The sequence below is a fragment of the Desulfatiferula olefinivorans genome (assembly GCF_054657895.1).
The window spans coordinates 57,672-115,342 of record NZ_BAAHXV010000006.1; the positions used below are offsets into that span (position 1 = coordinate 57,672).

At 55.1% G+C, this 57,671-nt stretch carries 52 protein-coding genes, 2 tRNA genes and 1 riboswitch (2 of these 55 cut by a window edge); of the genes, 26 read left to right on the forward strand and 28 right to left on the reverse strand.

Annotation, left to right across the window (positions count from 1 at the left end):
* The 15 genes from ACYQ11_RS06545 to ffh all read right to left on the reverse strand — a co-directional run.
* On the reverse strand, positions 1-398 hold the 5' portion of the coding sequence (locus ACYQ11_RS06545) for a 50S ribosomal protein L25 (RefSeq protein ID WP_459922961.1). The gene continues 220 nt to the left of window position 1, outside the view; only the first 398 of its 618 coding nucleotides appear in the window; the start codon lies at positions 396-398; its stop codon lies off the left edge, out of view.
* A 45-nt stretch (positions 399-443) separates the two neighbouring features.
* A complete protein-coding gene (locus ACYQ11_RS06550) occupies positions 444-1,385 on the reverse strand; it encodes a ribose-phosphate pyrophosphokinase (RefSeq protein WP_459922962.1) in 942 nt (313 codons plus the stop codon).
* A gap of 40 nt (positions 1,386-1,425) precedes the next feature.
* A tRNA-Gln gene (locus ACYQ11_RS06555) sits at positions 1,426-1,500 on the reverse strand.
* 3 nt (positions 1,501-1,503) lie between these two features.
* The gene (ispE, locus tag ACYQ11_RS06560; protein ID WP_459922963.1) at positions 1,504-2,364 is read right to left on the reverse strand and encodes a 4-(cytidine 5'-diphospho)-2-C-methyl-D-erythritol kinase; all 861 of its coding nucleotides are present in this window, start codon (positions 2,362-2,364) and stop codon (positions 1,504-1,506) included.
* Positions 2,365-2,655 (reverse strand): DUF1844 domain-containing protein, encoded by a 291-nt coding sequence (locus ACYQ11_RS06565; RefSeq protein WP_459922964.1) that lies wholly within the window; start codon positions 2,653-2,655, stop codon positions 2,365-2,367.
* A 218-nt stretch (positions 2,656-2,873) separates the two neighbouring features.
* Positions 2,874-3,743 (reverse strand): 16S rRNA (cytidine(1402)-2'-O)-methyltransferase, encoded by an 870-nt coding sequence (rsmI, locus tag ACYQ11_RS06570; RefSeq protein ID WP_459922965.1) that lies wholly within the window; start codon positions 3,741-3,743, stop codon positions 2,874-2,876.
* A 46-nt stretch (positions 3,744-3,789) separates the two neighbouring features.
* Complete coding sequence (locus tag ACYQ11_RS06575; RefSeq protein WP_459922966.1) at positions 3,790-4,152, reverse strand: YraN family protein; 363 nt, start codon at positions 4,150-4,152, stop codon at positions 3,790-3,792.
* A 30-nt stretch (positions 4,153-4,182) separates the two neighbouring features.
* On the reverse strand, positions 4,183-4,779 hold the full coding sequence (locus tag ACYQ11_RS06580; RefSeq protein WP_459922967.1) for a ribonuclease HII: 597 nt from the start codon (positions 4,777-4,779) through the stop codon (positions 4,183-4,185).
* Positions 4,780-4,847: 68 nt separating this feature from the next.
* The gene (rplS, locus tag ACYQ11_RS06585; protein WP_459922968.1) at positions 4,848-5,192 is read right to left on the reverse strand and encodes a 50S ribosomal protein L19; all 345 of its coding nucleotides are present in this window, start codon (positions 5,190-5,192) and stop codon (positions 4,848-4,850) included.
* Between the two features lie 113 nt (positions 5,193-5,305).
* Positions 5,306-5,926, reverse strand: coding sequence for an RNA methyltransferase (locus ACYQ11_RS06590; protein ID WP_459922969.1), 621 nt, complete (start codon positions 5,924-5,926; stop codon positions 5,306-5,308).
* Positions 5,913-6,674, reverse strand: coding sequence for a tRNA (guanosine(37)-N1)-methyltransferase TrmD (gene trmD, locus ACYQ11_RS06595; RefSeq protein WP_459922970.1), 762 nt, complete (start codon positions 6,672-6,674; stop codon positions 5,913-5,915). Before trmD ends, ACYQ11_RS06590 begins: the two co-directional genes overlap by 14 nt.
* Entirely contained in the window at positions 6,671-7,180 is a 510-nt protein-coding gene (rimM, locus tag ACYQ11_RS06600) for a ribosome maturation factor RimM (protein ID WP_459922971.1), read from the reverse strand. The genes trmD and rimM overlap by 4 nt, the downstream gene beginning before the upstream one ends.
* A gap of 5 nt (positions 7,181-7,185) precedes the next feature.
* Positions 7,186-7,416, reverse strand: a complete 231-nt coding sequence (locus tag ACYQ11_RS06605) for a KH domain-containing protein (protein ID WP_459922972.1) — start codon at positions 7,414-7,416, stop codon at positions 7,186-7,188.
* A gap of 43 nt (positions 7,417-7,459) precedes the next feature.
* On the reverse strand, positions 7,460-7,714 hold the full coding sequence (gene rpsP, locus ACYQ11_RS06610; protein ID WP_459922973.1) for a 30S ribosomal protein S16: 255 nt from the start codon (positions 7,712-7,714) through the stop codon (positions 7,460-7,462).
* A gap of 12 nt (positions 7,715-7,726) precedes the next feature.
* Positions 7,727-9,055: a signal recognition particle protein gene (gene ffh, locus ACYQ11_RS06615; protein ID WP_459922974.1), complete on the reverse strand. Its 1,329-nt coding sequence runs from the start codon at positions 9,053-9,055 to the stop codon at positions 7,727-7,729.
* Between the two features lie 135 nt (positions 9,056-9,190).
* Here ffh and rlmN (ACYQ11_RS06620) point away from each other — a divergent pair, with 135 nt between their 5' ends.
* Complete coding sequence (gene rlmN, locus ACYQ11_RS06620; protein WP_459922975.1) at positions 9,191-10,249, forward strand: dual-specificity RNA methyltransferase RlmN; 1,059 nt, start codon at positions 9,191-9,193, stop codon at positions 10,247-10,249.
* Between the two features lie 6 nt (positions 10,250-10,255).
* Here the strand turns inward: rlmN (ACYQ11_RS06620) and ACYQ11_RS06625 are convergent, their stop codons facing one another.
* The 3 genes from ACYQ11_RS06625 to cysC all read right to left on the reverse strand — a co-directional run bounded on the left by ACYQ11_RS06625 (position 10,256) and on the right by cysC (position 13,326).
* Positions 10,256-12,091 carry a GspE/PulE family protein gene (locus tag ACYQ11_RS06625; protein WP_459922976.1) on the reverse strand — a complete coding sequence of 612 codons (1,836 nt, stop codon included), beginning with the start codon at positions 12,089-12,091 and terminating at the stop codon, positions 10,256-10,258.
* An 89-nt stretch (positions 12,092-12,180) separates the two neighbouring features.
* Entirely contained in the window at positions 12,181-12,525 is a 345-nt protein-coding gene (locus tag ACYQ11_RS06630) for a hypothetical protein (protein ID WP_459922977.1), read from the reverse strand.
* A gap of 177 nt (positions 12,526-12,702) precedes the next feature.
* Complete coding sequence (gene cysC / locus ACYQ11_RS06635; protein ID WP_459922978.1) at positions 12,703-13,326, reverse strand: adenylyl-sulfate kinase; 624 nt, start codon at positions 13,324-13,326, stop codon at positions 12,703-12,705.
* A 261-nt stretch (positions 13,327-13,587) separates the two neighbouring features.
* Here cysC and ACYQ11_RS06640 point away from each other — a divergent pair, with 261 nt between their 5' ends.
* From ACYQ11_RS06640 to ACYQ11_RS06695, 12 genes are all read left to right on the forward strand, one after another.
* Positions 13,588-14,475 carry a patatin-like phospholipase family protein gene (locus ACYQ11_RS06640; RefSeq protein ID WP_459922979.1) on the forward strand — a complete coding sequence of 296 codons (888 nt, stop codon included), beginning with the start codon at positions 13,588-13,590 and terminating at the stop codon, positions 14,473-14,475.
* A gap of 85 nt (positions 14,476-14,560) precedes the next feature.
* Entirely contained in the window at positions 14,561-15,166 is a 606-nt protein-coding gene (locus ACYQ11_RS06645) for a superoxide dismutase (protein ID WP_459922980.1), read from the forward strand.
* 223 nt (positions 15,167-15,389) lie between these two features.
* Positions 15,390-17,366: an LOG family protein gene (locus ACYQ11_RS06650; protein WP_459922981.1), complete on the forward strand. Its 1,977-nt coding sequence runs from the start codon at positions 15,390-15,392 to the stop codon at positions 17,364-17,366.
* Between the two features lie 25 nt (positions 17,367-17,391).
* Positions 17,392-18,075: an N-6 DNA methylase gene (locus ACYQ11_RS06655; protein WP_459922982.1), complete on the forward strand. Its 684-nt coding sequence runs from the start codon at positions 17,392-17,394 to the stop codon at positions 18,073-18,075.
* A gap of 169 nt (positions 18,076-18,244) precedes the next feature.
* Positions 18,245-18,718, forward strand: a complete 474-nt coding sequence (locus tag ACYQ11_RS06660) for an REP-associated tyrosine transposase (RefSeq protein WP_459923059.1) — start codon at positions 18,245-18,247, stop codon at positions 18,716-18,718.
* Positions 18,719-18,931: 213 nt separating this feature from the next.
* A complete protein-coding gene (locus ACYQ11_RS06665) occupies positions 18,932-20,245 on the forward strand; it encodes a tyrosine-type recombinase/integrase (protein WP_459922983.1) in 1,314 nt (437 codons plus the stop codon).
* A 20-nt stretch (positions 20,246-20,265) separates the two neighbouring features.
* Positions 20,266-21,195, forward strand: a complete 930-nt coding sequence (locus ACYQ11_RS06670) for a transcriptional regulator domain-containing protein (protein WP_459922984.1) — start codon at positions 20,266-20,268, stop codon at positions 21,193-21,195.
* Positions 21,196-21,621: 426 nt separating this feature from the next.
* Complete coding sequence (locus tag ACYQ11_RS06675) at positions 21,622-22,911, forward strand: hypothetical protein (protein WP_459922985.1); 1,290 nt, start codon at positions 21,622-21,624, stop codon at positions 22,909-22,911.
* A gap of 370 nt (positions 22,912-23,281) precedes the next feature.
* Positions 23,282-23,881 carry a hypothetical protein gene (locus tag ACYQ11_RS06680; RefSeq protein ID WP_459922986.1) on the forward strand — a complete coding sequence of 200 codons (600 nt, stop codon included), beginning with the start codon at positions 23,282-23,284 and terminating at the stop codon, positions 23,879-23,881.
* A 249-nt stretch (positions 23,882-24,130) separates the two neighbouring features.
* Positions 24,131-26,890 carry a type I restriction-modification system subunit M gene (locus tag ACYQ11_RS06685; protein ID WP_459922987.1) on the forward strand — a complete coding sequence of 920 codons (2,760 nt, stop codon included), beginning with the start codon at positions 24,131-24,133 and terminating at the stop codon, positions 26,888-26,890.
* 1 nt (position 26,891) lies between these two features.
* Positions 26,892-28,085, forward strand: a complete 1,194-nt coding sequence (locus ACYQ11_RS06690) for a restriction endonuclease subunit S (protein ID WP_459922988.1) — start codon at positions 26,892-26,894, stop codon at positions 28,083-28,085.
* 28 nt (positions 28,086-28,113) lie between these two features.
* A complete protein-coding gene (locus ACYQ11_RS06695) occupies positions 28,114-31,257 on the forward strand; it encodes a type I restriction endonuclease subunit R (RefSeq protein ID WP_459922989.1) in 3,144 nt (1,047 codons plus the stop codon).
* An 86-nt stretch (positions 31,258-31,343) separates the two neighbouring features.
* Here ACYQ11_RS06695 and ACYQ11_RS06700 read toward each other — a convergent pair.
* A tRNA-Sec gene (locus ACYQ11_RS06700) sits at positions 31,344-31,441 on the reverse strand.
* Between the two features lie 173 nt (positions 31,442-31,614).
* Between ACYQ11_RS06700 and ACYQ11_RS06705 the strand changes: the two genes are divergently transcribed.
* From ACYQ11_RS06705 to ACYQ11_RS06730, 6 genes are all read left to right on the forward strand, one after another.
* Complete coding sequence (locus tag ACYQ11_RS06705) at positions 31,615-32,757, forward strand: M20/M25/M40 family metallo-hydrolase (RefSeq protein ID WP_459922990.1); 1,143 nt, start codon at positions 31,615-31,617, stop codon at positions 32,755-32,757.
* Entirely contained in the window at positions 32,757-33,950 is a 1,194-nt protein-coding gene (larC, locus tag ACYQ11_RS06710) for a nickel pincer cofactor biosynthesis protein LarC (protein ID WP_459922991.1), read from the forward strand. The genes ACYQ11_RS06705 and larC overlap by 1 nt, the downstream gene beginning before the upstream one ends.
* Positions 33,951-34,063: 113 nt before the next feature.
* Positions 34,064-34,534: a phosphatidylglycerophosphatase A family protein gene (locus ACYQ11_RS06715; RefSeq protein ID WP_459922992.1), complete on the forward strand. Its 471-nt coding sequence runs from the start codon at positions 34,064-34,066 to the stop codon at positions 34,532-34,534.
* 66 nt (positions 34,535-34,600) lie between these two features.
* Positions 34,601-35,635: a recombinase RecA gene (gene recA, locus ACYQ11_RS06720; RefSeq protein WP_459922993.1), complete on the forward strand. Its 1,035-nt coding sequence runs from the start codon at positions 34,601-34,603 to the stop codon at positions 35,633-35,635.
* 186 nt (positions 35,636-35,821) lie between these two features.
* Positions 35,822-38,449 carry an alanine--tRNA ligase gene (gene alaS, locus ACYQ11_RS06725; protein ID WP_459922994.1) on the forward strand — a complete coding sequence of 876 codons (2,628 nt, stop codon included), beginning with the start codon at positions 35,822-35,824 and terminating at the stop codon, positions 38,447-38,449.
* 96 nt (positions 38,450-38,545) lie between these two features.
* Entirely contained in the window at positions 38,546-39,037 is a 492-nt protein-coding gene (locus ACYQ11_RS06730) for a hypothetical protein (RefSeq protein WP_459922995.1), read from the forward strand.
* Between the two features lie 156 nt (positions 39,038-39,193).
* Here ACYQ11_RS06730 and ACYQ11_RS06735 read toward each other — a convergent pair whose 3' ends face one another.
* A complete protein-coding gene (locus ACYQ11_RS06735; RefSeq protein WP_459922996.1) occupies positions 39,194-39,604 on the reverse strand; it encodes a PilZ domain-containing protein in 411 nt (136 codons plus the stop codon).
* Between the two features lie 550 nt (positions 39,605-40,154).
* Positions 40,155-40,255, forward strand: a riboswitch (cyclic di-GMP riboswitch).
* A 317-nt stretch (positions 40,256-40,572) separates the two neighbouring features.
* On the opposite strand from ACYQ11_RS06735, the gene ACYQ11_RS06740 reads away from it, so the two are divergent.
* Positions 40,573-41,346, forward strand: coding sequence for an outer membrane lipoprotein-sorting protein (locus ACYQ11_RS06740; RefSeq protein ID WP_459922997.1), 774 nt, complete (start codon positions 40,573-40,575; stop codon positions 41,344-41,346).
* Positions 41,347-41,518: 172 nt separating this feature from the next.
* The gene (locus ACYQ11_RS06745) at positions 41,519-42,268 is read left to right on the forward strand and encodes a tetratricopeptide repeat protein (RefSeq protein ID WP_459922998.1); all 750 of its coding nucleotides are present in this window, start codon (positions 41,519-41,521) and stop codon (positions 42,266-42,268) included.
* A 53-nt stretch (positions 42,269-42,321) separates the two neighbouring features.
* On the opposite strand, the gene larE is transcribed toward ACYQ11_RS06745, so the two are convergent.
* A complete protein-coding gene (gene larE / locus ACYQ11_RS06750; RefSeq protein ID WP_459922999.1) occupies positions 42,322-43,140 on the reverse strand; it encodes an ATP-dependent sacrificial sulfur transferase LarE in 819 nt (272 codons plus the stop codon).
* A gap of 139 nt (positions 43,141-43,279) precedes the next feature.
* Here larE and ACYQ11_RS06755 point away from each other — a divergent pair, with 139 nt between their 5' ends.
* Positions 43,280-44,767, forward strand: a complete 1,488-nt coding sequence (locus tag ACYQ11_RS06755) for a hypothetical protein (RefSeq protein WP_459923000.1) — start codon at positions 43,280-43,282, stop codon at positions 44,765-44,767.
* Between the two features lie 78 nt (positions 44,768-44,845).
* Here the strand turns inward: ACYQ11_RS06755 and ACYQ11_RS06760 are convergent, their stop codons facing one another.
* A complete protein-coding gene (locus ACYQ11_RS06760) occupies positions 44,846-46,186 on the reverse strand; it encodes an ATP-dependent 6-phosphofructokinase (protein ID WP_459923001.1) in 1,341 nt (446 codons plus the stop codon).
* A gap of 267 nt (positions 46,187-46,453) precedes the next feature.
* Here ACYQ11_RS06760 and ACYQ11_RS06765 point away from each other — a divergent pair, with 267 nt between their 5' ends.
* Complete coding sequence (locus tag ACYQ11_RS06765; RefSeq protein ID WP_459923002.1) at positions 46,454-47,290, forward strand: HAD family hydrolase; 837 nt, start codon at positions 46,454-46,456, stop codon at positions 47,288-47,290.
* A gap of 8 nt (positions 47,291-47,298) precedes the next feature.
* Here ACYQ11_RS06765 and fusA read toward each other — a convergent pair whose 3' ends face one another.
* Positions 47,299-49,344: an elongation factor G gene (fusA, locus tag ACYQ11_RS06770; protein ID WP_459923003.1), complete on the reverse strand. Its 2,046-nt coding sequence runs from the start codon at positions 49,342-49,344 to the stop codon at positions 47,299-47,301.
* A 30-nt stretch (positions 49,345-49,374) separates the two neighbouring features.
* Complete coding sequence (locus ACYQ11_RS06775) at positions 49,375-49,944, reverse strand: GerMN domain-containing protein (protein WP_459923004.1); 570 nt, start codon at positions 49,942-49,944, stop codon at positions 49,375-49,377.
* 368 nt (positions 49,945-50,312) lie between these two features.
* On the opposite strand from ACYQ11_RS06775, the gene panP reads away from it, so the two are divergent.
* Positions 50,313-52,007 carry a pyridoxal-dependent aspartate 1-decarboxylase PanP gene (panP, locus tag ACYQ11_RS06780; protein ID WP_459923005.1) on the forward strand — a complete coding sequence of 565 codons (1,695 nt, stop codon included), beginning with the start codon at positions 50,313-50,315 and terminating at the stop codon, positions 52,005-52,007.
* 11 nt (positions 52,008-52,018) lie between these two features.
* Here the strand turns inward: panP and ACYQ11_RS06785 are convergent, their stop codons facing one another.
* The gene (locus tag ACYQ11_RS06785; protein WP_459923006.1) at positions 52,019-52,783 is read right to left on the reverse strand and encodes a DUF6901 family protein; all 765 of its coding nucleotides are present in this window, start codon (positions 52,781-52,783) and stop codon (positions 52,019-52,021) included.
* Between the two features lie 610 nt (positions 52,784-53,393).
* Here ACYQ11_RS06785 and ACYQ11_RS06790 point away from each other — a divergent pair.
* Positions 53,394-53,798, forward strand: coding sequence for a hypothetical protein (locus tag ACYQ11_RS06790; RefSeq protein ID WP_459923007.1), 405 nt, complete (start codon positions 53,394-53,396; stop codon positions 53,796-53,798).
* Here ACYQ11_RS06790 and ACYQ11_RS06795 read toward each other — a convergent pair.
* Both ACYQ11_RS06795 and ACYQ11_RS06800 read right to left on the reverse strand, forming a co-directional pair.
* Entirely contained in the window at positions 53,762-54,913 is a 1,152-nt protein-coding gene (locus ACYQ11_RS06795) for a sensor histidine kinase (RefSeq protein ID WP_459923008.1), read from the reverse strand. The two genes, ACYQ11_RS06790 and ACYQ11_RS06795, sit on opposite strands and share 37 nt — an antisense overlap.
* A complete protein-coding gene (locus tag ACYQ11_RS06800) occupies positions 54,910-56,382 on the reverse strand; it encodes a M48 family metalloprotease (RefSeq protein WP_459923009.1) in 1,473 nt (490 codons plus the stop codon). Before ACYQ11_RS06800 ends, ACYQ11_RS06795 begins: the two co-directional genes overlap by 4 nt.
* Positions 56,383-56,536: 154 nt before the next feature.
* Here ACYQ11_RS06800 and rlmN (ACYQ11_RS06805) point away from each other — a divergent pair, with 154 nt between their 5' ends.
* On the forward strand, positions 56,537-57,568 hold the full coding sequence (gene rlmN / locus ACYQ11_RS06805; RefSeq protein WP_459923010.1) for a dual-specificity RNA methyltransferase RlmN: 1,032 nt from the start codon (positions 56,537-56,539) through the stop codon (positions 57,566-57,568).
* Positions 57,569-57,580: 12 nt separating this feature from the next.
* On the opposite strand, the gene ACYQ11_RS06810 is transcribed toward rlmN (ACYQ11_RS06805), so the two are convergent.
* Positions 57,581-57,671, reverse strand: partial view of an alpha/beta fold hydrolase gene (locus ACYQ11_RS06810; protein ID WP_459923060.1) — the 3' end only. Its footprint extends 842 nt past the window's final position; 91 of the gene's 933 nt are visible here — the last part of the coding sequence; its start codon lies off the right edge, out of view; it ends in the stop codon at positions 57,581-57,583.

Here is a 57,671-nt window from a genome sequence, read left to right on the forward strand (position 1 = left end):
CGAATCACCTGAAGCATGCCGCCCAATTCAACCCCTTTGGCTTTACCCACGGGTTCAACGGGAACCATCACGCGAACCTTCTTGGTCAGATCGATTTCCAAAAAATCGGTGTGAAGCATCTGCCTGGAAAGCGGCGCCACCTGGACTTCCTTGATGATGGCCGGGCACTGGCGGACCTGGGTCCCCTGGCCGTCTACCACGGTCAGATTGACCAGCACCTGGGAGCGGTCATTCTGTTTGAAGGCGGTCTCAATCATTTTTGAGGCCACGGACAGCGACACCGGTTCGGTTTTCGGGCCATAAAGAACCGCAGGGATGCACTCGTTCATGCGGAGCTTGCGAGCCACACCCTTTCCCGTGTTTTCTCGTATATTCGCTTTCAGCTCAAAAAGTTCCAAAAGTTGTTCCTCCTAACTTGCTTGACATTAAATTATGACGGCACATTAAACAAACAGCGTGGTGACGGAATCACCTCTGTGGCTTCGTATGATCGCTTCACCAACAAGAGGTGCGATTGAAAGAACCTCAATCTTCGCACATTTTGTTGCCTCTTCGCTCAAAGGAACGGTATCGGTCGTCACCAGTGTTTTCAATGCCGATTTATCGATTCGACCCACCGCAGGCCCGGACAGTACGGGGTGCGCGCAGCAGGCATGAACTTCTTTCGCCCCTTTTTCGCTGATGGCGTTGGACGCTTCCGTCAGGGTCCCGGCCGTATCCACCATATCGTCGAGGATAATGGCCACCTTGTCGGCCACATTGCCGATGACCGCCATGGCCTTGGCTTCGTTGGGCTTGTCCCGCCGTTTGTCGACGATGGCCAGATCGGCATCCAGACGCTTGGCAAAGGCACGGGCCCGTTCAACACCGCCCGCGTCCGGCGACACCACCACCAGATCCTGGTCGTCGAACTTCCGGCGGATGTGCTCGATCAGAACCGGCGCCGCGTAGAGGTTGTCGACGGGGATATTGAAAAAGCCCTGGATCTGACCTGCGTGGAGATCCATGGTAATCACCCGGTTGGCCCCGGCATTGGTCAAAAGATCGGCCACAAGCTTGGCGGAAATGGGCACACGGGGAGCGACTTTCTTGTCCTGACGCGCATAACCGTAATAGGGTACCACCGCCGTAATACGGGAAGCCGACGACCGCCTCATGGCATCGATCATCAGCAGAAGCTCCATCAGATTGTCATTGACGGGATTGCAGGTGGACTGGATCACGAACACATCTTTTGACCGGACGTTCTCCTTGATTTCAATCTGAATCTCGCCGTCGCTGAACCTGTTGACCTTGGCGCTGCCAAGTTTTTTGAACAGGTATTTGGACACCTTTTCCGCGAGGCCGGGATTTGAGTTTCCGGTAAATATCGAAAGATCGTTCATGTTCCCCTTTTCCCGGTTCAGGCGGTTTCTCGTTAACACATGGCTGGGGCGGGAGGATTCGAACCTCCGAATGCAGGAATCAAAATCCTGTGTCTTACCGCTTGACGACGCCCCATGATCACACAATCATATCAGCTAAAAACACCTTCCAGCGATTGCGTTCGCCCCGTCGAGCCGATATGGACGTCAGAGCTTCACAGGCATGGCCGGCGTTGTCAGGATCGGAATAAAGGCCAAACACTGAAGAACCGCTACCGGACATCAAAACCCCTTCAGCGCCATGCATCGTCAAGGCATCTTTCAACGGCTTGATTTCACTGCAAAGTGAAAAAGCCGGTGCCTCCAGATCATTGAAAAGATACATGACCGGGTCCACCAACCCTTTATTCAACAGAGGACTTTTAATTTTTTTTTCACTTTTTGTCAATCCAAAATTCAGTTTTTTATAGACCGATGCCGTGGACAGGGGCAGGCCGGGATGGACAATGACAACGGTGTAAGGCTTTATAATTTCACAAAATTCAATTTTCTCTCCCAAACCGCCGACAAAGGCCGGGCGCCCATGGATGAAGAAGGGGACGTCTGCGCCCAGGGACATACCCAGGCGGACCAGTTCCGCATCGGAAAGGGGATATCCGTAATAGGCGTTCATGGCGGTGAGGACCGAGGCGGCGTTGCTGCTTCCTCCGCCCAGACCGGCCCCGGCCGGAATCGTTTTTTCCAGATGAATCCGAGTGAATCCGGGCAGGTTCAGTTCATGACGGAACAGTCGGGCGGCTCGAAGGGCCAGGTTCGACGCATCACAGGGAATGTCCGGAACATTGCAGGTCACCTCGTCGCGCGGTGCTTCGACATCCAGGGTCACCCGATCGAAGAGGCTGACGGCGCAGACCAGCATCTGGAGCTCGTGGTAGCCGTCCGGTCTCTTTCCAATCACATGAAGAAAAAGATTGATTTTCGCAGGCGAAAGAACGTCCATCTAAGGGTTGTCTTTCTCCCGGACATACATCAACCTCAAATCATGAAGGATGTTCTTGAGAAGATTCGCCTCGTCGTCCGTCAGATTTCCCCTGGTCTTTTCCTCGATCATGCCGAGAATGTCGATGGTCTGTTTGGCCAGGAGAAGATCCTTGGCTTTGACGTCCGTACCCGGCGCACTAAGCATACCCAGATGGACCAGCGCCGATGAATTCAATGAAAAGATAAACGTGGAAAAATCGATTTTCGGCATCCGGGTTTCATTGCCCGTCGGTTTACCGCCCTCGCTCATGACAAACCCCCTTTAATTGAACCCCGCGACGTTTTTTTCCTGCGGGGCGATCCATCCCTCGTGATCCTGATCAACGAAAAAAGCCAGACTCGATCAAAAAAAACATTTATAAAGAATTAAACATCAAACCGCAAGAAATTATTCACAATAGCCCGATCACGGGTTGCCCGCACCGGCTTCGCCCCTACCTTATTATATAAGGCAGCCGGCCATGACTATCAATCGCCCTCGTCCCTGCCCAGGCCCTCCCCGGACCGACCCGTTGCCGAAGGTCCTTCCTGCGATCGTATAGCAAGAATCATGTCATAAATCTCTTGTTTTTTCAGAGGGTAATCTTTTGAAAGGGCCTTGGCAAGCGCCGAGGGGGACAAATCATTGTCGTTAAGGCCACGCCGGATATCGGAGACCAGATCCCCGGCCGATACGGTGTCGGCCGCACCACCTGAGACGATCAGAGTGCATTCGCCCCGGACCCTTTCGCGGGCGGACAAGGTCTCGGCAAGGTCGCTGAGCCGCCCGCGAAGGAACTCCTCGTGGAGTTTGGTCAGCTCACGTCCGAGAACCGCCTCCCGGGACCCCATGACATCGTAAAGTTCCCGAATCAGCGACAGAATCCGATGGGGGGATTCATAAAAAATAAGGGTTCGTGTCTCGTGCTTGAATTCGGAAAGAAACTCCCGCCGCCGCGCCGTTTTCCGCGGCGGAAAACCCAGAAACACAAAGGCGTCCGTCGGCAGACCCGACGCGCACAGTGCGGTCATGGCCGCCGACACCCCCGGAACGGGAACAATCGTCAGGCCCTGCTTTGCAGCCTCACGGACCAGTCGATAGCCCGGATCGGATACCGACGGGGTTCCCGCGTCCGACACCAGGGCCACCGTCTGTCCGCGATTCAGCCGATCCAGCAGCAGGTCGACCCGGTCGCGTTCATTGTGGTCATGAAAGGAGAACAGGGGTTTTGAAATCGAAAAATGGGACAAAAGCTTTCCGGTGTGTCGGGTATCTTCCGCGGCGATCAGATCCACATCCCCAAGAACCTTGAGTGCCCGGAAGGTGATGTCGTCCAGATTGCCGATGGGGGTGGCCACGATATATAAGGTCCCCCGAGGGTCCGGCGCAGGCGAATCCGACGTACTAGAGGGTGAAGGCATTTTTAATCAACTCGATCTCATAGGTTCGGTGATCCGATAAGACGGCCACCACGTCAAACCGGACCCTGACACCGGTTTTGTGATTGGCCTTCAGCCAGTACTGGGCCACACGGGTTATCTTTATTTGTTTTTTCCGGGTCACCGCCTCTTTGGGGTGAACAAAAAAACGCCGGCTTCGGGTTTTGACCTCCACAAACACCAGGGTCTCACCTTCTTTGGCGATGATGTCGATTTCTCCGATCCGGTTCCGGTAATTGGTTGCCAGTATGTGGTAGCCGTTTTTTTTCAGGTAGCGAACCGCATGATGTTCACCGGATTGTCCGAAAAGCTGTCGAAAGTTCAGCATGGTACACCTGGCCCATCGGGTTGACCGGGGTTAGACGTATTCCCGAACGCCTTTAAACGTCAGACGGTGAATGGGGCAGGCCCCCAGACGGGCAAGGGCCTCTTTGTGACGCTTCGTCGGGTAACCCTTGTGAATCCCGAATCCGTAATCCGGATACTGACGATCGTAGTCGGCCATGATCCGGTCTCGGGTCACCTTGGCCACGATGGATGCGGCGGCAATGGACACGCTGAGGGCATCACCCTTTTTGACGGTTTGCTGGGACCCGTCCCAATCGATGGTAAAAATACCGTCAATGAGCAGATGATCCGGAGTCACGCCAAGATCATCGACGGCGCGTCTCATGGAAAGAAGGGAGGCTTGAAGAATATTGAGGCGGTCTATGTCCCGGTGATCGGCGAGGCCCACCCCCACATGGTCGGCATGGGCCATGATGTGGTCGTACAGACGGTCCCGCCTGCCCGCACTGAGGGCCTTGGAGTCAGCGACGCCCCGGTCGTCAAAAAATTCGGAAAGAATGACCGCCGCGGAAACCACCGGTCCCGCCAGGGGGCCCCGACCGGCTTCATCGACCCCCGCAACCGTCAAAAAGCCGCGTGACGCGGCTTTTTTTTCATAGGACCACATGGCAGGCTTCCGACGTCGGCTTCAAACGACCGGTGATGGGTATCCGGCGCATGAAAACCGAAGGGGCATCAATTTCTGAGTTCTTTGATTCGAGCGGCTTTACCGCGCAGATTCCGAAGGTAGTAAATTTTGGAACGACGGACGCGCCCACGGGTCACCAGTTCAACCTTGTCCACCGTCGGTGAGCACAGAGGGAAGACACGTTCAACGCCGATACCGCTCGAAATCTTGCGAACCGTGAAACGGCCGTTGGCTCCGCCGCCGGTCCGGCTGATCACCACACCTTCGAATACCTGAATACGGGTTTTTTCACCCTCGACTATCTTCACGTGCACCTTGACCGTATCCCCGGCCTTGAACACGGGCATATCAAGCCGCAGCTGCTCATTTTCAATCTTTTTGATGATATTCATTGTTATCTCCCAAACAAATAAAACACGTAATTTGCGCTTATTTTTAAAATCCGATAGTCTATATCAGACAAATGATCCCGCCGTCAATATCCAATCGTCATTCCCATCTGTTTTCATGGACCATCCTGCCGTACGGTCAGCCGGTCCAGAATGATCGACACCGCCGAGCGCACCGAGAGATGGTTGTAATCCCCGGCCCCGGCGATGGGTTCGAGCAGTCCCTCGGCCATGCCCAGAACATCGGGGGCAAGCCCCCAGGCCGTCCCGAATAAAAGCAGAAGGTCGTCGCCTTCGGCCCGTTTCGTCCGGATCTCGGCGAAGGACACCGTGGCAGGGCCTTTGACGGCCGAGGTGGCCAGAATGGTCAGCGGGCGCCTGCGCTGCATGTTCAGTTCCTCGAGCATCGCCTCGATCGTGGGCGTGATCCGAATCAGGCTGAATGCTTCCCGCCGGGCCGGATTGAGGCGTCCACCCCGGCCGTTGCTCCAGTGATCGACCACCTTTTCCGCCAGCACCGCCTGATCGGCCAGCGGATTGATCACATAATAGGCCGACACCCCGAAGGTTCGGGCGGCCCGGGCAATGTCGTGAAGATCGAGGTTGGTGACGGCCGAGCAGATCACCCGGCCCTGCTTGTTGACCACCGGGTGATGGACCAGTGCGATATAAAGCCTGCCCGGACCCGTTTTTTCCTGCTCCCCGGACGGTGAAGCGGCCCTTTCACACCCGTTCATGGTCAATCATGCCTTCAATCCGTGTGCACCAGCCCCTGAGAATATCCTGTTCCTCGCGGCTGAACGAGCGGTTTTCCAGGAGATCCGGCCTCTTGAGAAAGGTCCGGATCAGCGATGTTTCCAGACGCCACCTTTCAATGCGGGCATGATTCCCAGAAAGCAGCACATCGGGAACCGCCTCGCCCTCGAAACGGCAGGGCCGTGTGTAATGGGCATGTTCGATCAGGCCGCTCTGGAAACTGTCTTTTTCCGCCGACGCCTCGCCGCCGAGGACCCCGGGAATCAGCCGGATCACCGCATCGGCGATCACCAAAGCCGCCAGTTCGCCGCCGGTGAGGACGTAGTCCCCGATGGATATTTCATCATCCACGTAATTCCGGCAGATACGCTCGTCGATGCCTTCGTACCGGCCGCAGACAAACACGAGGCCGTCCTCTTCGGAGAGTTCCCGGGCCACGTCCTGGGTAAAGGGTCGTCCCTGGGGCGACATGTGAATGACCCGGGCCGTCGGACACCGCTTCCGGGCGGCCCCGATGGCGGCGGCCAGCGGTTCGGGTTTCATGACCATGCCGCACCCGCCGCCGTAAGGCGTATCGTCGGTGACACGGTGTTTGCCCTGGGCGTAATCCCGTATATTCATGGCCGACGCCCTGATGTAACCGTCCTCCACGGCCTTCCGAAGCATGCCGTAGGAGAAATAAGGGTCGACCATTTCCGGAAAAATCGTCAGAACAATCAGATCCATCATAACCCTTCGGGCAGATTGACCGTCATCACGCCTGAATCCAGATCAATCCCGACGATCACCGATTCGAGGGCCGGTATCAGCCTCTCTTCGTTCCGGTTCCGGACCACGTACACGTCGTTGCTTCCGGTGGGAAAAATCGATTCGACCACCCCAAGGGCCTGGCCGTCCACGGAAACAACCGCCAGTCCGATGATATCGAACCAGTAGTATTCATCCTCGTCCGGTTCGGGGAGCAGATGTCTGGCGATCAGGATATCCGCCCCCTTGAAGGGTTCAGCCGCCGAGATATCGTCGATGCCGTCAACCGTCAGAAGCAACCCTTTTTTATAGGGTTTGGCCGACCTGACGGTCACGGGCCTTTCCGGTGCGGACGACGGCCTGAGCACCAGCGGTATGCCGGGTTCATAGAGATCCGTCGACTCCGCATAGGAATACACCTTCAGGTTACCGTGAAGACCGTGGATTCCGCTGACTTTCCCGATCAGGATATAATCGTTTCCGGCCATCTCCCCTATTCTACAATTTCAAGGACGGTCCGTTTTTTTACCTTGGCCGATGCCGCGCTTAGAATGGTGCGCATGGCCCGTGCGGTTCTTCCCTGTTTCCCTATCACTTTCCCCAAATCCTCTTTGGCCACTTTCAGCTCCAGTACAGACGTCTGGTTCCCCTCGATCTCCGAAACTTCAACCTCGTCAGGGTTGTCGACGAGTGCCTGTGCAATGTAGTTGATCAGCTCTTTCATGACTCATCTCCTTTTTGGGCTTTGAGAATCCGGTTCGTGGATATTACGCAGAAACCTGAGACAGTCCTTTCTTTTTCAGAATATCGCTGACCGTACCCGTGGGGGTGGCACCCTCACCGATCCAGTATTTGACCCGATCTTCCTTCAAAGACACCGCTGCAGGTTCCTGCAGAGGATCGTACGTACCCAGGATTTCGATGAACTTGCCATCCCGGGGTGACTCGATATCCGCAACAACAATGCGATAGAACGGTTTTTTCTTTGCGCCTCTTCTTGCCAACCTGATTTTTACTGACATTCGCGTTCTCCTTTAAAACGGCAGCATGCCCCTCAGTGATTTGATGCCGCCTTTATTGAATTTCTTCATCATCTTCATGACCTGGGTATAGTTCTTCAGAAGTTTGTTCACATCCTGAACCTTGGTCCCGCTCCCCATGGCAATCCGTTTTCGCCGACTCCCGTTGATGATCTGATGCTTTCGCCTCTCTTCGGGTGTCATGGAATTTATAATGGCTTCAATCCGCACCAGCTCACGCTCGTCGACATCAAGGTTTTTGAAATGTTTGCTGTTCGACACGCCGGGGATCATTTTCAGCATATCGCCGATGGAGCCCATCTTGCGGATCGACAGCATCTGGTCCTTGAAATCGTCCAGAGTGAACTGGTTCTTCCGAAGCTTTTTTTCGAGTTCAGCGGCCTTCTTGACATCGACCATCTCCGTGGCTTTTTCGACCAGACTGAGCACATCACCCATTCCAAGAATGCGCGATGCCATCCGGTCCGGATGGAAGGCCTCGAAGGCACTGGATTTCTCACCGACCCCGATAAACTTGATGGGTTTACCGGTCACGGCCTTGATGGACAGAGCCGCCCCGCCCCGGGCATCACCGTCCATTTTCGTAAGAATCACACCCCCGATATCCAGGGCGTCATTGAAGGCTGCGGCGATATTCACCGCGTCCTGCCCGGTCATGGCATCGGCCACCAGAAGGATGTCCGAGGGCGTAAGGGCCTGCTTGATCCGTCCCAGTTCGGCCATCAGGGCATCATCGATGTGCAGACGACCGGCCGTGTCGATGATCAGGACATCGCAGCCCTGCTGCTGTGCAGCCACCCGCGCATTACGGCAGATGTCCACCGGATCCGCGTCGGGGCTTGATTCAAACACGGGAACGCCAATCTGGCCGGCCACTTTCACCAGCTGCAGGATCGCCGCGGGTCTGTACACATCCGCCGGGACCAGGAACGGTGTTTTCCCTTTTTTTCGAAGATACAGGGCGAGCTTGCCGGCCGTGGTGGTTTTACCGGAGCCCTGAAGGCCGGCCAGCATCACGGAAACGGGTTTTTCCCCCGCAAGGTCGATATCACAATGGCTGCCGCCCATCAATTCGGCCAGGCTGTCATTGACGATCTTGATCACCTGCTGACCGGGGGTCAGGCTCTGCATGACCTCATGGCCGACGGCACGCTCCTTGACACCGGCCACAAAGGTCTTGGTCACCTTGTAATGCACGTCGGCTTCGAGGAGGGCCATCCGGACCTCTTTCAAAGCCTCTTCGATATTTTTTTCGGTAAGTTTGCCGTGCCCCTTGAGGTTTTTAAAAACCGAAGCCAGCTTGTCACTCAAATTTTCGAACATAAACTTAGGTACCAGCCCTCACGCGTCCGCAACGCCGTCATCCGTGCCCTGACAAAATGATGGAATTATTATTAAATCCATGTTATGTCAAGAACAAAAAAACTCCTTACTATACACGGTTCTCACGGAAAATACATGAAAAAAAAAGACATTAAGGACTTTTCGCAAAAAAAATTAGCCGACTGGCTTCAGGAACATGGCGAAAAACCATATCGTGCCGGACAGGTTTTCAAGTGGCTCTATATTCGTCAGGCCGACTCGTTTGACGAGATGACGGATCTCAGCAAAAAGACTCGTGAATTACTTGAAAACAACTTTACCATACATCGTCTTGAAAAATCAAATACAGAAACATCGCGGGACGGAACGGTCAAATACCTGTTCCGCCTGGAAGACGGGGAATACACCGAGTGCGTCCTCATCCCGGGCAAGGACCGTTACACCCTCTGCATTTCAAGCCAGGTTGGCTGTGCCCAGGGCTGCCGGTTCTGCCTGACGGCCCGGGGCGGATTCAAGCGGAATCTCACCTCCGGGGAAATTGTCGCCCAGATCCGGGATGTACTCCACGATCTGCCCGCTGTGGACGGCGAGCCAACGGCCAAACCCTTTCAGAACATCGTGTTCATGGGCATGGGTGAGCCTCTGGCCAACTTCGACCAATTGGCGGGGGCCCTTGAGATCATCATGGACACCGATTACGGGCTCAAGTTTTCGTCGCGCAAGGTCACCGTCTCCACCTGCGGCCTGATTCACCGCTTCGATGATCTGGGGCGCCGCTTTCCCGTGAACTTGGCCGTCTCGCTCAACGCCACGGACAATGCCACCCGCGACGCCCTGATGCCCATCAACCGGACCTACCCCATCGAAAAACTCATCGATGCCTGCCTAAGGTTTCCCATGGCTCCCCGCAGCAAAATCACGTTCGAATACATTCTGTTCAAGGGAATTAACGATTCGGAAAATCAGGCCCATGAACTGGCCCGGCTGCTTGCACCGGTCAAGGCCAAAATCAACCTGATTCCGTTCAACGAATTCGAGGGCTGCGACTTTAAAACCCCGGATGCCGGTACCATCGAGCGGTTTCTGTCCATCCTCCAGGACAAGGGTTACACGGCCATCGTAAGGAAAAGCATGGGCCAGGACATCTCGGCGGCCTGCGGCCAGCTCCGGGCCAACCAGATCAAAGCCCGGTAGAACGGGTCATTCGGCGCCCCAGGTCACCCGCAGGACTTCCTCATAGGTGGTCAGGCCCTTGAGCATTTTCCGGACGGCATCCTGACGCAGCGTGACCATGCCCTCCTCGACGGCTTTTTTCTTGATCATCGCCACGTCGGCATTGGGGGTGGTCATCTCCCGGATGGTTTCGGAATATTTCAGGATTTCGAAGATGGCCAGGCGGCCCCGGTAGCCCGTGCCCCGGCATTTCACACAGCCCCGCCCCCGGTGAAGAACCAGAGAACCGCTTTGGCCGGTTTCGATGCTGAGCCCGCGCAGGGTTTCAGCGTCGATCTCGAAGGGCTCCCTGCAGTAGTCGCAGATTTTCCGGACCAGCCGCTGCCCCATGACGCCCACCAGACAGGCCTGAATGATGTATGAAGGAATGCCCAGATCCAGAAGCCGGGTGATGGCCGAGGCGGCGTCGTTGGTATGCAGGGTCGAAAAGACCAGATGCCCGGTCATGGCGGCCTGGGCCGCATTCTCGGCGGTTTCCAGATCGCGGGTCTCCCCGATCATGATCACGTCCGGGTCCTGACGGAGAATGTTGCGCAAAATCGTACCGAAGGTGATGCCCACGGCCGGCTGCACGGCGATCTGATTGAATCCTTCATGGACCATTTCGATGGGATCTTCGACGGTGGTGATATTGATGGCCGGACTCGCAAGGGTCCGGAGGGTCGAATAAAGGGTCGTGGACTTGCCGCTTCCCGTGGGACCGCAGACCAGAATGATGCCGTGGGGCATTTTGATAAATTCCTCGTAGCGCGCAAGGGCGCTCTCGGAAAAGCCCAGAGCCGGCAGATCCTGGAACATGGAATCCGGATGCAGCACCCGCATCACCACCTTCTCGCCAAAGGCGATGGGCACCGTGGACACACGGATCTCCACCTCGACACCGTCCTTGTCCGTCTTGATGCGGCCGTCCTGGGGCCGCCGTTTTTCCGCCATGTCCATGCGGGACAGGGCCTTGATCCGGCTGACCATGGCGTTATGCACCTTTTTCGGCAGGGTGTAGACCACATGAAGCATCCCGTCGATCCGCATGCGCACATGGGTCACCTCCCGCATGGGTTCGATGTGAATGTCGCTGGCGCGCTGGTCGAAGGCGTAGCTGAACAGATGGTTGACGGCATTGATGATATGGTGGTCCGTGGACGGGAGTTCATCCATGGATTTAAGCTTCACGTACTGTTCGAGGTTGCCCAGATCCACGGCCGGACCCGAAAACTGATTCTCAGCGGCGGCAATGGATTTCTGGAACCCGAAAAACTCGTTGATGTATTTGATGATGTCGCTTTTCGAACTGACCACGGGCCGGATATCCATCTGGACCACCCGCTTCAGATCGTCCAGGGCCTCACGGTTGAACGGATCCGGTGTCGCCACCACCAGGGCCCCCTCTTTGCGCTCCAGGGGCAGCAGAAGATTCTTCATGGCGAAAATCTTGTGAACCGTACTGGTCACAAGCTTCAGATCGAGCTTCAAGGGGTCGATCTTCAGGTAGGGAACGCCCCAGTCCCCGGCCAGGGTTTCAAAAATCAGGTCCTCGTCCAGGCGTTCCAGGGGACGGTCGGCGCGATTGACCCCGTAACCGGCGATATAATCAATGATGGTCGGCGGATGATCGCCCGAAACCGACGCGGTCTTTTTCTTTGAGGTCGGATTGTCCCGAACCCGCTCCCTGCTCTGAAGAATATCCCTGGCCTGATCTTTGGTCAGGAGCCCGTGCTTGATCAATGACGTAAACACGTCTTTATCCGAAAACATCGCCGTCCTTTCCGCCTGGGGTTTCCCCAAACGCCCGATGGGCAGTACCATAGGGCACTGTCATGTCAGGCACGATAAACCGGACGTCGGGGAATTGCAAACATAAAACGCCGACAGGGGGGGGACCGGCCGCCGCGGTCTCACTCGGACTGCATCACCACCACTTCCCGGTTCCGGTCAAGCACGAACTTGACCCGGCAGCCCATCCTGATTTTGTCTTTTGAGATCTCGTCACCCTGGCTGGAGTAAAACCGGATGTCCTTGGACAGGCGATGACCGGCATCATCGATATACACCTTCTCAAGGGTGAACCCTTCAAAGGGGCCGCAATGCACCCGGGGAACGCAGGGCCGATCAGAAGGAACCGGGGGAGACGCACCCGGGGAAGGCAGGGCCCGTGCAAAGGCCGGAGTCCAGAACGTCCCTGCAATCATGATTGAAACGACCCACATCCTGCCTGAAAATCCTGTGAACAACGATGCCATGGAAACCTCCTTTGTTCCGCAGACTCACCGGCCTGACGCCGTCGGGGTCTGTGCATTAACGGTCAAGGGATGGAATCATGTTGAGACGAACGAAGAAAACATACCGGATGTATAATTTAGATTATACGGGATGTGAGGATCAATTTCAAGAACGGCGTTCAGTTCTTTCCCCCTCGATTACCGGCCTTTCCGGGCATCGACCAGGCCCTCGGCCAGCATATGGCGGACCACCCGTTCGGCGGCGGCATCGAAGTCTTCCCGATCCGACCGGATGACGACGGCGGGGGACTCCGGCGGTTCGTAGGGGGAAGAAATGCCGGTGAAATCAGGGATCTCTCCGTTAAGAGCCCGGGCATACATGCCCTTGGGGTCCCTGCGGATGCATTCCGCAAGGGGGCAATCCACAAATATCTCGATGAAACGGTCTGCGCCGACAATGGATTCAACCGTGCGGCGATCGGCCCGGAAGGGTGAGATAAAGGCCGTCAAAGCGATGATACCCGCGTCCACAAACAGGTGAACCATCTCGCCGATGCGGCGGATGTTCTCGGTTCGGTCCTCCGGAGAAAAGCCCAGGTCCCCGCAGAGACCGTGACGGACGTTGTCCCCGTCGAACACGTAGGTCGAGCATCCCATGGCGTGGAGTTTCTTTTCGACCAGATGGGACACCGTGGATTTGCCCGATGCGGACAGGCCGGTGAACCACACCACCGCGCCCTTGTGCCCGTGAAGGCGTTCACGATCCTCCCGGCCCACCAGGCTTTTGTGCCGGGTGACGTTGCCGCTGTTTTTCGATGTCATGGGGGGCCTCGGTCTTCGGGGCGGAACCGTCGTATGATCCCGCCTGTCGGTTTTTTGTCATGCCTGCCGCATCCGCCTGTCAGATATGCGCGGACACCGATTTATCCATATCCCATTTCCGAGCGGATATCAATTATCGCGATCGAGATCGTCATGTCATCGCCCGGCCCCGGCCGGTCAGACGGCTTGACAACCGCAGCGGATTCACCTTAGATAAAGAACGGCTCTTATCATCACTCTCAACACAGGACATGCCACACGATGACCACCCAACCGACAACCGTCTCCCTGGTGCTGGGCAGCGGCGGCGCCCGGGGCCTGGCCCACATCGGCGTGATCCGCCTTCTTGAGGAAAACCATTACGCCGTCCGTTCCATTTCGGGATGTTCCATGGGGGCTCTGGTGGGCGGCATCTATGCCGCCGGAAAACTCGATGAGTTCGAACAGTGGGTGCGATCGATCACCCGCATGGACATGGTGACCCTCCTCGACCTGGCCTGGGGAAAAACCGGGCTGGTCAAGGGGGAAAAAATCATCAACACCCTGGTGAACCTGGTGGGCGACTGCCGCATCGAGGATCTGCCCGTTTCATTCACAGCCGTCGCGGCGGACGTCAAGCGGGAAAAGGAGGTGTGGATTCAAACCGGCAGTCTGTTTGACGCGATTCGGGCCTCCATCTCCCTGCCCCTGATCTTCACCCCCGTCTCATTCAACGGATCGGACCTGATCGACGGCGGGGTTCTCAATCCCGTGCCCATCGCCCCGACCTTCGGGGATCATACCGACATGACCATCGCCGTGAACCTGGGCGGCCCCGTGGAAGAGAGCCCCGCCCCACCCCGCCCCCGGCCGGCAACCTCCGATACCGCCTCACCCATGAAAAAAACCATCCACCGGTTTGTCAGCCGCCTCAAAACCTCCATAACGATCACCGGCAGCCAGGACTGGGGGGTCTACGACATCGCCAACCAGGCCTTCGACGCCATGCAGTGCACCATCGCCCGCCACAAACTGGCGGCCTATCCCCCGGACAAGCTGATCGTGATCCCCCGGAACGCCTGCGGCATGCTGGAATTTGACCGGGCCGACGCCATGATCGCCCTGGGTTACGACCGAGCCTGCCGGGCCCTGGGGAAAATACCGCTTTAAAAACAATTTTAGTTGACACTAAAATTTTATGCCTTAATTTATTCTCAAGCGAAAAAACAACCACACCCAACACCGGGAGGTCACCATGACACATACATTACCCGAACTTGGATATGCATATAACGCCCTTGAACCGTACATCGATGCAGCCACCATGGAAATACATCATACCAAGCATCACCAGGCCTACATCACCAAGCTCAACGAAGCCCTTGTAAAGTATCCGGAGCTTCAGGGAAAAGACGTGAGAGAACTGCTTGTGAACCTGGAGGCGGTGCCCGAAGACATCCGGGGTGCGGTACGAAACCACGGCGGAGGCCACTACAACCACAGCCTGTTCTGGCCCATGCTGAAAACGGGCGTGCCCTTCGGCGGAGCCGTGAAAGGCCCCATCGACAAAAAATACGGCGGGCTCGACGGTTTTAAAGAAGTTTTCAGTAACGCTGCGGCCACACGGTTCGGCAGCGGTTGGGCCTGGCTCGTGGTCCGCGAGGGCGAACTCGACGTGATTTCCACCGCCAACCAGGACAACCCCGTCAGCCTGGGCCTTGTGCCCATCCTGGGCCTGGACGTGTGGGAGCACGCCTACTACCTGAAATACCAGAACCGCAGGCCCGATTACATCAAGGCCTTTTTTGAAATCATCAACTGGAACGAAGTGAACCGTCTGTACGGACTGGCCGTAAAATAGACGGTGTCAACCGGGCGATGCCATCGCCTCCTCCTGCACCACCTCCCCCGCCGGTATCCTGTGGTATCGGCGGGGGACTTTTTTTGCCCCTGCCGTGATCGTCAGACGCAACGAACCTGAGGCTTGCTGCAAAAACCCTTTATCCATTTCCCCGATATGCTATAAAAGGCAGACGCATCGCGTGAACACCGGACACAACCCCAGGCATAAGGAGTTTTTCTGCATGAAAGCCAACCCGCTGTTTCGAGGTTTTTACCATTCCGACGACGGAGTGATCACCGACATTCTCACGGCCGACGATCAGGGCATGACCTTCACCGCCGCCTTCACCATTCCCCGGAATCTGATCGACCAGTTCCGTTCCCATCCCGAGCATCTGATTTTCAGCGAGCGATCCCGCATCGCCCGGCTGGGCGTGATGATCAGCAGTGATCCCCTGGAAACGGGCCATTTCAGCGAAAACCAGGTGACGGTCACCATGCATGCCTCCTCGGTCATCACACATTATCCGGCATTCAAAGACATCCGGCCGTTTTTTTCCCGCGGGCTCCGCATCGGCCGCCTGGCCTTCTGCGACCCGGCCACCCTGCTCAGTTCCCGGGAGGTACTCGACGCCGTCAACCAGTCCGAGATGAAGCTGCCGGCCTCCACCTCCATTTCCAGCGCCGGGGACATCCTGATCGCTCCCCATCATGTGCTCTACACCCTTGAAAAGCCCCTGGACACGGACACCATCGGCCGGATCCTGTTGCGCAAGGACGGCAAGGAACTGCTCAGGATGCACCAGAAGCGCGAGGAGGTCGACCAGATCGTCATCCCGCCGGGCCAGGGGATCATCACCTCCTGCTCCATGTATCTGAACGATCATTTCGTGGTGCTTCAGAACGACTCCGAGCGTTTCGGGGAGCTGGGCTACCATCTGCCCGCCACCATCCTCGACCCCATACGGACCCGGGGCATCAGCATTTACCTTGAAATCATCAACCGAAGCGACCAGCCCATCGTCAACCCCATGATTCCGGCCAAGATCTACCGGACCGCCAAAGTCGACCGGAGCGCGATTCCCGCCGTCAACGGCACGCCGGTCAGACCCCACCGGTATGAGGATCTGCGGGCCCTGGAATCCCGGTTCGACCGGATGCCGAAGTCGACCTGCTACTACCTGAACAAACCGGCGGCCCTGTTTCCCGAAGCCCATAAACAGGTGGACAGCCTTCCCCTTTTCATCAACGGCCCGGACAAACCCTGTGAAAACTCCCTCAGCGTCTGCGCCACGGACCGTCGCAATTTCCGGCCCGACAGCCTGTGCCCGCACCGGTACGCCGTCGCGAAAATTCCCATCGACAAAGGCAGACCGCCCGCCCCCCTGGTGCTCAAATATTTCCCGAACATCCAGGAGCATTACGACATCATCGATGCCGTTTACAACAACCGCATCAACGCCCTGTATTTTTTCGCGCCCTCCTTTGAGCACGGTCCCTTTCTTTCCCAGCAGGACCACCACCGGCTCCAGGAATATTACGCCCTGGGTCTCAGCGTGTACTGGGTCTCCTCGCTCACCCAACGGCTGATGATGTACACCGAGCGGGACGGCATGGGCTACTTCGTCATTCCCGAAAAGATTCCCGACTTCCACAAGTCCATGCTGTTCGCCTTCTACGGGTCGAACAAGGCCCTGTCCGACGAGGGCAACGCCCGCCTGAGAACCCTGATCCGGGAGCTGATCGCCTTCTGGGGCAAGAGCATCGGCTTTGTCACCGGCGGCGGCAGCGGGGTCATGGAGATGGCCAACGTCCTGGCCCATGAAAACGGCATCCTGTCCGGAGCCAACTTCCTGGAAATCACCGACCAGGCCATCGTTCCCGACGTGGATTTCTGTCAGATTTTCCAGTCTTCCTGCCGCCACAGCCGACAGAAATGGTTCGAGGTCACCTCCTTTCCCATCTTCAACGTCGGCGGTCTCGGCACCCTGGAAGAGCTGGGCATCACCCTGTGCAACATGAAGCTGTCCATCACCGAGCGGGTCCCCCTGGTCCTGTTCGACACCGAACAGACCGGCTACTGGTACAGCGCGGCCGACCAGATCCTGGCCATGGTCCGCGCCAACCGCGCCCCGGCCTGGGCCCGTGAAAACCTGGTCATCACCAGCGACCCCGCCGTGGTCATCGACGCCTATCGAAAGCAGTTGAGGCTGTTCTGACAATAGAGATTCTCTATGAAATATCATGGCCAATCCGCCCTTCAACATGAAAGCCGGGAGGGCCTCCGATGAACTGACCGACGATCCGAGGTGGGACGGCTACGAGATCCCGCCTACGGGCAATACCAACTATGCCTGGATACTTCACATGGCCTCCAAGCTCTCCACAAACGGTGTGGCCGGTTTTGTTCTGGCCAACGGCTCCATGTCCACCAACACCACCAGTGAAGGGGCCATCCGAAAGAAGCTGGTTGCAAACGATCTGGTGAACTGCATGATCGCCCTGCCCGGCCAGATCTTCTTCACCACCCAGATTCCGGTCTGTCTCTGGTTCATTACCAGGAACAAGAAGGCCGACACCGAGTGCGGCGACAGGAACCGGGAAGGCGAAACGCTCTTCATCGATGCCCGGAAGATGGGTTCGATGATCAATTGCACCCAGAAAGGACTCCTTCCCCAAGGCATTGCCGATATAGCCAAAACCTACCATGCATGGCGGAGCGCGGGCGTCCCGCCCGCATGTCGCGCTCAAGAAACAGAAGGCATGAAAGGGAATGCCACGGTGGATCTCAAAGCGGGCGGGACGCCCGCGCTCCCACCATACACCGACATTCCCGGCTACTGTGACTCCGCATCCCGGACGCTGAGAAACTCACCGAGGAGGCACTCTCATCATGACGTTCACCAGGCATCATACCCCACCCCCTAAAAACAAGGGATGGCATTGTCGGGGATATTTACCCCACTTCGATATAAGCGGACTCTACCAAGGCATCACCTATTGCCTCGCCGATGCACGAAGAAGTGGGAGCGCGGGCGTCCCGCCCGCATCATCCCCCACACCACGCCATGTCCAAAACGCCGAACACCGCAAGCACATGGAGGGCGAGCTCAACAAGGGTTACGGTTCATGTCTTTTACGCGATAAGGACATGGCTAAAATCGTTGTGGATGCATGGGCGTTTTTCCATGGCAAGCGGTATGACCTTATCGCCTATGTGGTGATGCCCAATCATGTGCATGTGCTAATCAAAACCTATGAGGGGTTTCCCTTATCCGATGTCATCCATTCGTGGAAGTCGTTTACGGCGCATGAATTTAAGAAGCGTTTGGAGGAAGGGGGGAAATGCGGGCGGGACACCCGCGCTCCAATATGGCAACGGGATTATTATGATCGGTTTATCCGGGATGAAAAGCATTTTACCCAAGCCATCAATTACATACATGAAAACCCTGTCAAAGCCGGATTGTGCAGCCACGCGAGCGAATGGCCATGGTCAAGCGCACGGATTACAAAAGGGGTAGAAGTGGCGGAAGCACATGGGAATCGAACCCACCCGGGACGTGATTAGCGCCCCACACCGGATTTGAAGTCCGACGCAAATCAAATTGATCAACATTGAAACAAAACTTAAATACCCTTAATTAAAGCCATTATCCCGTTACAACCCCGCCATTACAATAGAATTACATTGACAGACATTGGCCTTTTTTGCTTACATAGAGCTTACACAATTTAACATCTGACTCGCTCAAAAACAATAACATGTAAGCATGAGGGCTTTATGGCACGCCAGAAACTGACCGTTGCGAGAATTCGTGGTTTTGAATATCCAGAGAAAGGACAAATCTTTTTGTGGGACTCTGATGTTCCCGGCTTAGGTGTCCGTGCAACCCCAGGTGGCAAGGTGTTCGTTTTTCAAAGTCGTCTTGATGGTAAAACAATCCGTATAAAAATTGGTGATGTCCGGGCCTGGACAATTGATTCTTCCGATCCTGAAACCCCCGGGGCAAAGCAAGAAGCCCGTCGGCTTCAAGCTCTTATTGACAGAGGCATCGATCCTCGAACAGAAAAAACAGACCGGATAGAGAAAGAAAAAGAGAAGCAAGCCAAGGCAAACAGAGAGGCTGTCACTCTGGCCGATGTATGGCCCGAATACATCCAATCACGAAAAGGGAAATGGGGCAAAAGGCATTACCAAGACCATATCGAAATGGCCGACCCGGGGGGTAAAAAATACAAACACCGTAAAGGCATTACAAAGCCTGGGCCACTTGCCTCTTTGATGCCTTTGAAATTATCGGAAATCGTCCCTGGAACGATAGAGGCATGGCTAAGGGATGAAACAATTGAACGAGGAGCAAGGGCGAGATTAGCCTTTTCGCTCTTGCGTGCTTTCTTGAGATGGTGTGATACTAAGCCGGAGTACAAAGGGATAGCCGCTTCAGATGCATGCGCCACATGGCTTAAACGTGAATATATCCCCAAAATGGAATCAAAAACAGACTGCCTACAGCGAGAACAGCTTGCAGTATGGTTTAATGCTGTATGTAACATTGAAAACACAGTCATGGGGTTTTTTCTTCAATCTATTCTTTTAACAGGAGCACGAAAAAACGAGCTTGCCGGTTTGAGGTGGAACGATGTGGACTTTCAATGGGAAACCCTTATTATTAAAGACAAGGTATCGGGTGAACGCACAATCCCCTTGACACCATACATCAAAAGCCTGCTTCTATCATTGCCACGGCGTAACGAATACGTCTTTTCAAGCCTTGCATCTACATCAGGGCGAATATCTGACCCGCGCCACCCCCATAACAGAGCCTTATCAAGGGCAGGCATCGATAACCTCAGTATTCACGGATTACGGCGATCATTTGGGACCCTTTCGGAATGGGTCGAAGTCCCGGCAGGCATCGTTGCCCAAATCATGGGGCATAAACCGAGTGCGACCGCTGAAAAACACTATAAAAAACGTCCGATTGATCTTCTCAGAATGTGGCATGTAAAAATTGAAGAGTGGATATTGAACGAAGCTGGTATTAAAGTAATCCTACCAAAATACCAGCCGTTAAAACTAATTCAGAATTCTTGATATCGACAGGAGACTATCACTTGAAGAACAAGCCTGATTGGGTACCGGATTGGCGTAATGATAAAGAATATACATTCATCTCCGAGGGCTTTCAAAACTCCCAACAAAGAAAAAAGAAGAGTGATACATTTAAAGCATATATACGATTTACGCTCGCATGGGAATTTCTAAGGCGAAGTAAGGATTTTCAAACAACATATCAAATCCTTGCCGAGAAATACCCCCATTATGTCACTAAACACTCCGTTAACAAGAAAGAATGGATTCTCGAGCCTGATTGCACTCCTGAAATCATTGAGGCAAGCTATAACTTTTTTGGTATCTATAACGGTTTCTTCCCAAGCCCAGAATTCCCAAGCTATGATATCGATCATGAAGGATACGCAACCGCCCGAATCGGTTTTCAGGCCCCTACCTGTGCTGCCTACAATTACCATGGGGAAAGAACAGAAATTGCATCTATAGAACAAGGAATGCTTGACTATAATTTAAAGATAGCTACAGAAGCCGATACTCCCCGGAAAAAAGAAAACGCCAAAATGAAATTGGGTGGACAGATTTTAAAATCCGTCAAATTGTCCGAGGAGAGAACGTGGACAAATCTTGAACTTATAAAAGGAGATATACCGATATCCATAAACATATACGGTGATATTGAACAACAAATCCTCGACATCAAGGCCTTCGCCAAGGGAATTCGAGCGGCCCTTAAGCATACCTCATTTGAACAGCCTGTAAAATTGAACCAGCCTACAGACTACTACATAAAATGTCTGCGCGCTTATGATGCCTCCGAAATATATAAAGAGAAGATTGAGGAAATTGCCAAAATTCTCTATAAATCCAAAGGGGAAAATGCAAAGCCTTTAGGCTGTGACTATGACTGTGCCGCTCATGCCATTAACAGAGGAAAGGAGCTTGTCGATTATGCATGGCGTGAGCTGATTTAGGTATCTCCGTTTTTTGAATAAATCCGCAACGAAACCATTCCATAGACAACATCCCACATACTGTCCGACTATCAATTCATAATGATTCGCTTGAATGGAGATCAATCGATTCTTGAAATTATTCAATTGATAAGGAGACACTATGTCACACAAAAAAACAACTCAGCCTGTCCAGCCCACCTTTTTCAGCGGTAAAAGCAAGTCAATAACAAGAATCCCGACCCAGAAAATGGCGGATTTGCTTGGATGCAAACCCCATACGCTACGACGTTCTTATTGCGTAAACGGTAACTATCTGGGCCTTGTCCCTAAAAAGCTGCCCAACGGCCGCTTATTGTGGCCATATGACGATGCAAAGCACCTTCTGGAAGACTAATTCGCATCTGAAGCTATCTTAATCACTAAGCAGCCATAGGTCCATTGGATATGAAACGAGACAAACGGAAGGTACGACTCTCAGATGAGTCGCTCCCATATTTTGAGTTCGGGCTCAAACCCAGGAAACACGACATCGAGAACCCTTTTTTCTCTCAATATCCAATGGACCGGCCAAGAAACGATATAATCAAACAAGCCCGGGGGAAAGCCATTGAATGTATCATGGCGAACCAGGTAAACGGAAATAAGTTGATCATTCCCAACTTTTCCAGGAAAGCCAAAGACGATTTTGGTTTTGGCAGGGTCATTTTTCATGATGTGCTCAATCACACTGAAACACTGGGGTTCATAGCCAGAGAACGCCAGAGCGATCATACACGTTCCATCATCGAATACCGACCAAAAGCAAGGGAATTCATACCCGATGCCACGACCTTATACCCGGATGAACTCATTGTCTTACACATCGAAGAAAAGGACAGCAACATGGCAAAAGTCGACACAGAACAGCGAAGAGCTTTAAAACGCAGGTTAAAAGAGATTGGTCAATTTTATGAAAAGCAAAGCATTGAGACCGGAATCGACCGGAATACATTTGACCTGTTTAATGAGGTTGAAAGCAACGTTTATCGTAAGGAGCAACCCTTGGCCTTCCCTAATCCGGCCAAAATAATCCCCTATATGGTGTTTAACGATAAAGATCTTACAAAAGGTGGCCGGTTGTATGGTGCTTTCTGGATCGGATGCAAAAAAGAGTTTCGGAGAGCCATTACCATCAACGGCGAATTGACATCGGATATAGATGGCAAAGGGATGCATGTCCAACTGCTCTACCGGCTTGAAGGCATGGAAATGCCGGATGGTGACCCTTACCTATTTAAAGACTCAAATAGGTCCATAGCTAAAAAAGCAATGCTGTTGATGATGAATACGCGGAAAGTCAACTCACTTAATGATGGTCGTAGGGCCGTGATCAGAACTTATAAAAAGCGCTTCGACAAAAAAGTGGATGAAACGACTCTTTTTCAAATGATCCTTGAGCTTGAGTCATTCCATCAGCCTATCATACATCTCCTTTACAAGCCCAATTGGGGGCGATTACAACACACTGAAGCGGCGATCATGATGAATATCATTGAAATGGGCATGAGGGATGATGTCGTGATTTTGCCGGTTCATGATGGTTGCCTTTGTCGCCGTTCTGACAGGGATAGGGTTTTGCACTATTTTGACAGGCAAGGAATCAAGGCAGAGGAAAACATCGATCATTTAAAACCCCTGCCAATAGAAGAAACCAAAAAGATACTTGATGACCATCGAAGGCTTTTGAAGGCGTGAACCTTGGCGATGAATTCTCAGTGTGTACCCTTTTTGAAAAAATAAAAAAAAAGTTCAATGTGTACACGGATCAAAAAAACAAAAAAATGAGCAAAAAATTGTATATCGTTCTGAAAATTCATAGAAATAGTAGAGAATCTGGAACAGGAAAGGCAACCCTCAATGTGCACATAGTAGTTAACCGCTTTTCTGTACACACTCTTTTTTTTTGAGACGACTCTTGTATACCTCGACTGAGACCAAGACAATTTTTTCCGTATCTCTTCATACACATTGGGATTCGTGTTGGGATTCGTGCTATTTCTCCTTAAATTCTGACCACTGCTTAATTATTTTTTTCTAATGATTTCGGTAAAAAAACAGGTGAAGCATGGGGGGGCCAGGCTCCGGACGAAAATTCAGACATCAAAAGCCGTTGACCGGAGAAGTGCCGGGTATCGATATTCGAGACATAAAAAAAAGTTGCGGCCTTATCCCGGGATCACAGCTTTATTTTCAATGGGCCAGAATATGCCAAATCCATTATCGGCTCAATGTTGCTGTTCACGATGGCTATTTGTTCCTATCGTTTTCGTCCCTTCGAAATGGGTTTAAGCAACAAATCGATATCACCTATACAGATTGTCACTTCGGTAGTCAAAGACCGTGGTTCACCTGCCCTCATTGTGGAAAGCGTGTTGCAATACTCTATGCAGGAGAAGACCGGTTTTTATGTAGGGTGTGTTCTAACATAACATATGCTTCATGTAATGAAACGCCCTTGGAAAGAAATTTTCGTAAGTTAAATAAATTAAGGGAAATAATCGGCGCTGAACGTGGAGCATTTCACCCTTTGCCTTTATTGAAACCCAAGAATATGCATGAAAAAAAGTGGGTAGAGATTCGTTTAAAAATGCTTCATCTCAAAGTTGAGGGTGTTTCCATGATGAATGTTTTGTTGAACAAGAACTGGGACTGGGACTGGGATTAACTACAGATCATATTGAAATTAATGTTTTTTCCCTTGAAATCGGTTAAAACCCTTTTTGTGTCGTGAATTTTATCCAGACGAATAAAATTGTTTCTGTTATCAGGGAAACGACTTGACTGGATATGCCGCTGTGACATACCATCCGTTCAATCCTACTTTTGCGTTTTTTTGTGAGAATTAATCATTGACCCATCAGGAGGCAATTAGAACAATTTTGAGATCATCAAAGAGAATAGGAAACGTCAGGCGATGAATAAACAGCAGCTTGCCGCAAAAATCTGGGAGTCGGCCAACCAGATGCGGTCGAAAATTGAGGCCAACGAATATAAGGACTATATCCTCGGCTTCATCTTTTACAAATACCTCTCAGACAAACAGCTCGCGTTTGCCAAACGTGAGGATTTCAGCGAAGAGGATATCCGCGCCCTTTCGGAAGAAGATGCTGAAACGGCGGGCTACATTAAAGACAATATCGGCTACTTCATGGCTTACGACCACCTGTTTTCCACATGGCTTGCCCAAGGCAGGGATTTTGATGTCTCCCATGTGCGCGATGCCCTTTCAGCCTTCAGCCGCCATATTCATCCCCACCATAAACGCCTGTTCGACGGCATTTTTAAGACGCTGGAAACGGGGTTGAGCAAACTGGGCGACACGGCGGCCAAACAGACCAAGGCGATCAGCGAGCTGCTCCAGCTTATCAAAGATATCCCCATGGACGGCAGGCTCGGCTATGATGTGCTGGGCTTTATTTATGAATACCTGATCGGCATGTTTGCCGCCAATGCGGGGAAGAAGGCGGGGGAATTTTACACCCCGCACGAAGTATCGCTCCTGATGTCGGAAATCGTGGCCGACCACGTCAAAGAAAAGCAGAAGATCCAGATTTACGACCCCACCAGCGGCTCCGGCTCGCTGTTGATCAACATCGGCCACTGCATTGCCAAGCACATGGACGATGTCAACAATATCAGATATTACGCCCAGGAGCTCAAGGAGAACACCTACAACCTGACCCGCATGAACCTGGTGATGCGGGGAATCCTGCCGAACAACATTTTCACCCGAAACGGCGACACCCTGGAAGACGACTGGCCCTATTTCGATGAAACCGATCCGATCAACACTTACAACCCACTCTATGTGGATGCCGTTGTTTCGAATCCGCCTTACTCGCAAAAATGGGACCCGGCGCATAAAGAGAGCGACCCCCGTTACTCCCGCTTCGGGCTGGCTCCCAAATCAAAAGCCGATTTTGCCTTCCTGCTGCACGACCTCTATCACTTGAAGCCCGACGGCATCATGACCATTGTCCTGCCCCACGGCGTTCTGTTCCGGGGCGGCGAAGAAGGCACGATCCGCAAGAATCTGATTGAAAACAACCACATCGATACTATCATCGGGCTGCCAAAGAACATCTTCTTTGGCACGGGTATTGAGACCATTATTCTCGTTCTAAAGCAAAAACGGCCCAATACCGACGTTTTAATCGTCGATGCGTCCAAGGGCTTTGCCAAGGAAGGGAAGAACAACAAGCTGCGCGCGTCGGACATTAAAAAAATCTGCGACACCGTCATCGCCCGTGAAAGTGTTCCGCGCTACAGTAGGCTGGTGACGAAAAGCGACATCCGCCAAAACGATTACAACCTCAACATTCCGCGTTATGTGGATTCGTCGGAACCCGCCGAAAGCTACGATATTTATGCCTCCATGTTCGGCGGAATTCCCCAGAGCGAGCTCGATGCACTGGCCACCTTTTGGCAGGCCTTCCCGACCTTGCGGGATGCCCTTTTTACCCAAAACGATACCCCCTGTGTGGAACCGAAGGTGGACGATCTCGGCCAGACGATTCGCGAGCATACCGAAATTAAAGGCTTTAACGCCAGCTTTTCCGCCGCCTTTATCGATTTTAACGACTGGATGAAGGCCGAGCTTATCGAGGCGATGCTCACACTCAGAATTGCCCAGCAGGAGCACCGTATCGGGGAAGAGATTTTCAGACGGCTGGAACCCGTTCCGTTGATCGACCGATATCATGCCTACCAATCGCTCGATGACCAGTGGCAGCAGATCGCCATTGACCTCGAAATACTCCAGACCGAAGGTTTCGATGCCTCCCGGGTGGTCGAGCCGAACATGGTGATCAAAACCAGGGACGGCAAAAAGGAAGAGGCGCAGGATGGCTGGAAAGGCCGCATCATGCCCTTTGAGCTGGTGCAGACCACCTATTTGAGCGAGGAGCTGGAAGCCCTCCGAACCAAAGAGCAGCGGCTAAGCGACATCGGTGCAAATCTGGAAGAGGTCATCGAAACGCTGTCCGAGGCGGATGGGGAATTTGGCGTCCTGAATGACGCCAATGACAAATTCGTCGCAACTGCGATAAAAATTGAACTCAAGGAGCTTTTGTCCGGCGTGGAAACGGAAGAGATCCGCGCATTGAACGCGTATCTTGACCTGCTTGATGCCAAGGCAAAGAAACCTGAAAAAGAAGCTTTCATAGAAGGACACCCTCAGGTGGATTGGGCTCAAATGGAAGCAAGCAAAGACGGAACCTACAACAAGGCCAAAGTAACCAGCTATTTGAAAAAGCTGCAGAGTGATTTTGAATTCCCGGAGGATTCCTTTGCGTATAAGCTGATAAAAGCGAGTGCCTTATTGGACGAAGAAAAAGCGTTGAAGGCTGAAATAAGGGCCGAAGCCGCTGCCATGCACCTGCTCACCAAACGCACCATCGAAGGCCTAAACGATGACGCGGTTCACGAACTGCTCGAACGCAAATGGATCAGGCCGCTCATCGCTTCCCTCCATCAACTGCCCACGATGCTGATCGACAGACTGACGGCGAAGCTGCAAGCGCTCGCCGATAAATACACCATCACCTACGCCGACAACGCCCGAGCCATTCGGAAGACCGAGGCCAGCCTGGCGAGTCTGATCGACGAACTCGACGGCAATGCCTTCGATATGCAGGGACTCGACGAATTTAAAAAACTTTTGAAGGGCGAATAAGATGGAGGAGCAAACAAAGAAAAAAGTGCCTGAAATCCGCTTTAAAGGCTTTTCTGAGGAGTGGGACGAGAAACCGATAGGAGAGGTTTTAACGGAAATAAAACGCCCCATCGAATTGAAGGATAATGAGCGATACGAGCTTGTTACTGTTCGGCGTCGAAATGGTGGTGTGGTCTCTCGCGGTCACCTCCACGGGAAAGACATATTGGTAAAGAGTTACTCTCAACTAAGAGCGGGAGACTTTATCATTTCCAAACGACAGGTGGTTCACGGGGCAACCGGACTCGTCCCTCATCACCTTGATCAAGCAATCGTCTCCAACGAATACATGGTAGCGGTGGGGAATGAAACTATCTCATCAGAATTTTTGACGATTCTTTCGACTCTGCCAGGCATGTATCGGAAGTTCTTTCTGAGCTCTTACGGCGTTGATATTGAAAAACTGTTCTTTGATGCCGCTGACTGGAAGAAAAGAAAAGTCGTGATTCCCAAGCTACCCGAGCAAAACGAAATCTGTTCGTATTTTGAAGAGATAGACCGGATAATTGGGCTGCATCAGCGGAAGCATGAAAAGCTGGTGACGCTGAAAAAGGCTATGCTTAACAAGATGTTTCCAGCCCCCGGTGCCATCGCCCCTGAAATTCGTTTCAAAGGCTTTTCTGAACCTTGGGAAGAAAAAAAACTGGGAGATGAAGCAATAACTATAATGGGGCAATCTCCAAGTGGTTCAAACTATACGAATAACCCTACAGATTTTATTTTAGTGCAGGGAAATGCAGATATGAAGAATGGCTATGTAACTCCACGCGTATGGACCACGCAGATCACAAAAACAGCTGATATTGGGGATATAATCTTGAGTGTTAGAGCCCCTGTGGGAGAAGTTGGAAAAACTGGATATGATGTAGTTCTTGGACGTGGAGTCGCTGGAATTAAGGGTAATGAGTTTATTTTTCAATCATTATTACGAATGAATGAGTTTGGATATTGGAAACAATTTTCTTCGGGATCAACATTTGACTCAATAAATTCGACAGATATTAGAGATGCCATCTTGTCTTTTCCAAGTAAAGAAGAACAGAGAATAATCGGCGTCTACTTCCGCCAACTGGACGAGCTGATCGCACAGCATGGAACACAGGTAAAAAAGCTGAAAAAGATCAAGACAGCCTGTCTGGAAAAAATGTTTGTTTAAACCACTGATGATAGAAGGAACTGCCCTTATGACCTTTCCCACCGAAGCCCAATTTGAAGCCGCCGTCATCCAGCAACTGTCCCGTTACGGCTGGGAGCCGGAGGTGATTCAAAGCCCGTCTGAGGCGGATCTCCTTGCAAACTGGGCCACGATTCTGTTTGAAAACAATCGCGGGAAGGATCGGCTGAACGATATCCCGCTGACCCAGGGCGAGATGCAGCAGATCATGGAGCAAATCGCCGAGTTGCGCACCCCGCTGAAGCTGAACGGTTTTATCAACGGCAAGACGGTGTCGATCACCCGCGACAACCCGGCGGATGAGCAGCACTTCGGCAAGGAAGTGAGCCTCAAAATCTATGATCGTCAAGAAATTGCGGCGGGTCAAAGCCGCTACCAGATCGTGCGGCAACCGCGTTTTGCCCGGAGCTCGAAACTTATGCACGACCGGCGGGGGGACCTGCTGCTGTTGATCAACGGTATGCCGGTGATCCATATGGAGCTGAAAAAAAGCGGCATCCCGGTCAGTCAGGCCTGTCATCAGATTGAAAAGTATTCCAGGGAAGGGATTTTTTCCGGGCTGTTCGCCCTGATCCAGCTTTTTGTGGCCATGGAGCCGAAAGAGGCGGTCTATTTTGCCAATCCGGGGCCGGACGGGCGCTTCAATAAAGATTTCTACTTTCACTGGGCCGATTTCAACAATGAGCCGGTGAGCGACTGGAAGACGGTCATTTCGACGCTGCTGTCGATTCCCATGGCGCACCAGTTGATCGGCTTTTACACGGTGGCCGACGATTCGGATGGAACGCTCAAGGTGATGCGCAGCTATCAGTATTACGCCGCCCATGCAATTTCCGACAAGGTGACCAGAACCGACTGGAAAAACCCGGACCGCCTCGGCGGCTATATCTGGCATACCACGGGCTCGGGCAAAACCATGACCAGCTTCAAGTCGGCGCAGCTGATTGCCAACTCCAAGGATGCGGACAAGGTGGTGTTCCTGATGGACCGGATCGAGCTGGGCACCCAGTCATTGCGCGAGTACCAGGGTTTTGCCGAAGAAAACGAAACGGTGCAGGCCACGGAGAATACGGCGGTGCTGGTGAGCAAGCTGACCAGCACCGACCCCGCCAACACCCTGATCGTCACCTCGATCCAGAAGATGAGCAACATCAAGGACGAGGACGGCGGCATGAATGCCCACGACCTTTCTCGCATCAATGCCAAGCGGCTGGTTTTCATTATCGATGAGTGCCACCGCTCCACCTTCGGCGATATGCTTCAGGCCATCAAAACAAACTTTCCCGGCGCGATTTTTTTCGGCTTCAGCGGCACGCCGATTCAAGACGAAAATAAACACAAGGACAATACCACGGCCGATGTCTTCGGCGATGAACTGCATCGTTACAGCATTGCCGACGGGATACGGGATAAAAATGTGCTGGGCTTTGATCCTTACAAGGTGATGACCTATCGTGACCGTGATCTGCGGACGGCCGTCGCGCTGGAAAAAGCCAGGGCTGCAACGGTGGCCGAGGCCCTTGCCGATCCGAAAAAGAAAAAGGTGTTCAACCGGTATATGAACGATGTAACGATGGCCGGTGAGCTTAATGCGGCGGGCAAATGGGTGAAGGGCATCGAGGACCATCTGCCGTCCAGCCAGTATGATCGCGATGAGCATCGGGACAAGGTGGTCGAGGATATTTGCGATAACTGGATCACCTTGAGTCAGGGCTATAAGTTCCATGCTATTTTCCCCACCAGCAGTATCCCGGAGGCGATTGCCTATTACCGTCTGTTCAAACAGGAATGCCCGACGTTGAAAACCACGGCGCTGTTTGACCCCAATGAAGACAATGAAGGCGATTCAGCATTTAAAACCCAAGGCCTCGTGGAAATTCTCGAAGACTACAATAACGCCTACGGTCAACATTTCGATCTGGCAGCCCATGCGAAGTTCAAAAAGGACGTGTCGGCACGGCTGGCCCATAAAACACCGTACCAGCGCATTGAAACCACGTCGGAAAAGCAGCTTGATCTCTTGATTGTGGTTCATCAGATGCTGACCGGCTTCGATTCGAAATGGGTGAACACCCTGTATCTGGACAAGGTGCTGAAATATGAAAATATCATACAGGCGTTCTCCCGGACGAACCGTCTGTTTGGCCCGGATAAACCCTTCGGTACGATCCGTTATTATCGCAAGCCACATACCATGGAAAAAAATATCGAAAGAGCGGTGGAACTCTATTCAGGGAATAAGCCCATGGGGCTATTTGCCGACCGCCTCGAAAGCAACCTGGGTCGGATGAATGAGGTGTTTGATGATATCAAAGGCCTGTTCGATGCGGCAGGCGTCGAAGACTTCAGGAAACTCCCGGATGACCTGACCGAGCGGGGTGAATTTGCAAAGCTGTTCAGGGTATTCAATACCATTCTGGAAGCGGCAAAAATCCAGGGCTTCACATGGGACACATTGACGTATCCGTTTGAAAAAGATTTAAAAAAATCCATGGTGGCGCTGCACTTTACACACGATCACTACCTGACACTGGCCCTGCGCTACAAAGAGCTCGCATCGGGCGGCGACGGTGACGGAGGTGGAGGAAGCAGTATCCCCTACGAGATTGACGGCCATCTGACCGAAATCGACACGGATAAAATCGATGCCGATTACATGAATTCCAGGTTCGAGAAATATCTGAAGACGCTCCAGAACGGTGATGATGCTGAAACAATCAACGCCACACTGGCCGAACTGCATCGGTCGTTTGCAACGCTGACACAGGAAGAGCAAAAGATGGCCGATATATTCCTGCACGACATCCAGCGCGGAGACGTTACGATCGATTCCGCCCGCCCGTTTAAAGAATACGTCACCGAATACCAGTTGAAGGCTAAAAAACGTGAGATAGACGCTGTCGCTCACCTGTTCGGATTGGATAAAACCAAGCTTTCAGCCCTGATGAATACGAATATCACCGAGGCCAACATCAACGAATACGGACGTTTTGATGAATTGAAAGCCACCGTGGACAAGGCAAAGGCAAAGGCCTATTTTGAAGCCTTAGAAGGCCAGAATCTCCAACCTGTCAAAGTCAATATCAAAACCTCTAATTTACTTAAGGATTTTATCATTCAGGGAGGCTTCGAAATTGAGCTTCCCGCCGATTGATACATTGTATGCCCCGGGGAAACGGTGGGGGATTAAATTAAAATGATGAAATTTGCTTACATAGTGCTTACACAATGGGGAAAAAATGGCGGAAGCACATGGGAATCGAACCCACCCGGGACGTGATTAGCGCCCCACACCGGATTTGAAGTCCGGGAGCATCACCAGAACGCTGCGTGCTTCCATGGTACGGAAGAACCCCGTAAATAAATAAAATCGGGGGGTTTGTCAACCCCTTTGCACCGGCTGCCCTTTTTTTTCGATTGAATCTCCGGGCGGTTCCGGGGTATGGTGTGTGGCCTGCGAGACGACCCGCAGGGATCGACACACACCATTTATCAGGCCGAGGGCATACCCATGATCAACCCAGAGAGGCTTTCCCGCTTTTTCACCGACCTTGTCAGAATCGACAGCGTGTCCCGGGAAGAAAAACAGATCGCAGACCATCTCCAGACCATGCTGACGGACCTGGGGGCGACCCTTGCCGTCGACGACGCCGGTGCGGCCGTCGGCGGAAACACGGGCAACCTGGTGGCCCGATTTCCGGGGACGGTCGACGTCCCGCCCATGATGCTCTGCGGACACATGGATACGGTGGAGCCGGGACGGGGCGTGGTCCCCGGCTTTGAAAACGGCATCTTCCGCAGCCAGGGCAACACCATTTTGGGAGCCGACGACAAGAGCGCCCTGGCCATCATCCTCGAAGTCCTCCACGTGATCCGGGAAAACAATCTGCCCCACGGCCCCCTGGAGGTGGTGTTCACGATTTGCGAGGAAATCGGCCTTCTGGGTGCCAAGCATATCGATCTCAGCCTCATCGCGTCCCGTTTCGGATACATTTTAGACGCCACGGACCGCAAGGCCATCGTCACCCGTGCCCCCTGGTCCACCCATTTCGACATCCGGGTCACCGGCAAGGCGGCCCATGCCGGGGCCGAACCGGAAAAAGGCGTGAGCGCCATCCTTCTGATGTCCCGGGCCCTGGCCGATCTGCCCTGGGGCCGAATCGATTATGAAACCACCTGCAACGTGGGCACGATCACGGGCGGGGTGGCCACCAACATCGTGGCTGAAGAGGCCGTGATCGTGGGCGAGGTCCGCAGTCACAGCAAAGAAAAAATGGACGGAATCATCGAAGACATCCGGCAGTCGTTTGAGCGGGTCATCGAAGGCGCCGCCCGGACATCGCCTGTTCCCGGCCGCCCGACCTTTGCCATGACCACCCATCTGGACTTTCCCGGCACCCACATTCCCGACGACCACCCGGTGATCCGACTGGCCATGGACGCGGCCCGGGATCTGGGGATCGAGCTCAAGACCGTCACCAGCGGGGGCGGTGCCGACGCCAACATCTTTTCGGGCATGGGCATCGTCACCGGCGTTCTGGGCACCGGCATGACGGCGGCCCACACCCTCGAAGAATGCATCGCCTTAGATGACATGGTCAACACGGCGGCCCTGTTACTTGCCTGCGTCCGAAGACACGCCGGAGATCTTTGATGGACCTTTATTTCGACTGTTTTTCCGGTATCAGCGGCGACATGACCCTGGGGGCCTTCGTGGACCTGGGGGTACCGGTGTCCTATCTTGTCCACGAACTGGCCCGGCTGCCCCTTGAGGGCTTCGACATCACCACCGAGGGGGTCAGCCGCCACGGCATCCAGGCCACGAACCTCTTTGTCCACGAGACCGGCAAAACCCACCCCATGGATTACCGGACCATCCGAAACCGGGTCGAATCCTCGCCCCTGTCGGACTATGTCAAGGCCCTGAGCCTGTCCATGTTCGAAAAAATCGCTGCGGCCGAATCCCGTATCCACGGCTGCCCCAAAGACAGGGTGCATTTTCATGAGGTGGGCGGCATCGACGCCCTGGTCGACATGGTGGGCACGGCCCTTTGCATGGAATACATGGATGTCCGAAGCGTCCATGCCTCGCCCCTGCCCCTGGGATCGGGGTTCACCGCCTGCGCACACGGGGTCATTCCCGTACCCGCGCCGGCCACCGCCGAAATTCTCAAAGGCGTCCCGGTCTACGGGACCGATACCCGGATGGAGCTGGTCACGCCCACGGGGGCGGCCATCATCAAAACCCTGTGCGGGTCCTTCGGCCCCCTTCCGGCCATGACCGTCAACCGGAGCGCCTACGGATCGGGCAAGCGACACCGTGACGACCGCCCGAACCTGCTTCGGATCATCGCGGGCACCGTAAACGATACCGCACCCCCCGCCGACGAGGGCGGCGTTATCGTGCTTGAAAGCACCATCGACGACATGAATCCCGAACTTTACGGCTTCGTCATGGAGCGCCTGTTCGAAGACGGCGCTCTGGACGTGACCCTCCAGCCGGTGTTCATGAAAAAAAACCGGCCCGGCACGGTGCTGACCGTGCTGTGCCGGAGCGAAGGGCGGGACATCCTGACCCGGCGGATCCTCACGGAAACCAGCAGCACCGGCGTCCGTTACTACCCCGTCCGGCGCACCGTCCTTCACCGGAAGGCGGCAAGCGTCACGACCCGGTTCGGCGACGTTCAGGTCAAGGTGATCACCCGGCCCGACGGTTCGGTCCATTTCACCCCCGAATACGAATCGTGCAAGGCCCTGGCCCGCGAACGGAACATCCCCCTGTACCGGATCTACGAAGAGGTGATCCGCAGCAGCGGAAACGGCGATAATAAGGATGATGACCGGTAGAGACCGTCCTGAGACGTCACCCCCGGAATCGTTTCCGGGAGTGGAAGCACACCCATCCGGATCATGTCATGAACGAACTTGACATTGACCCGGTCAGACTATAAAGAACACTCATGAAAATAACCGACAAACACATCATGTTCATCGCCACGGGGGGCGGAGCCGGACGGGCGAAAACGGCCCCCGGAACCGTCGGGACGCTGGTGGGGATTCCCCTTTACGGGCTGTTGTCCTTTTTCGACACCCCCGCCCTCTGGCCGGTCATCTGCCTGTCGGTTATCGCACTGATCATCCTGGCCGTCGTTGTGGCGGACCGGGCCGTGGCCATCCTGAACGCGGACGACCCCGGATGCGTGGTCATCGACGAGATCGCAGGCTTTCTGGTGACCACGGCCGGCATCGGATTTTCCCTGCCGTCGGTGATCCTGGGCTTTCTGCTGTTCCGGCTGTTCGACATCTGGAAACCTTTTCCGGTGCGGTATCTCGAAGACACCCTCCCCGGAGGGGCCGGCGTGGTGCTCGACGACGTGGCCGCCGGCATCATGGCCCACATCGTTTTGAGGGTGCTGCTTGCCGTTTTCTGACAAACATCGTATACACCTTTTTCACATGACCAACACGGGGTTCACCCATGACGCTTGGAGGATGATATGAGCAAGAACATCGACAGGGAAAAAGCGGTTGAATCCGCCATGAGCCAGATCGAACGGCAGTTCGGCAAGGGCTCGATCATGAAGCTCGGAGACCGTGAAGTGGCCGCGGTTCCTGTGATTTCAACCGGATCCATTGCCCTCGACAAGGCCCTTGGCATCGGCGGCCTGCCCCGGGGCCGCGTCATCGAAATCTACGGGCCGGAATCCTCCGGTAAAACCACCCTGACCCTCCATGCCGTGGCCGAAGCCCAGAAAAAAGGCGGCATCGCGGCCTTCATCGACGCGGAGCACGCCCTGGACGTCAGCTACGCCAAACGGCTGGGCGTCAACTGCGACGAGCTTCTGGTGTCCCAGCCCGACACCGGCGAGCAGGCCCTCGAAATCGCCGACATGCTTGTCCGCAGCGGGGCCATCGACATTCTGGTCATCGACTCCGTGGCGGCCCTGGTTCCCCGGGCGGAAATCGAGGGGGAAATGGGCGACGCCCACATGGGACTCCAGGCGCGCCTGATGTCCCAGGCCCTTCGTAAACTCACGGCCACCATCGGCCGGACCAACACCACGGTGATCTTCATCAACCAGATCCGCATGAAAATCGGCGTTGTCTTCGGCAACCCCGAAACCACCACCGGCGGCAACGCCCTCAAGTTCTACGCCTCGGTCCGCCTGGAAATCCGGCGCAGCACCGCCATCAAGGAAGGCACCGAGGCCACCGGCAGCCGGGTCAAGGTCAAGGTGGTCAAGAACAAGATGGCCCCCCCGTTCCGGGAAGCCGAATTCGACATGATGTACGGCGAAGGCATCTCCAAAACCGGCGAAGTGCTGGATCTGGGGGTCGAGGCCAATCTGGTCGAAAAAAGCGGGGCCTGGTATTCCTACAACGGCGAACGCATCGGCCAGGGCCGGGAGAATGCCAAGAAATTCCTGGCGGACAACAGCGCCGTCTACGAGGACATTTATCAGAAGCTGAGAGAGGCGGCAGGCATTGCCGCTGCGGATAAAAAAGACAGTAAGGCGGTCGCGGAAGCCTGACCGGTCCGCCCTTAAGATAGATATGTTTAGAAAGCCTTGCAACATGTTCGAGATCAAGGTGTGCGACTCCCCAAAGATGAGACGCAACACAGAATCGGACATAATGCGACGCCGTCAACCCATGCCGGGACAGGTGATGATGCCTGTTCCGGCTGTTTTCGTCTTATTCATGACACGGAGTACACCATGACCGGCAACGAAGCACGCGCACTGTTTCTGGATTATTTCAAAAAGCACAACCACCGCCATGTGAGGAGCTCCTCCCTGGTCCCCTCCGATGACCCCACCCTCCTGTTCGTCAACGCCGGGATGGTTCAGTTCAAACGGACCTTCATCGGCGAGGAAAAACGGGAATACCAGACGGCGGTCACCGCCCAGAAATGCGTCCGGGCCGGAGGCAAGCACAACGATTTGGAAAACGTCGGGTACACGGCCCGTCATCATACCTTCTTCGAAATGCTGGGCAACTTCTCCTTCGGCGATTATTTCAAGGATCAGGCCATCGCCTTTGCCTGGGACCTGTTGACCAACGGATACAAGCTGCCCGTTGACAAACTCTGGGTGTCCATCTACTTGGATGACGACGAAGCCTTTAACATCTGGCACAACAAAATCGGCGTTCCGGCGGACCGGATCATCCGTCTGGGGGAAAAGGACAACTTCTGGGCCATGGGCGACACCGGCCCCTGCGGGCCCTGCACGGAAATCCACATCGACCGCGGCGAAAAACACGGCTGCGGAAAACCCGACTGCGCCGTGGGCTGTGACTGCGACCGCTTTCTCGAAATCTGGAACCTGGTGTTCATGCAGTTCGAAAGAAGCGAAAAGGGCGAGCTGACGCCGCTGCCCAAGCCCAGCATCGACACGGGCATGGGCCTCGAACGGATTTTGTCGATCATGCAGAACGCCGACACCAACTACGACACGGACCTGTTCATTCCCATCATCCGCAAGGTCGAAGAACTGTCGGGCCGCAAACTCCACGAATCCGAGCAGACGGCCGTGGCCATGAAGGTCATCGCCGACCACAGCCGGGCCGCCGCCTTCCTGATCGGCGACGGCATTCTGCCCTCAAACGAAGGACGGGGCTACGTGCTGCGCCGCATCATGCGACGGGCCATCCGCTACGGACGCTACATCGGACTCTCCCGCCCCTTTCTTCACGAAACGGCCCGGGCCGTGTTTGCCGTCATGCAGGACGCCTACCCCGATCTGACGGAAAACGCCGCCTTCATCACCAACGTGATCAAAAACGAGGAACAGAGCTTCTCCGTCACCCTGGACAACGGCCTCCGCCTGCTCAGCGAAGAACTGGCCGAGATGGACAAAAACGGGCGGACCACCATCACCGGCGACGTGATTTTCAAACTGTACGACACCTTCGGCTTTCCCGTGGACATCATCAGGGACGTGGTCAAGGGCCAGGCCGTCGACCTCGATATGGACGGATTCAACCGGGCCATGGCCGAGCAGCGGGAAAAATCCCGGGCGGACATCAGTTTCTCCAAAATGGGTGAAGCCTTCAAAACCCTGTCGGCCCAGGGCATCAAAACCGAGTTCACGGGTTACGACACTCTGGAAACCCGGTCCGAAATCCTGGTGCTTGCCGTGGACGGCCACGACAAAGCCGACGTCCGGGAAGGCGACACCGTGGATGTGGTGACGGCAAAGACGCCGTTCTACGGCGAATCCGGCGGCCAGGTGGGCGACCGCGGCACCATCAAAGGGGAAGGTTTCACCCTTGAGGTCGAAAACACCCTCAAGGATCCCACGGGCCTGTTCATCCATGCCTGCCGGGTGACACGCGGCACGGTAAAAAAAGGGGATGCCGTCATTCTGACCGTGGACGGCGACAAGCGCCGGCAGACCGCCATCAACCACACGGCCACCCATATCCTGCACACCGCCCTGCGCACGGTGCTCGGCCCCCATGTCAAACAGGCCGGATCCCTGGTTTCGCCGGACCGCCTGCGTTTCGACTTCACCCATTTCTCACCGGTTTCCCGGGCCGACCTCGATGAGATCGAACGCTTCGTCAACACGGAAATCCGGCAAAACAGTCCTGTGGCCACCGAGGAAATGGATGCGGACGACGCCCTGAAAACCGGCGCCACCGCCCTGTTCGAAGAAAAATACGGCGACCGGGTCCGGGTGGTGTCCATGGGGGATTTCAGCAAGGAATTCTGCGGGGGAACGCATACGGGACGGACCGGCGACATCGGCCTGTTCAAGATCATCAGCGACGCGGGCATCGCCGCCGGTGTCCGCCGGATCGAAGCGTTGACCGGCTCTGCGGCCCTTGACCATGTCCAGCACACCTTCGGCCTTCTGAGCAGGGCGGCCTCGACCCTCAAGTCCAATGCCGACCAGCTTCCCGAGCGGGTGGACAAACTGCTCACAGACAGCCGCAAGCTGGAAAAGGAACTCGACAAGATCAAAAGCGCCATGGCCGGCAAGGCCGCGGAAAACCTGGACGACATGATTAAAACCGTGGCCGGAGTCCGGGTGGTGGTCCAGAAGGTCAGTGTGGAAAATCCGGCCCAGCTCCGGGACCTGGCCGACCGCTTCAAAGACAAACTCCAGTCGGGCATCGTCTTTCTGGGCGCCGAATCCGGCGGCAAGGCCCTTTTGATCGCCATGGTGACCAAGGACCTGACCGACCGCTTCAAGGCCGGGGATCTGATCAAAAAAACCGCCGCCATGGTCGGCGGCGGCGGCGGCGGCCGCCCGGACATGGCCCAGGCCGGCGGCTCCAAGCCCGAATGCCTGGACGAGGCCCTTGCGGCGGTCTGCGACCTGATCGCCGGCGCCTGATCCGCCTGACGCCCCGCCCCTGCCATGGATGCTTGCTTTGGGGGCGATACCCGTCCCGTTCCAGGGCACGTTCATTTGCACAAAGGATCATCATTCATGCGCAACATTTTAGTATATTTATTTGTATTTCATTGTATCTTTTTTTGTACCATTCACGATGCCGCGGCAAATCAGATATCTGATCAAGAAAATTGGTTCATAGGACCGCGCATTGGCTTATCGGCATTCACGGGTTTGGTTGGAGCGGAAATACAATATCGCAACGTTGCTTTGTCTTTTGGTATTCCAGAATGTGTGGGGCTTAAATATTATTTTTCAGTACCAAAGCATTCATGGTTTATTGGCGGGTATTTTTCCAAATGGGATTTAACGGATGATGAAACGAAAGACGGCATCAAATATACGGAGCAAACAAACACAGAAGGAGGTTTTGGGGGCGGCTATCGTTGGCGTTGGGGGAGTGGATGGGATCTCTCTTTGAGCCTTGCCATAGCCTATGGTCAGGAAGAATTATCAAATACCACAGCTTTACGAACTGAACGATTTATCGGAATTAGACCTGGTATTACTGCGGGATACTCATTTTAAAAAACAGAACAGGGCCCGACACGATCCACATTATACGAGCCCATCATGATTGGGCCGGGTGCATGACGCACGGAACGATCACCCGAAGGGGCCCCGGTCGTCGTTCCTTTTAAAAAAATACGGAGAGGGTAAGGGGTAGCGGAAAACGGTGCGGCGTCAGACGCGCCCGGTGGTGCGGTTCATGATGAAATAGTCGAGCTGGGCCGCCTGATTGCCGTTGAGCTCGCCGAATCGGACCCGCCGCTGGCGAACCACCCGCATGGCCCGGGGGCTCATCATGATGGAGCTGGGCACATCGTCATCTTCGACGGCAACATCTTCGACCAGGTGGTTGGGCATCTTTTCCAAGTAAATCCCCTCGTCGCCGACAAAGACATGGGACTCCACGCAATCCTCCCTGGCCTGATGATCCAGTGAGGCAATGTACCGGAAACACAGTCCGCCGCGGCTGATATCGATAATCTGACCCATTTTGCCGAAATCGGGACTCAGGGCGGCATAAGCCCCTTCCCTGACCCGGTAGCGTGTGTGCCTGCGGCGTTCGTTTTTTTCTGATGAACTGTCCATAACCCCTGTGAATCCCTTGCGCGCACCCAATGTGTTATGATTCTTTAGCAAACCGGATGACAAATGAAAAGATTTTTATGCCCCCATGGCGGGACCGTTTAACGATTCATCGGTCATCGGTGTATGCCTGAAAGCGAAGCAATTTTTATACCACTCACATAAAAACCCGCGCTCTTCCCCAGAAAACACCCGCAAGCCCCACCGGCCCTGCCGTATCCGATGCCCCCGGCATCTCCAGAACCTGATTTCGGCCACGTTCATGGGTGATCTATTTCACAGGCAGCATGGTCGGAACGACCGGACCTGGGTAGATGTTTTCACACCCGCTCAACCCGTCTTTTACCTTCCAGGGATCACCCGGGCGTCAAACAAACGCCCCTGAAAACGGCCTGAACACCGCCCGCCGGGACGCCCGTGTCATAACAATAAAAATCACATAAATTCAGATGATTAAACTATGATTAAAGGGCATTGCCCCATACCTTGAAACGAACTAAGTTTGCTTGATAATTTCCCCTTGATTTCACACCCGAAGCTCCCTATACTGAAATCAAGCTAAAAGCAAACCACCCGAAAGGATGGGACGCAAAGCCACTGGCCTAAACCTTTATAACATTATAATTCGGGTTTAATTTAAGTAGAGATGGCCATGTGAATCATCCCGTGGACACGCCGGAATGATATCACAAAAACCAACATAACAATCTCGAAAAAATAGTTAGTAAATCCTGGAAAGTGTATAAAGACATGGTAGCAGGGCTGCCTTAGCTTGAAACCCATCCGGGTCCGCACGACATGCGGGCCCGGTTTTTTTTGGCCTTGACATTCAGGGTCAACCGACCTAATCCTTTTTCCATCGTTTCCGATCGCGTTCACAAAGGCCCTCACACGACAACGACACACGACAGAGACACCGATAGGGGAGGTTCGTCATGTATGGAAAGAGGCTCACAAGATGGCTGGTATGTTTGGCTCTGATTGCGTTTAGTGCACCCGCTTCGGCCGCCGATGACCCCAAGGCCCGGGACATCATGCAGCGGGTCGACGCGCGGAACGACGGGGACAACCGCACCAGCGACATGCTGATGGTCCTGATCGACAAAAACAACGACCAAAGGACCAAGCATTTCAAGATTTTCTCCAAGGATCAGGGCAAGGACAAACACACCATCATGTTCATCGTCGACCCGCCCAACGTCAAAGACACGGGTTTTCTCACCCTGGATTACGACGACCCCGACAAAGACGACGATCAGTTCCTCTACCTCCCCTCTCTGGGCAAATCCAAACGCATCGCCTCCAGCGACAAGGACGGCAGCTTCATGGGGTCGGATCTGAACTATTCCGACATGGGATCCCTGGAACTTGCCGACTACGATTTCACCCTGCTCAAGGAAATCGACCTCAAGGGGCAACGATGCTGGCTGATCCAGGCCGACCCAAGGTCCGATGCCGTCATTGACGAGACGGGCTACACCAAATCCATCCTCGCCGTCCGGCAGGACAACCTGATGATCTCCCGGATCAAGGCCTGGACCAACGACGGCGACGCCGTCAAACTCATCGACTTCGACGACATGCAGGTCATCGACGGGATCTGGGTCAGCCTGAGCATCAAGGTGATCAAGCGCCGGGCCGACGAGGTGCTCCACAAAACGGACATCACCATCAGCGGGGTCAAATTCAATCAGAACCTCGAAGGCGACATGTTCACGGTCCGCCGCCTGGAAAAGGGGCTCTGATCCTTGCCATAAAAGCATTGAAAAAATAACCCGGTATGATAAATGAACGGTGATCCGGTTTCACTGCCGTGTTCAGCCCCGCAAACCGCGGCCGAGATCACCCGGGCGGAACGGAAGAGCCTCGGATGTTTCGCTGCGCACACCATTCAGCCTTTACCCATGGAGGTTTTTTGTGAAAAAAACGATTCTTTTCTGCCTGATGTCCCTGACCCTTTTGACCGGCGGTTCGGTTTTCGCCGATACGGCCGAACTGATGAGCCGGGCCGATGCCCTGTTCACCTACAAAAACGGCAACCTGGCCGATTATAAGGCTTCGGTCGATCTCTACAAAGAGGTTCTTGCCGCTGAACCGGACCATTTCGAGGCCACATGGAAATGCGCACGATCCCTTCGTTACTACGCGATCACCGCCCAGCAGGCCGGTGTGGACGGCTGGAAAGACATTTGCGCCCAAATCGGTAAAGAAGGCATGACGTATGCACAGAAAGCCATCGATCTCAAGCCCGATCATCCGGACGGGTATTACTACTATGCCCTGAATGTCGGGGTCTATGCGGACGGCGTCAGCATCATCACGGCCCTCAAGGAAGGCTTGAAGGACAAGACCCAGACCAGCTTTGAAAAGGTGCTCGAACTCAATCCGGATTACGAAAACGGCGGCGCCCTTGTGGGCATCGGCCGGTTCTGGTCGGTGCTTCCCTGGCCCCTGGCCAAGAAAAAGAAAGCCCTGGAATATTACAGACAATACCAGGCCACCCCGTTCTTCGGCAAAGACCCCGAAGGCATCGTCTACATCTCCGAACTTCTGATCGATCTGGGAGGCAAGGAAAACAAGGAAGAGGCCCGGCAGATCCTGGCCCGCCTGAACAGCGACAACCCCTTCTTCACGCAGTACCGGGAAAACCTTCTGGCCAAACTCTGATACCAAACCAATCGGTCCCATGCCCGACGCCGCAAGGGCGGGCATGGGACCGGTCACACGTCGATCAGCCGATTCATGCTTCCCTGGGCGTATCCGTCGAGGTCCAGCGACACATAGGTAAACCCCAGGGCTCTGAGTTCCCCAGCCAGCCGTGTTCTGACCCCCGTCGAAAGCATACGCCCAAAATCTTCCGATAAAATTTCGATCCGCACCTGGGGGCCGTGATGCCTGGCCCGTGCCCCGACAAACCCCGCGTTTCGGAGCACCGTTTCCGCCTGCTCCACCGTCCGCAATTTTTCAACCGTCACCGCCTCGCCGTAGGGAATCCGGGTGGCCAGGCAGGCCATGGCCGGTTTGTCTGCCGAGGGCAGCCCCAAACGGCGGGAGGCCTCACGGATATCCGTCTTGAAAAATCCGGCTTCGGCCAGAGGGCTTTCGACGCCCAGTTCCGACGCGGCTTTCATGCCGGGACGATAGTCACGGGCGTCATCCCGGTTGGCCCCGTGGACCACCCGTGGCCGCCCCGTCTCGGCGGCCCGTTCGATGATGGCGGAAAACAGGCACCGTTTGCAGGCATAGCACCGGTCCTTCCCGTTTTCGACAAACCCGCGCACCGCCATCACATCCGGAGAGACCACATGAAAGGGAATCTGTCGGTCGTTGACAAACGACAGGGCTTCTTGTTCCTCAACCCCTGATAGTAACGGGGTTTTAGCGATGATGGCCTGGGCACGGATCCCGGGGAGGGTCGCCGCCACAGACAAAAGAAAGGTGCTGTCCACCCCTCCGGAAAACGCCACGGTCAGGGGACCGCCTTCGGCCAGGATGGATGTCAGCCTGTCCAGCTTTCCGGAAAGATGATTATTTTTCATTAGTTAGGCCTAATTTTCTTTCAAAAATGGTTTACAATCGCCCTGCAACATTATATATGTGTTGGCGATCAGCCTTTAGGATAGATAGTCAGTTTACGCATCTTAAGCTAAATTCAATATAAGTTCAAAGGGGATTCACATGGCCAAGGAAAAGAAAAGCAAATCGACGAAGAAGGAATCAACCCCCAAAAAAGCCGCCGCAAAAAAAACCACGAAAAAATCCACGGCAGGCAAAGCCGCTCCGGCACCCAAGACCGAGGACGTCAAACCCGCCGATGATGCTGCTCAGAAAGACGCCATGATCGCGGCCGACACCGAGGCGAAAAAAGCCGCGGACGCCGCAAAAAAGAAAGCTGACGACGAGGCAAAAAAGAAGGCTGAGGACGAAGCCAAAAAGAAAGCCGAAGAGGAAGCGCGCAAGAAGGCCGAGGAAGAGGCCAAGAAGAAAGCCGAAGAGGAAGCACGCAAAAAGGCTGAGGAAGAAGCCAAGAAGAAAGCTGAAGAGGAAGCGCGCAAGAAGGCCGAGGAAGAAGCCAAGAAAAAAGCCGAAGAGGAAGCGCGCAAAAAGGCCGAGGAAGAGGCCAAAAAGAAAGCCGAAGAGGAAGCACGCAAAAAGGCCGAGGAAGAGGCCAAGAAGAAAGCCGAAGAGGAAGCACGCAAAAAGGCTGAGGAAGAAGCCAAGAAAAAAGCCGAAGAGGAAGCACGCAAAAAGGCTGAGGAAGAAGCCAAGAAGAAAGCCGAAGAGGAAGCGCGCAAGAAGGCCGAGGAAGAGGCCAAGAAGAAAGCCGAAGAGGAAGCGCGCAAGAAGGCCGAGGAAGAGGCCAAAAAGAAAGCCGAAGAGGAAGCGCGCAAAAAGGCCGAGGAAGAAGCCAAGAAGAAAGCCGAAGAGGAAGCACGCAAAAAGGCTGAGGAAGAGGCCAAAAAGAAAGCCGAAGAGGAAGCACGCAAAAAGGCTGAGGAAGAGGCCAAAAAGAAAGCCGAAGAGGAAGCGCGCAAGAAGGCCGAGGAAGAGGCCAAAAAGAAAGCCGAAGAGGAAGCACGCAAAAAGGCCGAGGAAGAGGCCAAAAAGAAAGCCGAAGAGGAAGCACGCAAAAAGGCCGAGGAAGAAGCGAAAAAACAGGCGGAAGCCCAGTCAAGCGCGGCGGCCGACATGAAACAGGCCGCCGTGACCACGACGGTCAACGTCATTGACAATGTCAAGGCCGCCAAACCCGCAATCAACGTCAAAGCCGTCGCCGCCTGCGTGGCGGTGCTTGCGGTGGTCCTGCTTCTGTTGAGCCGGGGCAACACGGCCAACTACTACGTCAAGGCCAAACACGGCGCCACCCTCGTGTACCAGGGCGCCTTCGCCCCCACGGGAAAAACGCTGATCGCCGCCATCCCCGGCACCCAGGTTCCGGCCGAGGCCAAGGATGTCTACACCAAATCCGATGTACTGCCCCTCTTGTTCTCCCATTACATGAGCGAGGCCCTCGCTTTGAAGAATGAAACCGGAACGCCTGATTTCGAAAGCAAGCTCTGCCTGCTGAACAAGGCTTTGGAATGCGCGTCCACGCCCGATGAGGCCGGCCGTGCCAACCGTGAAATCGCAGCGGTCAAGGCCATCATGAACGCCTACGGCCGATAGACACACCCGTTATAAAAACAAAAGGCCCTCACCGCCATCTGCGGTGAGGGCCTTTTGTTTTCGGCACGATAAAACACATCACCGAACCTTTGTCGCTGCATTCGTAAGGGAACTCTGCCCCGTGGCCTCCAGAACCGACACCCAGAGTTTGCCCTGGGGCGACACCTGTTTTCGGCGGCCCGCCGAAGATTTCATGGGCACATGGACGAAATGATTGTTCCAGTGACCGATCAGCATGTTGGTCTTGCCCGCCATACCGGCGTGAACGGCATCCCGTCCAAGGAAACTGCAGAACACATGGTCGTTGGCGTTCGCCGGAAGGCTCCGGATGATGTAACTGGGATCGATGTACTTGAGAGCAATCGGCAGCTCTTTCTCTTTAAAGTAATCAATGATCCGATCTTTCAGATAAAGACCGATGTCCTTGAGCTTCACGTTGCCCGACGGATCATGTTCGGTTCGCTCCTCACCAAAGAATTTCTGCCCGGCCCCCTCGGCCACCAGGATCACGGCATGTTTCCGCTCTTTCAGTCGGCGTTCCAGACAGGCCAGAAGGCCCTTGTCGCCGTCCAGATCGAAATCGACTTCGGGAATCAGGACAAAATTGACATCCTGCTGGGCCAGGGCCGCCGTGGCGGCCAGAAAACCGGAATGGCGGCCCATCAGCTTGATCAGTCCGATACCGTAAGGATAGCCTTCGGCCTCGTTGTGGGCCCCCCGGATAGCCTGGGTGGCGATTTCCACCGCCGTGTCGAATCCAAAAGACCGGGCCACCAGATAGATGTCGTTGTCAATGGTTTTGGGAATGCCGATCACGCTGATCTTGAGATTCCGGCGACGGATCGTTTCATGGATCCGGGTGGCGGCCATCATGGTCCCGTCCCCGCCGATCATGAACACGATGCCGATGTTCATGCGTTCCAGCGAATCCACAATGGCGTCGACATCCTGGGGCCCCCGGGATGATCCCAGGATGGATCCGCCCCGTTCGAGGATCCGCACCACCGATTCAGGCGAAAGATCCACCAGATCATGGCCGTATTCGGGAATAAAACCCTGGAGCCCGTACTTGATCCCGTAAATATGCTTGACCCCGTAGCGATGGACCAGCTCAAGCACCACCGCACGGATGATATCGTTCAGGCCGGGACAGAGGCCGCCGCAGGTGACCAGAGCGCACCTGAGCTTGCTGGAATCGAAATAGATTTTCTTTCGGGGCCCGGCGATTTCAAAGGCCGGCGGTTTTCGGCCCCCTTCGAGCATCCGATACAGATTTTTTTCATTGACGTCGAGCAGCACCCGCATGGAATCATCCACGAAACTCGAATGATCGAGGCTGTGTTCATCACGCATGAACGGTGAATCGATTTTAGCGTCGCCCAGCGACTCGATGCCCGTGTCCACATGTTCAAATTCCATGATCCCGCTTTCCGCCTGGCCGGCCTGATGTTTTTCCTTTTATCCGGACCCTGTTTCCTGATACGTGATAGACAGGCCCGGTCATGATCGCGGGGAATGATACGAAAAAAAAACAGCGGCGTCAACCGAAGGAGCAGGACCATCGCATGTCTATCCCGCACGACCCATGGGTCATGCCCTGTGGGGAGCGCAGCGACCGGGTGGTTGAATGGTTTGACCATAAGGATATGAAACATGCGCTTACCCTGACCGAAGGAGGATCACGGCATGGCCCCCATGAAAATGTTTATCACCGACCTTGACGGGACCCTGTTCCGATCCGATCGGCGGGCCTGCGACAAGGCCCTTGCCAGACTCGATCACCTTGGACGGATGGGCGTGATCAGGGTGCTGGCCACGGGACGGTCCCTGTTTTCCCTGCAGCGGTCCCTTGCAAGTCCCCTGCCCGTGGACTACCTGATTTTTTCCACGGGATTGGGGGTGGCAAAGTATCCGGAACCCCAGGGCCGAACCCTCAAAACCGACGGTTTTACCGTGTCGGATACCCGATTCATTGTCTCGGTGCTCGATCAGCTTGAACTGGACTTCATGCTCCAGCATGCGATGCCGGACAACCATGTGTTCAGCTACCGGCACGCCGGGCATGCCGGCCCCGATTTTCTGACCCGGCTGAATTATTACCAGGGCTACCACCGGCCGTTGGATTCGCGCCGGGCCGACCTGCCGCCCGCGTCCCAATTTATCGTGATTCTCCCCGATGTCTCGCCTGCGGCGATCATAGATGACCTGCGCCGCCGCCTTTCCATGTACTCGATCATCACCTGCGCCTCACCCTTCGACGGGAAAAGCCTGTGGATCGAAATCTTTCCCCGGAGCGTATCCAAAGGCCGAGCCGCCGACTGGCTGGCCCGAAGGCTGGGAATCCTGCCCCGGGACGCGGCGGCGGTGGGCAATGATTTCAACGACGAGGATCTTCTGACCTGGGCCGGTCGGGCCTTTGTAACGGCCAACAGCCCGGCGGCCCTGAAAGAACGGTTTCAGGTGGTGGCATCCAATGACGGCGGCGGCGTCTATGAAGCGATCGAGGCCCTGCTCACGGCCTGAAGGGCGTCTCAGCCTTTTTTCGAAGCCGCCTTGTCAAAATGGGAGAACTGCATGGTAAAGGTGCCCCGGCCCTGGGTCGCCGAACGGATGGCCGTGGAATAACCAAACATCCGTGAAAGGGCCACCGAGGCGTTGATCATCTGGAGGCCGGATTTGGGGCTGATGGATTCCACTTTGCCGCCCCGGCTGTTCAGATCGCCGATCACCTCGCCCATGAAGGCGTCGGGAACGAAGATTTCCACATCCATGATCGGTTCCAGCAAAAAGGGGTCGCCCTTTTCCAGGGCCTCCCGGGCCGCCATGGACGCACTGACGGTAAAGCCCAGATCCGATCCCAGACCTTCCTTGAACGAGCCGCCCACCAGGACCGCTTCCACGTCCACCACCGGATAGCCCATCAGGGAACCGCTGTCGAAGGAATCCATGATGCCCTTTCGAATGGACGCAATGTAGACGTCGGGAATCTGTTCGGGACCCACCTCGGACCGGAAGCTGACACCGCTGCCCCGGTCTGTGGGAATCATTTTCACCGCCACCTCGGCAAAGTGTTTCTGACCGGCCACATCGCGATCGAAGGTCGCAACGGATTCGGCGGGCCTGGCGATGGTTTCGCGGTACACGACCTGGGGCTTGCCCACATTGACATCCGTGTTGAACTCCCGGCGCATGCGGCTGATGATGATCTCCAGATGCAGTTCACCCATGCCGGACAGAAGGGTCTGACCGGTGTCCTCGTCCACCCGGACCTTGAGGGTGGGATCCTCGGCGACGAATTTTTCAAGAACCTGCTGGAGCTTGTCCTGATCGGTGACGGTTTTGGGTTCCACGGCGATGGAAATCACCGGTTCGTAGAACTCCATGCGTTCGAGCAGAATCGGATGGGCGGCGCTGCACAGGGTGTCCCCGGTGGATGAATCCTTGAGGCCCACTACCCCCACGATACTTCCCACACCCGCCTCTTCGATGCGTTCGCGCTTGTTGGCGTGCATTTTCAGAATCCTGGCCAGTTTTTCCTTGCGTTTCAGACCGGGATTGTACAGATCGTCGCCCACCTTCAGTTTCCCGCTGTATACCCTGGCAAAAGACAACTTGCGCCCTTCGATCATCGATACCTTGAAGATCAGGGCGGACAGGGGGGCACCGTCTTTGACCTCAAAATTCACCGGCTCGCCGGTTTCGGGATGAACCCCGTGGGGCGGCGGGACGTCTAAGGGGCTGGGCAGAAAGGCGCCGATGGCGTCGAGCAGAGGCTGGATGCCCTTGTTCTTCAAGGCGCTGCCGAAGAACACCGGCACCAGCTTCAGGTCGATGACGGCCTTGCGGACGGCGGCCATCAAATCCTCGATGGACACCGGCTCCTCGGCCAGATACGCCTCCATGATCCGGTCATCGTGGTCAGCCACGGACTCGATCAACCGGTCCCTGTAGTCGTTCGCCTCGTCAATCAGGTCGGAATCAATATCCGTCAGGGTGTAGGCGGCGCCCAGGCTTTCATCGTCCCAGATGATCTGCTTCATCCGGATCAGATCCACGACCCCCTTGAACTTTTCTTCGGTACCCACCGGAATCTGCATGATCAGCGGCCGGGCATGGAGCTTGTCACGCATCATCTGGATGGCGTTCAGATGATCGGCGCCGATGCGGTCCATCTTGTTGATGAAGGCGATGCGGGGCACATGGTATTTATCGGCCTGACGCCAGACCGTTTCCGACTGGGGCTCCACGCCGCCCACGGCGCAGAACACGCCGATGGCGCCGTCGAGTACCCGCAGCGACCGCTCGACTTCAATGGTGAAATCCACATGGCCGGGAGTGTCGATGATCTGGACCTGCCAGTCCTTCCACTCACAGGTGGTGACCGCCGAGGTGATGGTGATCCCCCGTTCCTGCTCGTCGGCCATCCAGTCCATGACCGCTTCGCCGTCGTGGACTTCGCCCAGCTTGTAGGATTTTCCCGTATAGTACAGCACACGCTCGGTCACGGTGGTTTTACCCGCATCGATGTGGGCCATGATGCCGATGTTTCTGATTTGCTCCGTTTTGATTCGTTTCATAATGTCACGCCATAGGGTTGATCGGTCATGTTATCGGACCAGCAGCATGTTCGCGGCAAGGGGCCCACGGATATCGATATGTCCGGCAAGGGTGTCTCGTTCGCGTCCGTCGATCAGGATCTTGACCCGCTTGATCTCCGGGACATTGAGAACCAGTGAATTGACGATGGAGACGATGGTCAGATGTTCGGTCTGAACCCCGCCGGGATGATGGTCACGGATTTCCCGGGAAAAGTCCACATACGCCGTCTGATCATGGATAAACAGGGTGCGAAGCCGGGTGTCTGAAGGCAGGGTCGGCACGCGGTCCCGCCGGGGGCCCTCGATCAGCCGCCGGATAATGGTTGCGGCATGGTCCACCGGATGTCCGGGATGAACGATCAGCCGCTCCTCCGGGCTCAGAAAATCCTGATGCCTGTCCTGAAAATACAGATAGACCGGGGATTCGACGGCATAGCGCAGGTCCGGTGCAGAACCCGCCCCCACGCTGTCGGACGGAACGGGGGCCTCGTTGGTCGCAAGCACCCAAAAAAGGACCACCGCGGCAAGACCCGGAACCAGAGCGGATACCACAAGAATTTTTCGTGTTTTTCCGGTCATCGGAAGCACCCGCTTTCATCGCCGATCGCCATGATCCGCCGCCTGATCCACGTTCAAAACGAGGAAAATTTAGGCTAAATCCGGTGGGATGTCAAGACAAGCATATTATTTATTGAACCGGCGTGTCAAAACGTATATATTAAATCAAAAAATTCGATAGTTATCATACCAATCCCCGACGTTCCATCGCCTTTGTTCCCGCTCACGCGCACCGGATCCGGCCCCGCCGGGAGACCCATAAACAGTGTTTCGAACATGAAAACGTGTAATGAATGATATTTTATTGTTTTTTTCGAAAAAGACGTTTATATAATGGGGTTTTTGTATGTCGGTTTATTTTTTTTATTTTATAACATCCGGAAAAAATGATGAAAAAAAACAGTTCACACCACAATTATGAACTGGTCAAAGACTGGATCGGTTTGATTCAAGTATTCACCTGCCCGGCTGACGCGGAAACCCGCTCCACCCTCATCGAGCACATGCGGCAGATTCTATTCGAGCTGCATGATTTCCTGTTCAAGAATGTGGGGATCACCGAAGAAATCAGCCTCAAGGAACTGGCCGACGACTTCACCGACACCGTCATCAACACCTGTCCGGAAAAAAAGCTGGCCGACGTGGTCACCGGGGTCTTCAGCGGCCTTGCCCCCCATGCGGTCAACATCGCCTCCCCGTATTTTGTGGGACACATGACGGCCGCCATCCCCTATTTCATGGTCCACCTCAAAGCCATCACGGCGGCCCTCAACCAGAATGTGGTCAAACTCGAAACCTCCAAGGTGGTTTCCGTCTTAGAAAAACAGGTGGTCGCCAAAATACACCGCCTGCTGTTCAAGCTGGACGATGCCTTCTACACGGAACATGTCCAGAATACCGACACCTCCCTGGGCTCCTTCATGGAGGGAGGCACCACCGCCAACCTCACGGCCCTGTGGGTGGCCCGGAACGCCGAACTGGGACCCAAGCCGGGTTTCCGCGGCGTCGAGCGGGAAGGCCTCTTTGCGGCCTACAAGGCTTACGACATCGACCGGTGCGTGGTTCTCGTCTCCCGGCGGGGTCATTATTCATTCAGAAAATCCGGCGGCCTTCTGGGCATCGGCAACGAAAACATCGTCACCGTCGATGTGGACCGGAACAATCGCATGGACATCGACGACCTGGAACGACGGCTGGCCGAATTCAAACAGGACAAACGAACCAAGGTCATCGCCGTGGTGGGCATTGCAGGCACCACTGAAACCGGCACCGTGGATCCCCTGCCCCGCATCGCCGAAATCTGCCGGCGTGAAAAGATCCATTTCCATGCCGACGCCGCCTGGGGCGGCCCCACCCTGATGAGTGAAAAATACAAACACCTGCTCGACGGCATCGAACTGGCCGATTCGGTGACCATCGACGGCCACAAACAGTTCTACATGCCCATGAGCTGCGGCATGGTGTATTTCAGAAACCCCCGCAGCCTGGACGCCATCGCCTATCACGCCAACTACGTCAACCGCAAGGGCAGCGTGGATCTGGGCATCCGGACCCTGGCCGGTTCCCGCGAGGCCAACTGCCTGATTCTGGACGGGGCACTGAAGATCATGGGGGCCCGGGGCTACGGCATGCTGATCGAACACGGCATCGAACTGGCCAAGGCCTTTGCCGAAGAAATCGACAAACGGGAGAACTTCCAGCTGATCACCCGGCCGGAACTGAATATCCTTACCTATCGGCTCTGCCCCAAACACCTCCGTGCCGAGCTGAAGACCGCCGATGAGGACCGAAAAATCCAAATCAACGACGAACTCAACGTAATGAACCGCACCCTTCAGCAGGTCCAGCGCGAGGCCGGCAAAAGCTTTGTCTCACGAACCGTTCTCGAGCAGGAAACCGTCTTCCCCGGCGCCCTGCCGGGTAAAATCGTGGTACTCCGCTGTGTGCTGATGAATCCGCTGACAAACATGGAAATTCTGAACGACATCCTGGACGAGCAGGAGGAAATGTACGAGCAGTGGAAAGCGGGGCACATCCGGATCGTTAAAGTCAGGCGGGACATCGAACGGACCCTGTCTCTGTGACGAACGGCCGGTCAGGACGGTTTCAACGGGTCGACCTGATCCTCGGGAAAGGACTGAATCTTTTTTTCCACCAGCTTCATGGTACTGGCATAATACGGGGCATACATCGACCGGATTTCGTCGAGGGTCGTATTCATAATGATCGGCAGAGACTGGGCGAATGTGTCCAGAAGAATGATGGCGTTGACGGTGGAATCGCTCTCCGTGGCCGACCTTAAGCGGTTGGCCACCGAAATATTGACCTGCTGAAGATTCGTGTAGATCTCCGTCAGTCCCGTAAGATCGAAATCCGCCTCTTTTCCTTCCTTGCGCAGAAAATACTGGGACAGCAGATAGGACGTCACCGCCCGGTAAATCGTTTCCTTGACACTGGCCAGGGGCATGTGGAAGTGTGCCATGGCCGAGAAAAACGAGGTATGCGGACAGCCGCTGGTTGCCATGGCCAGCCCCATCAGCGAACTCATCCCGTGCTGCACCGTGGTGTGCTTGGACACGTCCCGTTCATCGGTCACCACCTTCACATAGACCTTTTCATAGGATAAAAGTCCGTCAAACCGCTTGATGATGTCCACCAGATTCGCGGCCAGGGGGCAGTGGGGATGGTCGGCGCTGTCGTACGGACAGATGGGGCACTGATGATGCTCGAGCCGGGTCCAGGTCGGAAGATCTTCCGAACGCCACTGGGGGACGGAGCGGAAGGGTTCGAATTCGAAGGCAAACGTCTTTCTGGCGCCGCTTTCGAGCAGGAAATAATACTTGATACTTACCTTGTCCAAATGCCAATCCCCTCGAAGAACCCGTGAATGTGCAATCGAGTTCACGACGCCGCTTTTAAAAGGATTCGTAAAAAGTCACTCCAGTCACCGCCCGGACATCCGGTGGGGGGGGGATGGGGAGGATGGACATCCGCTTGGATCCTGAAGTGACTTCCTACGAAATCGGTACAACGTTCAAGTCAATATGAGCAACGACTGTGCCAAAGCCTAAGAAAACCATGCCGACATCATGTCCCCCCGAACGATTCACCGGGGAGGATCAGGATCAGGGCCGATCCGCAAGGGAATCGTGGGCTGACCATCACCGTACGGGAGGTGGACGGCCTGACCGTAATTGGTACTTTTTTACTGTATACCCAATTAACCGAAGGGGGTCAACCCACGTTTGATGAAATGCCGCGCCCGCCTGTCGGTATATGCCCAGTTGACCGAAATGTCATCAGTTAACCGGCCCGGCGACAATCACTTCACAGGCACGGATAAGCCGGGGCATCCGGCCCCGGCGGACCGTTCACCTCATGGCACATCCTTTGATATAAATAAGGTCAGAGAGATCCATCAATCCGGGATGCCGCGACAGGCATTCCGCCATCATGGGAAGGGGGGGCTTATGACGGTCGCAGCCCGCAACGAAAAAATGTCCGTGTCCAAGGCAACATCAACCCTGATCGGCCTGATTCTCCAGATGTCCCCCCAGGACATCATGGAGACCCTGACGTTTGTCGAAGGCAAAGGGGCCGGGCGGAAAGCCGCCGGCATCGAGCCCCTGACCGAGGTGATGTTCGTGGTCAACGACCGCCTGTTCAAGGGCATGGCGCGCATGGTCTCCGCCGAGGATATGATCATCAGGACCGGCGAAACCTTTCACACCGGTGACCGAATCACCCTGTCATTCGAACATCCCCTTGAAGGAAGACAGATCAAGACCACAGGAACCATTGACCGACCCACACCCGAGGGGATCCGGGTCCATGTGCGTCATGAGTCCCTTGCGGCGCCGGATAAACATTCCTGATCCGGCGCTCCGGGCAGCCGGATCGTAAACTCGGCCCCGTCCTTGTCGTTACGGGTCAGGCGGATCGTTCCGTCATGGTCTTCCACCAGGTGCCTGACGATAAAAAGTCCAAGGCCGGTCCCCTGATCGCCGGGTTTTGAGGTGACAAAGGGGGCAAAAATGCTTTCGGCCCGATCGGGGCTGATCCCCGTCCCCGTGTCCCGAACCGTGACCACCGCCACCCCGTCTTTTTTTTCACCCCGGATCGTCACCTCGCCCTCCCGGTCGCCGACGGCATCGAGGGCGTTGGTGATCAGGTTCACGAACACCTGGGAAATAGCCTGAACATCACAGACAATCTTCAGATCCGGCGGGATATCGTCTATGGCGATCACGACCCGGCTGGTCTTCAACCGGTGGCCGATCAGATCCAGGGCGTCTTTGACGATGTCGGACACCCGGCAGGTCAGACGCTGTCGCTCCTTGTTCTGGGAGTACCCCCTGAGATTTTCGATCAGACGGCCGATCCGCTTCGTGCCTTCCAGAATTTTTTCCAGTTTGACGGGAATCTGATCGTAATCGCCCTTGCGGTAATACTGAAGGGCCATTTCCGCATTCCCCCCGATAAAGAACAGGGGATTTTTGATTTCATGGGCCACGGCCGCCGACAGGGTCCCCAGGGTCGCCAGACGATCCGCATGGATCAGCTGACGGGTACGCTCCTTGATCAGATCGTTCAGATGATCACGGTGGCGCTTCAACTCCAGATGGGTTCGAACCCGGGCCCTTACAATATCCGGATTGAAGGGTTTAATGATGTAATCCACCGCGCCCAGCTGAAAGCCTTTGGCCTCGTCGACCGCGTCGTCCCTGGCCGTGATGAACACAATGGGAATATCACGGCTTTTCCTTTCGGCCATCAGGGCGCGGCAGACTTCATAGCCGTCGATGCCGGGCATCATGATATCCAGAAGAATCAGATCCGGCGGCGTGTCATCGACCAGCGCCATGGCTTCCTTGCCGCTGCGTGCAAACCGGATGTCGTAGAGATCCTTCAGGGCTTCGCCCAGCACCTTGATATTCGAGGGCATGTCATCGACGATAAGAATGGAGGATCTGGCCGAAAGTTTGGTCACGGGCCCTCCCATCCCCTGCGGCTCAGGCCGTCGGAGGAACCTGCTTTCCCCTCGGCGGCCTGTCGTTGTTTTTTCTCTTCGCCCCGGGCCTCGTCGAGCCTGGCCTGGATCCTGACTTTCAAATCGTCAGATTCCGCCAGTTTCAGAGCCCGTTCAAATTGGGTCAACGCATTCTTCGCATCCATCCGGTTGCGGTAGTACATGCCCAGATGATAGTAGGACTCGGCCGGCATGCCCTTCTTCGCGTAGATATCACCCAGATAATAAAAAATACCCGGGTCACCGTTCTGGTCGGATGCAAAGGGCATCATGTGGGCAATGGCCTGGTCGTACCGGCCGGACTGGGCCAGAAGACGGGCCATGTAAAGGTTTCCTTCATAATCCCGGGGGACCAGGCTCAGGGCCCCTTCAAACACGCTTCGGGCCTGGGCATACATCCCGTTGTCAAAATAGACCCGGCCCAGGGTTTTGAGCACGCTCACGTCAAGGGCTCGTTTCTCAAGGGCCTTTTTCAGGCAGGCGACGGCCTCCTCCGCCTTGCCCAGTCGCGACAGGACCATGCCCTTGCCGTAAAGCCCGGGCAGGTCGTCGGGGGTCTTGCCAAGGATGGCGTCAAACCAGACCAGAGCCTTTTGGGGATCACCGTACAGAGCCTTGACACGGGCATGAATCATCCGGAAGGCCAGGGCGTCTCCCGGTTTTTTATCCGGCGGGGCCACGGGATTCTGCTCGATCCAGCCGGTGATGAAACTGATCCGGTCTTCCAGGGCCGGATGGGTGGTCAGGTAGGCCGGGATCTGCTCCTTGCCGTACCACTGACGGCTCCGGATCACCTGAAGGGCGTCGATGAGGCCTTCGGGACGATAACCGGCCTTGATCAGATAGTTCAGGCCCATCTGATCCGCCTGGATTTCGTCTTCACGGCTGTAAGCCAGCGCCACCGTCTGGGCGCCGGCCAGGGAGCCGACGGTCATGGCGCTGCCCGCTGCGGGGTCCCCGTAGATAGCCATGAAGATCCCCGCGGCCACGCCGGCAAGGGTTCCCAGCCCGATTTTCCCGGATCGGTCGATGTTTTCCGAGATATGGCGACAGGCCGAGTGGGAGATTTCGTGACCGATGATCCCGGCCAGTTCATCCTCGCTGCCCAGGGCTTCAAAGAGCCCCGAATGGATGAAAATCCGGGCGCCGGGACCGGCAAAGGCGTTGTAGGTCTCGTTTTTGATCACGTAAAACCGGTAGGTGAACGGCTGGGAAGGATAGTTGGCCAGGATGCGGTCTCCAAGCCCTTGAATGTAGCGCGCGATTTCGGGGTCGGTCACCAGGTCGTACTGCTGATGGATGTATCGCATGAATTCACGGGAGATCTCATTCTCCTCGTGAACGGTCAGGGCCAAAGACGCCCTTGAAAAACTCAGACAGACGATGGCCAGAACCACCACCTTCCGGAATCGGCCTATGCGTTCGATCATTCATGCCTCGACAATTCACAATGGTTTGGACGTCATTCTAACACATCCCCCGGCTTTGTAAATACAATTCAAGGTCCGTTTCCGAAAGGGCTTTGAAATAACAGATGATTTCGTGTATGGTTTCGCCGGATATTTCAAGACGGGAGACGGATGCATGCCGGACATGTTTGCCTTGACATTCGATGAACTTTGCGGGGAACTCACTCGGACCTACGGCAAGGGGGAATACCATGCCCGGGCCCTGTTCCGGGAGATCCTGGCCCGGGGCAACCGGAACTGGTCTCTGGCACCGGAATTCCAGGCGTCCAAGGCTCTGGCCCGGCGGCTGGAAGCGGACCTTAGCGTTCCGATGCCCGTGATCAGCAAACTGGTCCGGGAAAACGACACCATCAAGTTCCTCTGCCGCTTCGACGACGGCCTGGAATCGGAATCGGTGATCATCCCCATGCGTCACCACACCACCTTGTGCGTCTCGTCCCAGATCGGCTGCCGCATGAACTGCCGGTTCTGCCAAACCGGTGCCATGGGATTCGTGAGGAACCTTCGGGCTTCTGAAATCGTGGGCCAGGTGTTCGCGGCCCGGTTCGTGCTCGGTCAGCCGATCCGCAACCTGGTGTTCATGGGAATGGGAGAGCCCTTTGACAATATGGACGCCGTGATTCGGGCCGTCCGGGTACTCAGCGACCAGCGGGGCTTTGACATCGCCCATCGTCACATCACCCTGTCCACGGCCGGACGGGTTGACGGCATCGACCGCCTGGCCGCGCTGGGCTGGCCCTCGATCAATCTGGCCCTGTCCCTCAACGCCCCCAACGATCGCTTGCGCGATGAGCTGATGCCCATCAACCGGAAATACCCCACGACCGAATTGAAACTGGCCCTGATGCGTTATCCCTTGCGCCGGCGAGGCCTGTTTCTGATCGAATACGTGCTGATCAGAGACCTGAACGATGCCGAAACCCATGCCGCCGAACTGGCGACGTTTCTCGAGGGACTGCCCGTCCGCATCAACCTGATCCCCCTGAACCCCACCGCGGGGTTTGCCCACACGGCCCCGTCCGATCAGGAGGTCCACCTGTTCGCGTCCTATCTCGAAGACCGGGGCCTGTTCGTCGTCAAACGGTGGAGCAAGGGCGGCAGCCTGGCCGCAGGCTGCGGTCAGCTGGGATCGGAAAAAAGATCCTGACCCCGTTTTGTTTCAGGACCGGCTGAAAAACAGATCGGCATCGGCCGCCGTCAACTCCGGCACTTCCTCCATGGGCACGTGGCCGACCCCTTCGTAAATGATG

Coding starts and splice junctions, on each gene's coding strand:
- ACYQ11_RS06550 (WP_459922962.1), bottom strand. CDS start 1,385: ATGAACGATCTTTCGATATTTACCGGAAACTCAAATCCCGGCCTCGCG.
- ispE (WP_459922963.1), bottom strand. CDS start 2,364: ATGGACGTTCTTTCGCCTGCGAAAATCAATCTTTTTCTTCATGTGATT.
- ACYQ11_RS06565 (WP_459922964.1), bottom strand. CDS start 2,655: ATGAGCGAGGGCGGTAAACCGACGGGCAATGAAACCCGGATGCCGAAA.
- ACYQ11_RS06575 (WP_459922966.1), bottom strand. CDS start 4,152: ATGCTGAACTTTCGACAGCTTTTCGGACAATCCGGTGAACATCATGCG.
- ACYQ11_RS06580 (WP_459922967.1), bottom strand. CDS start 4,779: ATGTGGTCCTATGAAAAAAAAGCCGCGTCACGCGGCTTTTTGACGGTT.
- rplS (WP_459922968.1), bottom strand. CDS start 5,192: ATGAATATCATCAAAAAGATTGAAAATGAGCAGCTGCGGCTTGATATG.
- ACYQ11_RS06590 (WP_459922969.1), bottom strand. CDS start 5,926: ATGAACGGGTGTGAAAGGGCCGCTTCACCGTCCGGGGAGCAGGAAAAA.
- trmD (WP_459922970.1), bottom strand. CDS start 6,674: ATGATGGATCTGATTGTTCTGACGATTTTTCCGGAAATGGTCGACCCT.
- rimM (WP_459922971.1), bottom strand. CDS start 7,180: ATGGCCGGAAACGATTATATCCTGATCGGGAAAGTCAGCGGAATCCAC.
- ACYQ11_RS06605 (WP_459922972.1), bottom strand. CDS start 7,416: ATGAAAGAGCTGATCAACTACATTGCACAGGCACTCGTCGACAACCCT.
- rpsP (WP_459922973.1), bottom strand. CDS start 7,714: ATGTCAGTAAAAATCAGGTTGGCAAGAAGAGGCGCAAAGAAAAAACCG.
- ffh (WP_459922974.1), bottom strand. CDS start 9,055: ATGTTCGAAAATTTGAGTGACAAGCTGGCTTCGGTTTTTAAAAACCTC.
- rlmN (WP_459922975.1), top strand. CDS start 9,191: ATGAAAAAAAAAGACATTAAGGACTTTTCGCAAAAAAAATTAGCCGAC.
- ACYQ11_RS06625 (WP_459922976.1), bottom strand. CDS start 12,091: ATGGTACTGCCCATCGGGCGTTTGGGGAAACCCCAGGCGGAAAGGACG.
- ACYQ11_RS06630 (WP_459922977.1), bottom strand. CDS start 12,525: ATGGCATCGTTGTTCACAGGATTTTCAGGCAGGATGTGGGTCGTTTCA.
- cysC (WP_459922978.1), bottom strand. CDS start 13,326: ATGACATCGAAAAACAGCGGCAACGTCACCCGGCACAAAAGCCTGGTG.
- ACYQ11_RS06640 (WP_459922979.1), top strand. CDS start 13,588: ATGACCACCCAACCGACAACCGTCTCCCTGGTGCTGGGCAGCGGCGGC.
- ACYQ11_RS06645 (WP_459922980.1), top strand. CDS start 14,561: ATGACACATACATTACCCGAACTTGGATATGCATATAACGCCCTTGAA.
- ACYQ11_RS06650 (WP_459922981.1), top strand. CDS start 15,390: ATGAAAGCCAACCCGCTGTTTCGAGGTTTTTACCATTCCGACGACGGA.
- ACYQ11_RS06655 (WP_459922982.1), top strand. CDS start 17,392: ATGGCCAATCCGCCCTTCAACATGAAAGCCGGGAGGGCCTCCGATGAA.
- ACYQ11_RS06660 (WP_459923059.1), top strand. CDS start 18,245: ATGGAGGGCGAGCTCAACAAGGGTTACGGTTCATGTCTTTTACGCGAT.
- ACYQ11_RS06665 (WP_459922983.1), top strand. CDS start 18,932: ATGGCACGCCAGAAACTGACCGTTGCGAGAATTCGTGGTTTTGAATAT.
- ACYQ11_RS06675 (WP_459922985.1), top strand. CDS start 21,622: ATGAAACGAGACAAACGGAAGGTACGACTCTCAGATGAGTCGCTCCCA.
- ACYQ11_RS06680 (WP_459922986.1), top strand. CDS start 23,282: ATGGGGGGGCCAGGCTCCGGACGAAAATTCAGACATCAAAAGCCGTTG.
- ACYQ11_RS06685 (WP_459922987.1), top strand. CDS start 24,131: ATGAATAAACAGCAGCTTGCCGCAAAAATCTGGGAGTCGGCCAACCAG.
- ACYQ11_RS06690 (WP_459922988.1), top strand. CDS start 26,892: ATGGAGGAGCAAACAAAGAAAAAAGTGCCTGAAATCCGCTTTAAAGGC.
- ACYQ11_RS06695 (WP_459922989.1), top strand. CDS start 28,114: ATGACCTTTCCCACCGAAGCCCAATTTGAAGCCGCCGTCATCCAGCAA.
- ACYQ11_RS06705 (WP_459922990.1), top strand. CDS start 31,615: ATGATCAACCCAGAGAGGCTTTCCCGCTTTTTCACCGACCTTGTCAGA.
- larC (WP_459922991.1), top strand. CDS start 32,757: ATGGACCTTTATTTCGACTGTTTTTCCGGTATCAGCGGCGACATGACC.
- ACYQ11_RS06715 (WP_459922992.1), top strand. CDS start 34,064: ATGAAAATAACCGACAAACACATCATGTTCATCGCCACGGGGGGCGGA.
- recA (WP_459922993.1), top strand. CDS start 34,601: ATGAGCAAGAACATCGACAGGGAAAAAGCGGTTGAATCCGCCATGAGC.
- alaS (WP_459922994.1), top strand. CDS start 35,822: ATGACCGGCAACGAAGCACGCGCACTGTTTCTGGATTATTTCAAAAAG.
- ACYQ11_RS06730 (WP_459922995.1), top strand. CDS start 38,546: ATGCGCAACATTTTAGTATATTTATTTGTATTTCATTGTATCTTTTTT.
- ACYQ11_RS06735 (WP_459922996.1), bottom strand. CDS start 39,604: ATGGACAGTTCATCAGAAAAAAACGAACGCCGCAGGCACACACGCTAC.
- larE (WP_459922999.1), bottom strand. CDS start 43,140: ATGAAAAATAATCATCTTTCCGGAAAGCTGGACAGGCTGACATCCATC.
- ACYQ11_RS06755 (WP_459923000.1), top strand. CDS start 43,280: ATGGCCAAGGAAAAGAAAAGCAAATCGACGAAGAAGGAATCAACCCCC.
- ACYQ11_RS06760 (WP_459923001.1), bottom strand. CDS start 46,186: ATGGAATTTGAACATGTGGACACGGGCATCGAGTCGCTGGGCGACGCT.
- ACYQ11_RS06765 (WP_459923002.1), top strand. CDS start 46,454: ATGGCCCCCATGAAAATGTTTATCACCGACCTTGACGGGACCCTGTTC.
- fusA (WP_459923003.1), bottom strand. CDS start 49,344: ATGAAACGAATCAAAACGGAGCAAATCAGAAACATCGGCATCATGGCC.
- ACYQ11_RS06775 (WP_459923004.1), bottom strand. CDS start 49,944: ATGACCGGAAAAACACGAAAAATTCTTGTGGTATCCGCTCTGGTTCCG.
- panP (WP_459923005.1), top strand. CDS start 50,313: ATGAAAAAAAACAGTTCACACCACAATTATGAACTGGTCAAAGACTGG.
- ACYQ11_RS06790 (WP_459923007.1), top strand. CDS start 53,394: ATGACGGTCGCAGCCCGCAACGAAAAAATGTCCGTGTCCAAGGCAACA.
- ACYQ11_RS06800 (WP_459923009.1), bottom strand. CDS start 56,382: ATGATCGAACGCATAGGCCGATTCCGGAAGGTGGTGGTTCTGGCCATC.
- rlmN (WP_459923010.1), top strand. CDS start 56,537: ATGCCGGACATGTTTGCCTTGACATTCGATGAACTTTGCGGGGAACTC.